At 70.6% G+C, this 56,755-nt stretch carries 55 protein-coding genes (2 of these 55 cut by a window edge); 25 read left to right on the plus strand and 30 right to left on the minus strand.

Features of this window, described 5'->3' with window-relative positions; translation table 11 throughout:
• Nucleotides 1-410: the final stretch of a ubiquinol-cytochrome c reductase iron-sulfur subunit gene (locus tag KV097_RS10060; RefSeq protein ID WP_220344340.1), read on the plus strand. Its footprint begins 667 nt before the window's first position; the window shows 410 of its 1,077 coding nt (coding positions 668-1,077); its start codon lies off the left edge, out of view; it ends in the stop codon at nt 408-410.
• A gap of 4 nt (nt 411-414) precedes the next feature.
• Entirely contained in the window at nt 415-2,127 is a 1,713-nt protein-coding gene (locus KV097_RS10065) for a cytochrome bc complex cytochrome b subunit (RefSeq protein ID WP_220347025.1), read from the plus strand.
• A gap of 276 nt (nt 2,128-2,403) precedes the next feature.
• Here the strand turns inward: KV097_RS10065 and KV097_RS10070 are convergent, their stop codons facing one another.
• The 13 genes from KV097_RS10070 to KV097_RS10130 form a co-directional block, all read right to left on the minus strand.
• Complete coding sequence (locus tag KV097_RS10070; protein ID WP_220347024.1) at nt 2,404-3,669, minus strand: Ig-like domain-containing protein; 1,266 nt, start codon at nt 3,667-3,669, stop codon at nt 2,404-2,406.
• Between the two features lie 85 nt (nt 3,670-3,754).
• Nucleotides 3,755-4,150, minus strand: coding sequence for a cytochrome c oxidase subunit 4 (locus tag KV097_RS10075; RefSeq protein ID WP_220344337.1), 396 nt, complete (start codon nt 4,148-4,150; stop codon nt 3,755-3,757).
• Complete coding sequence (gene ctaD, locus KV097_RS10080) at nt 4,147-5,829, minus strand: cytochrome c oxidase subunit I (RefSeq protein ID WP_220344731.1); 1,683 nt, start codon at nt 5,827-5,829, stop codon at nt 4,147-4,149. Before ctaD ends, KV097_RS10075 begins: the two co-directional genes overlap by 4 nt.
• 86 nt (nt 5,830-5,915) lie before the next feature.
• The gene (gene coxB / locus KV097_RS10085) at nt 5,916-6,815 is read right to left on the minus strand and encodes a cytochrome c oxidase subunit II (RefSeq protein WP_301022359.1); all 900 of its coding nucleotides are present in this window, start codon (nt 6,813-6,815) and stop codon (nt 5,916-5,918) included.
• Nucleotides 6,816-6,937: 122 nt separating this feature from the next.
• The gene (locus KV097_RS10090) at nt 6,938-7,930 is read right to left on the minus strand and encodes a carbohydrate kinase family protein (protein ID WP_220344336.1); all 993 of its coding nucleotides are present in this window, start codon (nt 7,928-7,930) and stop codon (nt 6,938-6,940) included.
• Nucleotides 7,931-8,000: 70 nt separating this feature from the next.
• Complete coding sequence (locus KV097_RS10095) at nt 8,001-9,347, minus strand: GDSL-type esterase/lipase family protein (protein ID WP_220365791.1); 1,347 nt, start codon at nt 9,345-9,347, stop codon at nt 8,001-8,003.
• A 97-nt stretch (nt 9,348-9,444) separates the two neighbouring features.
• Entirely contained in the window at nt 9,445-9,804 is a 360-nt protein-coding gene (gene erpA, locus KV097_RS10100) for an iron-sulfur cluster insertion protein ErpA (protein WP_220344334.1), read from the minus strand.
• Between the two features lie 175 nt (nt 9,805-9,979).
• Nucleotides 9,980-11,104 (minus strand): glycerate kinase, encoded by a 1,125-nt coding sequence (locus KV097_RS10105; RefSeq protein WP_220365792.1) that lies wholly within the window; start codon nt 11,102-11,104, stop codon nt 9,980-9,982.
• A gap of 3 nt (nt 11,105-11,107) precedes the next feature.
• Nucleotides 11,108-12,382 carry an aminotransferase class I/II-fold pyridoxal phosphate-dependent enzyme gene (locus KV097_RS10110; RefSeq protein WP_220365793.1) on the minus strand — a complete coding sequence of 425 codons (1,275 nt, stop codon included), beginning with the start codon at nt 12,380-12,382 and terminating at the stop codon, nt 11,108-11,110.
• Nucleotides 12,383-12,445: 63 nt separating this feature from the next.
• Nucleotides 12,446-13,030, minus strand: a complete 585-nt coding sequence (locus KV097_RS10115) for a hypothetical protein (RefSeq protein ID WP_220344331.1) — start codon at nt 13,028-13,030, stop codon at nt 12,446-12,448.
• Nucleotides 13,031-13,037: 7 nt separating this feature from the next.
• Nucleotides 13,038-13,937: a zinc metalloprotease HtpX gene (gene htpX, locus KV097_RS10120; protein ID WP_220344330.1), complete on the minus strand. Its 900-nt coding sequence runs from the start codon at nt 13,935-13,937 to the stop codon at nt 13,038-13,040.
• Between the two features lie 105 nt (nt 13,938-14,042).
• A complete protein-coding gene (locus KV097_RS10125; protein ID WP_220344329.1) occupies nt 14,043-14,321 on the minus strand; it encodes a hypothetical protein in 279 nt (92 codons plus the stop codon).
• Nucleotides 14,318-15,097, minus strand: coding sequence for a PspA/IM30 family protein (locus KV097_RS10130; RefSeq protein ID WP_220344328.1), 780 nt, complete (start codon nt 15,095-15,097; stop codon nt 14,318-14,320). Before KV097_RS10130 ends, KV097_RS10125 begins: the two co-directional genes overlap by 4 nt.
• Nucleotides 15,098-15,263: 166 nt before the next feature.
• On the opposite strand from KV097_RS10130, the gene KV097_RS10135 reads away from it, so the two are divergent.
• On the plus strand, nt 15,264-15,839 hold the full coding sequence (locus KV097_RS10135; protein ID WP_220344327.1) for a DUF3043 domain-containing protein: 576 nt from the start codon (nt 15,264-15,266) through the stop codon (nt 15,837-15,839).
• A gap of 13 nt (nt 15,840-15,852) precedes the next feature.
• Here the strand turns inward: KV097_RS10135 and KV097_RS10140 are convergent, their stop codons facing one another.
• Nucleotides 15,853-16,053 (minus strand): hypothetical protein, encoded by a 201-nt coding sequence (locus tag KV097_RS10140; protein WP_220344326.1) that lies wholly within the window; start codon nt 16,051-16,053, stop codon nt 15,853-15,855.
• A 25-nt stretch (nt 16,054-16,078) separates the two neighbouring features.
• A complete protein-coding gene (gcvT, locus tag KV097_RS10145; protein WP_220365794.1) occupies nt 16,079-17,170 on the minus strand; it encodes a glycine cleavage system aminomethyltransferase GcvT in 1,092 nt (363 codons plus the stop codon).
• Nucleotides 17,171-17,210: 40 nt separating this feature from the next.
• Between gcvT and KV097_RS10150 the strand changes: the two genes are divergently transcribed.
• Nucleotides 17,211-18,731, plus strand: coding sequence for a leucyl aminopeptidase (locus KV097_RS10150; RefSeq protein WP_220347018.1), 1,521 nt, complete (start codon nt 17,211-17,213; stop codon nt 18,729-18,731).
• Between the two features lie 19 nt (nt 18,732-18,750).
• Here KV097_RS10150 and KV097_RS10155 read toward each other — a convergent pair whose 3' ends face one another.
• Nucleotides 18,751-19,116: a hypothetical protein gene (locus tag KV097_RS10155; RefSeq protein ID WP_220344323.1), complete on the minus strand. Its 366-nt coding sequence runs from the start codon at nt 19,114-19,116 to the stop codon at nt 18,751-18,753.
• Between the two features lie 172 nt (nt 19,117-19,288).
• Here KV097_RS10155 and lpdA point away from each other — a divergent pair, with 172 nt between their 5' ends.
• From lpdA to KV097_RS10170, 3 genes are read left to right on the plus strand one after another with little or no spacing between them, the layout of a single operon-like run.
• Nucleotides 19,289-20,674 carry a dihydrolipoyl dehydrogenase gene (gene lpdA / locus KV097_RS10160; protein WP_220344322.1) on the plus strand — a complete coding sequence of 462 codons (1,386 nt, stop codon included), beginning with the start codon at nt 19,289-19,291 and terminating at the stop codon, nt 20,672-20,674.
• A gap of 21 nt (nt 20,675-20,695) precedes the next feature.
• Complete coding sequence (sucB, locus tag KV097_RS10165) at nt 20,696-22,630, plus strand: 2-oxoglutarate dehydrogenase, E2 component, dihydrolipoamide succinyltransferase (protein ID WP_220365795.1); 1,935 nt, start codon at nt 20,696-20,698, stop codon at nt 22,628-22,630.
• A 56-nt stretch (nt 22,631-22,686) separates the two neighbouring features.
• Nucleotides 22,687-23,583 carry a TIGR01777 family oxidoreductase gene (locus KV097_RS10170; protein ID WP_220344320.1) on the plus strand — a complete coding sequence of 299 codons (897 nt, stop codon included), beginning with the start codon at nt 22,687-22,689 and terminating at the stop codon, nt 23,581-23,583.
• A 38-nt stretch (nt 23,584-23,621) separates the two neighbouring features.
• On the opposite strand, the gene KV097_RS10175 is transcribed toward KV097_RS10170, so the two are convergent.
• A complete protein-coding gene (locus KV097_RS10175) occupies nt 23,622-24,062 on the minus strand; it encodes a hypothetical protein (protein ID WP_220365796.1) in 441 nt (146 codons plus the stop codon).
• Between the two features lie 100 nt (nt 24,063-24,162).
• On the opposite strand from KV097_RS10175, the gene lipB reads away from it, so the two are divergent.
• The 3 genes from lipB to KV097_RS10190 are packed head-to-tail and all read left to right on the plus strand — an operon-like array spanning nt 24,163 to nt 26,618.
• Nucleotides 24,163-24,882, plus strand: coding sequence for a lipoyl(octanoyl) transferase LipB (gene lipB, locus KV097_RS10180; RefSeq protein ID WP_220365797.1), 720 nt, complete (start codon nt 24,163-24,165; stop codon nt 24,880-24,882).
• Between the two features lie 45 nt (nt 24,883-24,927).
• Entirely contained in the window at nt 24,928-25,863 is a 936-nt protein-coding gene (gene lipA, locus KV097_RS10185) for a lipoyl synthase (protein ID WP_220365798.1), read from the plus strand.
• A 38-nt stretch (nt 25,864-25,901) separates the two neighbouring features.
• Nucleotides 25,902-26,618, plus strand: a complete 717-nt coding sequence (locus tag KV097_RS10190; RefSeq protein WP_220344316.1) for a DUF4191 domain-containing protein — start codon at nt 25,902-25,904, stop codon at nt 26,616-26,618.
• A gap of 1 nt (nt 26,619) precedes the next feature.
• On the opposite strand, the gene KV097_RS10195 is transcribed toward KV097_RS10190, so the two are convergent.
• The gene (locus tag KV097_RS10195; protein WP_220344315.1) at nt 26,620-27,033 is read right to left on the minus strand and encodes an RDD family protein; all 414 of its coding nucleotides are present in this window, start codon (nt 27,031-27,033) and stop codon (nt 26,620-26,622) included.
• A gap of 219 nt (nt 27,034-27,252) precedes the next feature.
• On the opposite strand from KV097_RS10195, the gene glnA reads away from it, so the two are divergent.
• Nucleotides 27,253-28,671 (plus strand): type I glutamate--ammonia ligase, encoded by a 1,419-nt coding sequence (gene glnA / locus KV097_RS10200; protein ID WP_220344314.1) that lies wholly within the window; start codon nt 27,253-27,255, stop codon nt 28,669-28,671.
• Nucleotides 28,672-28,825: 154 nt separating this feature from the next.
• Here the strand turns inward: glnA and KV097_RS10205 are convergent, their stop codons facing one another.
• The 3 genes from KV097_RS10205 to KV097_RS10215 form a co-directional block, all read right to left on the minus strand.
• A complete protein-coding gene (locus KV097_RS10205; protein WP_220365799.1) occupies nt 28,826-29,881 on the minus strand; it encodes a zinc-dependent alcohol dehydrogenase family protein in 1,056 nt (351 codons plus the stop codon).
• Nucleotides 29,882-30,022: 141 nt separating this feature from the next.
• The gene (locus KV097_RS10210) at nt 30,023-30,694 is read right to left on the minus strand and encodes a response regulator transcription factor (RefSeq protein WP_220365800.1); all 672 of its coding nucleotides are present in this window, start codon (nt 30,692-30,694) and stop codon (nt 30,023-30,025) included.
• Nucleotides 30,682-31,935 carry a sensor histidine kinase gene (locus KV097_RS10215; protein ID WP_220365801.1) on the minus strand — a complete coding sequence of 418 codons (1,254 nt, stop codon included), beginning with the start codon at nt 31,933-31,935 and terminating at the stop codon, nt 30,682-30,684. The genes KV097_RS10210 and KV097_RS10215 overlap by 13 nt, the downstream gene beginning before the upstream one ends.
• Before the next feature lie 110 nt (nt 31,936-32,045).
• Between KV097_RS10215 and KV097_RS10220 the strand changes: the two genes are divergently transcribed.
• On the plus strand, nt 32,046-32,774 hold the full coding sequence (locus KV097_RS10220) for an ABC transporter ATP-binding protein (RefSeq protein WP_220365802.1): 729 nt from the start codon (nt 32,046-32,048) through the stop codon (nt 32,772-32,774).
• On the plus strand, nt 32,774-35,239 hold the full coding sequence (locus tag KV097_RS10225) for an FtsX-like permease family protein (RefSeq protein WP_220365803.1): 2,466 nt from the start codon (nt 32,774-32,776) through the stop codon (nt 35,237-35,239). Before KV097_RS10220 ends, KV097_RS10225 begins: the two co-directional genes overlap by 1 nt.
• Here KV097_RS10225 and KV097_RS10230 read toward each other — a convergent pair.
• A complete protein-coding gene (locus KV097_RS10230; protein WP_301022931.1) occupies nt 35,229-35,621 on the minus strand; it encodes a rhodanese-like domain-containing protein in 393 nt (130 codons plus the stop codon). The two genes, KV097_RS10225 and KV097_RS10230, sit on opposite strands and share 11 nt — an antisense overlap.
• 75 nt (nt 35,622-35,696) lie before the next feature.
• Between KV097_RS10230 and KV097_RS10235 the strand changes: the two genes are divergently transcribed.
• The 4 genes from KV097_RS10235 to KV097_RS10250 are packed head-to-tail and all read left to right on the plus strand — an operon-like array spanning nt 35,697 to nt 39,294.
• Nucleotides 35,697-35,888 (plus strand): hypothetical protein, encoded by a 192-nt coding sequence (locus KV097_RS10235; protein ID WP_220344308.1) that lies wholly within the window; start codon nt 35,697-35,699, stop codon nt 35,886-35,888.
• Complete coding sequence (locus tag KV097_RS10240) at nt 35,885-36,226, plus strand: YciI family protein (protein WP_220344307.1); 342 nt, start codon at nt 35,885-35,887, stop codon at nt 36,224-36,226. The genes KV097_RS10235 and KV097_RS10240 overlap by 4 nt, the downstream gene beginning before the upstream one ends.
• On the plus strand, nt 36,223-37,446 hold the full coding sequence (locus KV097_RS10245) for a sigma-70 family RNA polymerase sigma factor (protein ID WP_308289397.1): 1,224 nt from the start codon (nt 36,223-36,225) through the stop codon (nt 37,444-37,446). Before KV097_RS10240 ends, KV097_RS10245 begins: the two co-directional genes overlap by 4 nt.
• Nucleotides 37,447-37,494: 48 nt before the next feature.
• Nucleotides 37,495-39,294 carry a DUF429 domain-containing protein gene (locus KV097_RS10250; protein WP_220365804.1) on the plus strand — a complete coding sequence of 600 codons (1,800 nt, stop codon included), beginning with the start codon at nt 37,495-37,497 and terminating at the stop codon, nt 39,292-39,294.
• A gap of 7 nt (nt 39,295-39,301) precedes the next feature.
• Here the strand turns inward: KV097_RS10250 and KV097_RS10255 are convergent, their stop codons facing one another.
• Entirely contained in the window at nt 39,302-39,994 is a 693-nt protein-coding gene (locus KV097_RS10255) for a response regulator transcription factor (protein ID WP_301022659.1), read from the minus strand.
• Complete coding sequence (locus KV097_RS10260) at nt 39,991-41,205, minus strand: sensor histidine kinase (RefSeq protein WP_220365805.1); 1,215 nt, start codon at nt 41,203-41,205, stop codon at nt 39,991-39,993. The genes KV097_RS10255 and KV097_RS10260 overlap by 4 nt, the downstream gene beginning before the upstream one ends.
• 194 nt (nt 41,206-41,399) lie before the next feature.
• Between KV097_RS10260 and KV097_RS10265 the strand changes: the two genes are divergently transcribed.
• From KV097_RS10265 to KV097_RS10295, 7 genes are all read left to right on the plus strand, one after another.
• The gene (locus tag KV097_RS10265; protein WP_220365806.1) at nt 41,400-43,496 is read left to right on the plus strand and encodes an MMPL family transporter; all 2,097 of its coding nucleotides are present in this window, start codon (nt 41,400-41,402) and stop codon (nt 43,494-43,496) included.
• Between the two features lie 85 nt (nt 43,497-43,581).
• Nucleotides 43,582-45,174, plus strand: coding sequence for an ABC transporter substrate-binding protein (locus KV097_RS10270; RefSeq protein WP_220365807.1), 1,593 nt, complete (start codon nt 43,582-43,584; stop codon nt 45,172-45,174).
• A gap of 35 nt (nt 45,175-45,209) precedes the next feature.
• Nucleotides 45,210-46,166 (plus strand): ABC transporter permease, encoded by a 957-nt coding sequence (locus tag KV097_RS10275; RefSeq protein WP_220365808.1) that lies wholly within the window; start codon nt 45,210-45,212, stop codon nt 46,164-46,166.
• A gap of 7 nt (nt 46,167-46,173) precedes the next feature.
• Entirely contained in the window at nt 46,174-48,105 is a 1,932-nt protein-coding gene (locus KV097_RS10280; RefSeq protein WP_220365809.1) for a dipeptide/oligopeptide/nickel ABC transporter permease/ATP-binding protein, read from the plus strand.
• A complete protein-coding gene (locus tag KV097_RS10285) occupies nt 48,102-48,908 on the plus strand; it encodes an ABC transporter ATP-binding protein (RefSeq protein WP_220344300.1) in 807 nt (268 codons plus the stop codon). Before KV097_RS10280 ends, KV097_RS10285 begins: the two co-directional genes overlap by 4 nt.
• Nucleotides 48,905-49,732: a trans-aconitate 2-methyltransferase gene (locus tag KV097_RS10290; protein WP_220365810.1), complete on the plus strand. Its 828-nt coding sequence runs from the start codon at nt 48,905-48,907 to the stop codon at nt 49,730-49,732. Before KV097_RS10285 ends, KV097_RS10290 begins: the two co-directional genes overlap by 4 nt.
• A 65-nt stretch (nt 49,733-49,797) precedes the next feature.
• Nucleotides 49,798-50,304, plus strand: a complete 507-nt coding sequence (locus tag KV097_RS10295) for a Fur family transcriptional regulator (RefSeq protein ID WP_220344298.1) — start codon at nt 49,798-49,800, stop codon at nt 50,302-50,304.
• On the opposite strand, the gene KV097_RS10300 is transcribed toward KV097_RS10295, so the two are convergent.
• The 3 genes from KV097_RS10300 to KV097_RS10310 form a co-directional block, all read right to left on the minus strand.
• The gene (locus KV097_RS10300; RefSeq protein WP_220365811.1) at nt 50,252-50,647 is read right to left on the minus strand and encodes a hypothetical protein; all 396 of its coding nucleotides are present in this window, start codon (nt 50,645-50,647) and stop codon (nt 50,252-50,254) included. The genes KV097_RS10295 and KV097_RS10300 overlap by 53 nt on opposite strands.
• A gap of 282 nt (nt 50,648-50,929) precedes the next feature.
• Nucleotides 50,930-51,769, minus strand: a complete 840-nt coding sequence (locus tag KV097_RS10305; RefSeq protein ID WP_220365812.1) for a sulfite exporter TauE/SafE family protein — start codon at nt 51,767-51,769, stop codon at nt 50,930-50,932.
• Nucleotide 51,770: 1 nt separating this feature from the next.
• Nucleotides 51,771-53,171, minus strand: coding sequence for a rhodanese-like domain-containing protein (locus KV097_RS10310; RefSeq protein ID WP_220365813.1), 1,401 nt, complete (start codon nt 53,169-53,171; stop codon nt 51,771-51,773).
• A gap of 134 nt (nt 53,172-53,305) precedes the next feature.
• On the opposite strand from KV097_RS10310, the gene KV097_RS10315 reads away from it, so the two are divergent.
• Nucleotides 53,306-53,572 carry a metal-sensitive transcriptional regulator gene (locus KV097_RS10315; protein ID WP_220344294.1) on the plus strand — a complete coding sequence of 89 codons (267 nt, stop codon included), beginning with the start codon at nt 53,306-53,308 and terminating at the stop codon, nt 53,570-53,572.
• Between the two features lie 28 nt (nt 53,573-53,600).
• Here the strand turns inward: KV097_RS10315 and KV097_RS10320 are convergent, their stop codons facing one another.
• The 3 genes in view from KV097_RS10320 to KV097_RS10330 are tightly spaced (at most 18 nt apart) and all read right to left on the minus strand, a layout consistent with a single transcriptional unit that may run on beyond the window.
• Nucleotides 53,601-54,917 (minus strand): OFA family MFS transporter, encoded by a 1,317-nt coding sequence (locus KV097_RS10320; RefSeq protein WP_220365814.1) that lies wholly within the window; start codon nt 54,915-54,917, stop codon nt 53,601-53,603.
• 18 nt (nt 54,918-54,935) lie between these two features.
• Nucleotides 54,936-56,036 (minus strand): NrfD/PsrC family molybdoenzyme membrane anchor subunit, encoded by a 1,101-nt coding sequence (nrfD, locus tag KV097_RS10325; RefSeq protein WP_220344292.1) that lies wholly within the window; start codon nt 56,034-56,036, stop codon nt 54,936-54,938.
• Nucleotides 56,033-56,755 carry the 3' portion of a 4Fe-4S dicluster domain-containing protein gene (locus tag KV097_RS10330; RefSeq protein ID WP_220344291.1) on the minus strand. It continues 237 nt past the right edge of the window, so only the last 723 of its 960 coding nucleotides appear in the window; its start codon lies beyond the right edge, outside the window; its stop codon occupies nt 56,033-56,035. The genes nrfD and KV097_RS10330 overlap by 4 nt, the downstream gene beginning before the upstream one ends.

Raw genomic sequence — 56,755 nt, forward strand, 5'->3', positions numbered from 1 at the left:
TCCTGTTCGAGACCGACAGCCACGGCCACGCGCTGTTCCACGGCACGGACCTCCTGCAGGCCAAGGCCAAGGCGTCCGTGATCGCGGTCCGGATCCGGCCCGACGACATCAAGCCGCGCAAGGGCCAGGCCAACTGGGACGTGGACGGCATCATGGTCTACTCCAAGATCTGCACGCACGTCGGCTGCCCGATCTCCCTCTGGGAGCAGCAGACCCACCACCTGCTCTGCCCGTGCCACCAGACCACCTACGACCTCGCTGACGGCGGCAAGGTCATCTTCGGCCCCGGACACCGCCCGCTCCCCCAGCTCCCGCTCGCGGTGGACCAGGACGGTTATCTGATCGCGACCAGCGACTTCCACGAGCCGGTCGGCCCGAGCTTCCCAGAGGTGGAGCAGAACCGTGACTGACACCATGAGCACTCCCACGACGCCGCTCCAGGACACCAAGTTCGGCAAGAAGTCCGCCGGACCCGTCGGGTGGCTCGACGAGCGCGTCGGCCTCGCCGGCCTCGTGCGCAAGAACATCCGCAAGGTGTTCCCGGACCACTGGTCGTTCCTGCTGGGCGAGATCGCTCTCTGGAGCTTCGTCGTCCTGCTGCTGACCGGGACGTTCCTGACCTTCTGGTTCCAGCCGAGCATGACCGAGATCGTCTACGACGGCCCGTACGAGCCGATGCGTGGCCTCGAGATGTCGCAGGCCTACGCCTCGACCCTCGACATCTCGTTCGACATCCGCGGCGGTCTGCTGGTCCGGCAGATCCACCACTGGTCTGCTGCGCTGTTCATGGCGGCGATCATCGCCCACATGCTCCGTGTGTTCTTCACCGGCGCGTACCGCAAGCCGCGTGAGCTCAACTGGATCATCGGTATCGGCCTGTTCGCGATCGGCCTGATCGAGGGCTTCGCCGGTTACTCGCTGCCGGACGACCTGCTGTCGGGCACCGGGCTGCGCTTCGTCGACGGACTGATCCGGTCGATCCCGGTCGTCGGGTCCTACCTCGAGTTCTTCGTCTTCGCCGGGGAGTTCCCGGGTGACCTGATCATCCCGCGGCTCTACATGGCGCACATCTTCTTGCTGCCGGGCCTCCTCCTCGGCCTGATCGCCGCCCACATGGTGCTTCTCGTCTACCACAAGCACACGCAGTGGCCTGGCCCCGGACGCACCGAGAAGAACGTCGTCGGGTTCCCCATGCTCCCCGTCTACGCGGCGAAGGCGGGCGGCTTCTTCTTCGTGGTCTTCGGCTTCACGACACTGATGGCGGCGGTCATCCAGATCAACCCGATCTGGGCGTACGGCCCCTACAACCCGTCCGAGGTGACCGCGGGCTCGCAGCCCGACTGGTACATGGGCTGGGTCGAGGGCGCGGTCCGCATCATGCCCAACTGGGAGTTCACCGTCGGTCCGGAGCAGTACTCGCAGACGTTCTCGCTCAACGTCTTCATCCCGGCCGTCCTCCTGATGGGCCTGCTCTTCACGGTGCTCGCGATCTGGCCGTTCTTCGAGTCGTGGGTCACCGGCGACAAGGAGGAGCACCACCTCCTCCAGCGTCCGCGCAACGCCCCGACCCGCACCGCGTTCGGCGTCGCCGGCATGACGTTCTACGGCGTCTGCTGGATCGCCGGCGGCAACGACATCATCGCGTTGAAGTTCAACCTGGACATCTTCACGATCACGTGGATCTGTCGTATCGGGGTGTTCCTCGGGCCGGTGATCGCGTTCATCATCACGCGGCGGATCTGCATCAGCCTGCAGCGCAAGGACAACGACGCTCTGCTCCACGGCTACGAGACGGGCATCATCGTCCGCTCCGCCGAGGGGTCGTACGCCGAGGCCCACGCGCCGCTGCCGCGGGACGTCGCGTACGCGCTCACCGCGCGTCCTCGGGTTCCCGAGCTCACCGCAGCGGTCGACGAGGACGGCAACGGGGTCCGCAACCCGCAGGGTCGCAAGGCAAGGCTGCGGGCGTGGGCGAAGCGGTTCTTCTTCGCGCACGACGTGGACAAGCCGACTCAGGCCGACGTCGATGCCGCGGCACACCACTTCCACGACGAGGTGTACCCGCCGCACGACCTCCCGGACGACTTCAGCGGAGTCAGCGAGACGGGCGTGCCCAAGCAGCACTGAGGTCCAGCCTCACGAGAAGGCCCCGCTCCCCCATCCGGGGGGCGGGGCCTTCTCCTTCCCCCTACCCCGGCCGGCGGGTCACTGTCTGTCGCCCGCGGGTCACTGCCTGCCGCCGACGGGTCATTCTCGGCCGCTCGCGGGTCATCCTCTGCCGCTCGCGGGTCATCCTCTGCCGCCTCGGCCCACGAACAGCGACCCGCGGGCCGAAGACAGTGACCCGCCAGTCCACGAACACTGACCCGCGAGGCGAAGACAGTGACCCGCGGGGCGGAGGGGTCAGGAGAGGGCCGAGCCCTTCGCGAACTGGGCGTACGAGACGTTCCAGTCCGTCCAGCCGTTCTGCGGCTCGAGAACCTTGCGGTCGGAGCGGATGAACTTCACCGGGTCCCCGATGTGGGAGATCCCGTAGAACCACGAGGCGTTGCTCGTGCTCAAGCCGGTGCACCCGTGGCTCACGTTCGCCGAGCCTTGTGAGCCCACCGACCACGGCGCGGCGTGGATGAACTCACCGGAGTTGGTCACTCGCATCGCATACCGGACGTTCTCGATGTTGTAGTACTCCGACGAGCCTTCGGCGATGCCCGTCGTCGCGGCGTCCATCCGCTTGACGGGATACTTCTCCATGATCACCTTGGTGCCGTTGCGGGTCTGGAAGCCGGGCTTGCCGGTGGTCGCCGGGATCACCCGCGCGACCTTGCCGTTGATCCTGACCGTCGCCTTGTGCCGCGCGACGTCCACCACCGTCGTCACCGCACGCTTGGTGACCGAGAAGCTGGTGTCGCGGTCCTCCTGGCCCCACACGCCCTTGGCCGTACGGACGCCGTTGATGCCTGCGTGGACCTTGACCGTGGTGCCTGCCGGCCAGTATCTCTTCGGACGGAAGTGGACCTCGGAGTCGCTGATCCAGCTCCAGGTGCCCTCCACCTTCGGTGTAGACGTCACTGCGAGGCGCTTCTCGACCTCGGCCCGCCGCGACACCGGGAGGTCGAATCGGACGATGATCGGCATCGCCACGCCGACGGTGGCGCCGCTCCTCGGCGAGATGGAGGCGTACGCCTGCTGGTCGAGCGTCAGAGACTGGGTCCGGAAGGTACGGGTCGTCGTGTCGACGTTGCCGTCCTCGTCACGGGTGCTGACGGCGACCGTGTAGCGCTTGCCGGGCTCGAGGAGACCCTTGGCCGTCCAGGCACTCCCGTCGGCCGTCAGATCGCCGGCAACAGAGGACTTCTTGGTCGCGCGCTTGCCGAAGTAGGCCGACACTGCCGTGATCGTGCCGTTGGTCGCTCCCACGGTGATCGCGGTGTCCACCGGGACGGCGCGGGCACCCTCCTCGACGTTCATGGTCACCTCGGTCGCCGGCGTGGGCGACGGCGACGACGAGGCGTTGGAGTCGCCAGCGTTATCGGCTTCCGCGTCTTCGGCGCCTGCCCCCTCGGAGCTGCCGCCGACGGCGCTGCACCCCGCCATGAGAGCACCCGCAACGAGGACGCCGAGCCATCGGCGTCCACCGTGCAGCGCGCGCTGACCGGTTTGTCTCTTCATGATCCCCCTACGAAACAGACATACGGCCTCTCAGGGTAGCAATCGCTACCTTGAGAGGCCGTACGAAGTCTGTCCGGCGCGTGGATCAGTGCGCGTAGAGCCCGCGGTAGTACTCGTAGATCCAGCCGACCAGGGCGATGACTCCGAACGGGAGCGCCATCACGACGAGCCACCAGCCGAAGATCAGGCCGAGGATGATGGCCAGCATCGCCAGGGCCGCCCACAGCGGCCACCAGCTCCACGGAGGGTAGAAGCCGTACTCGCCTGCGCCCTCAGCGATCTCACCGTCGTCGCGGTCCTCGAGGCGCGCCGGGATCTGCTTGGCGACCACACCCAGGAAGAAGGTGAGCAGGAGACCCAGCAGCGCGGCCATGACCAGGGCTGTCGTCCCGGTCGGGTCGCCTGAGGCGATCCAGTAGATCGGTGACACGATCACCAGGAAGACGGAGATCGATGCGATGATCCAGGCCTCGGCCTTCACCGGCTGCCACCATCCTCACGCTTGTTGTCGGCCTGTTCGCGCATCGCCTCCTCGTGCCCCGAGAGGTTCGGGGCGTCGGCGAGCGGGCTGTCGAAGTCGTTCTCGGCATGCTCGAGCATCGACAGCTCAGGGTGATGCAGGTCGAATGCAGGACTCTCCGACCGGATCCGAGGCAGCGACGTGAAGTTGTGCCGCGGCGGCGGGGAGGAGGTCGCCCACTCGAGCGAGCGGCCCCAGCCCCACGGGTCGTCGACGCCGACCTTGGGGTTGTGACGCGAGACCCACACGTTGTAGAAGAACGGCAGAGTCGAGATCGCGAGGACCGCCGCACCGATCGTGGACACCTGGTTGAGCATCGTGAAGCCGTCGGACGGCGAGTAGTCGGCGTATCGACGCGGCATGCCTTCGACACCGAGCCAGTGCTGCACCAGGAACGTCATGTGGAAGCCGATGAACAGCAACCAGAAGTGGATCTTGCCGAGTCGCTCGTTGAGCATGTGCCCGGTCCACTTCGGCCACCAGTAGTAGAACCCGGCGAACATCGCGAAGACGACGGTACCGAACACGACGTAGTGGAAGTGCGCGACGACGAAGTAGGTGTCGGACAGCTGGAAGTCCAGCGCCGGCGACGCCAGGATGATGCCGGTCAGGCCACCGAAGAGGAAGGTGGCGAGGAACCCGAGCGAGAACACCAGCGGCGTGTCGAAGCTGATGGATCCGCCCCATAGCGTGCCGATCCAGTTGAAGAACTTCACGCCTGTCGGTACGGCGATCAGGAACGTCATGAACGAGAAGAACGCGAGGTCGACCGACCCGGTCACGAACATGTGGTGGGCCCACACCGCGACCGACAGTGCCGCGATCGCCAGCGTCGCCGCGACCAGACCGATGTAGCCGAAGATCGGCTTGCGGCTGAAGACGGGGAGGATCTCACTGACGATGCCGAAGAACGGCAACGCGATGATGTAGACCTCCGGATGCCCGAAGAACCAGAACAAGTGTTGCCAGAGAACCGGCCCCCCTGTCGCGGGGTCGAACACGTGGGTGCCGAGCTGCCGGTCGGCGAAGAGCGCGAGCAGCGCGGCGGCGAGGATCGGGAACGCGATCAGAACCAGGAGGCTGGTGACCAGCACGTTCCAGGTGAAGATCGGCATCCGGAACATCGTCATGCCGGGGGCGCGCATCGTGAAGATGGTGGTGACGAAGTTGACCGCGCCGAGGATGGTGCCCAGGCCGGACATGTACAGGCCGAGGGTCCACATGTCTCCGCCGATGCCCGGTGAGTTGACCGAGTCGGACAGCGGCGTGTAGGCGAACCAGCCGAAGCTGGCCGCGCCGCCAGGCACGAAGAAGCCGCCGACCGCGACCGAGCTGCCGAACAGGAACAGCCAGAAGCTGAACATGTTGAGCCGCGGGAACGCGACGTCGGGCGAACCGATCTGGAGCGGCATGATCCAGTTGGCGAAGCCGACGAACAACGGCGTCGCGAACATGAGGAGCATGATCGTGCCGTGCATCGTGAAGAGCTGGTTGTAGGTCTCTTCGTCGACGACCTGCGTGCCGGGGACAGCAAGCTCGGCACGGATGAGCAGCGCGAGGATGCCGCCGATCAGGAAGAACGCGAACGACGCGACGAGGTACATCGTGCCGATCTGCTTGTGATCGGTGGTCGTCAGCATGGCGACGACGCGCTTGCCCAACGGCTTCGGCGGGGTGACCTCTTCAGGCGTCGCCCCAGCCTGGGGTTCTGCGACTGCAGTCACTCCTACTCTCCTGTCTCTAGGTTCTGCACCTCGGCGAGCCCGGCGATCCGGCTGGCTTCGGCACCGCCCTCGGGCTGACCGATCTGCCCGGCCGCCTGAAGCTGCTGCAGGTGGGCGTCGTACTCGTCACGCGAGACCACGTGAACCTTGAAGATCATGCGGGTGTGGTAGAGCCCGCAGAACTCGGCGCACCGACCGGTGAAGACACCCTCACGCGTCGGGGTGACGTCGAAGGAGTTCTCCTTGCCGGGGATGACGTCCATCTTGAAGTAGAACTCGGGGATCCAGAACGAGTGGATGACGTCCGGCGAGACGAGGTTGAACTGGACCGACTCGTCCACGGGCAGCCACAGCTCGGTGGGGTTGGAGGTGTCGCCGTAGTCGAAGACGTCTTGACCGGCGGTCGCCTCCTCACCGAGGTAGTTGAACGTGAACTGCCACTTGCTGCCGACGACCGTGATCGTGTGGTCCGGCTCCTCGACCCGCTCCAGCATCTTGTTCTGGGCGGTGACGGTCTCGGCGAAGAAGATCGCCACGACGATCACCGGCGCCACCGTGTAGAGGACCTCCAGCGGGAGGTGGTAGCGGAGCTGCGAGGGCACCTCGTTGCCCGGCCGGCGACGGTAGCGGACCATCACCCACAGGATCAGCCCCAGGACGAGCACCAGCACGACCGCGGAGGCGATCCAGGCGCCGACCCACAGGACGAACATGGCGTCGACACGATCACTGGCTCCGATCGGGAGCGCCAAGCGGCCCCACGCGCTCGGATCGTCTGGCGAACAGCCACTGAGCAGCACGATCGCAGCAGCGACGAAGCCGAGCCCGAGCGTCTTCGACCTGACCGGTCGACGACGTTCGCCTTGTGCCCGCTTGCCGCGCGCGAAGAGTTCCTGACCCACCAGGCGCCTTTCTGGCTCGATTCGAATCACACCGTGGTGCGCGTCCTCGTCGCCGCTGACGCAACGCCTGAGGTCCGTACCACGAACATCAGCACCCTACTCCAGAGCCGTCGGACTGACCTTCAGAGGTCCCCTCGGAACCGGGGCAGACGGTCGACTACGATGCTGGCCGCCGCGTCGCCGTACTGCGTCCGCAGACGGCCCATCAGGCTGTCGCGATCAAGGCGGTACTCCTGCGTGCCGGTGGTCTCCACGACGCTCGCGGCCAGGGCGCAACCCAGCTGCGCGCACTGCTCGTGCGGGAGGTCGACGCCGAGCCCGGCGAGGAAGCCGGCCCGGAAGGCGTCGCCGACTCCAGTGGGGTCGACGGGCGTGACCCCCGCGATGGCGGGGACGTCGATGACCGAGCCGTCGGCCTCGTAGACGCTGACCCCGTCTGCGCCGCGGGTCACCACGCGGGTCCCGACCCGCTGCTGGATCTCGCCGGCGCTCCACCCGGTCTTCTTCTCCGTGAGCGCGGCCTCGTACTCGTTGCTGAAGAGGTAGGCGGCACCGTCGATCAGCGACCGGATCAGGGCGCCGTCGGCGAAGGCGAGCTGCTGCGACGGGTCGGCGGCGAAGCGGTAGCCACGGGCACGGCTCTCCTCGGTGTGGCGGACCATGCCCTCGGGGTCGTCGGGACCGATGAGGACGATGTCCCAGCCGCCCACGCGGTCATGGATCGGCTTGAGCTCGATCTCTCTGGCCTCGCCCATCGCCCCGGCGTAGAACGTGGCGATCTGGGCCTGCGCGGCGTCGGTGGTGCAGACGAACCGTGCCGTGTGCTTGGTCTCGGACACGTGGACACCGGAGCAGTCCACACCGTGACGCTCCAGCCACGAGCGGTAGTCGTCGAAGTCCTCTCCCACGGCCCCGATCAGGACCGGCTCCTCGCCGAGCGCCGCGAGACCGAAGGCGATGTTGGCTCCGCACCCTCCCCGGCGTACGTCGAGGTCCTCGACGAGGAAGGACAGCGAGATCTTGTCGAGCTGGTCGACGACGAGCGAGTCGGAGAAGCGCCCCCTGAAGGTCATCAGGTGGTCGTTCGCGATGGAACCGGATACGGCGATCTTCAACGGAGCTCCTCGAATCGGGACGCGTGCGCGCCCACGATAGTCGCGAAGCCTCGCCCAGGGCGAGGCATGGTCACCGTGGGCGCGTGGTCCGGAGCGTCCGGACCGGCCCAGTGAGGTAGCCGTTGCGGGCGGTGATCCGGACCTGCGCCCTGATCGCACGGCGCGGGACGCCCAGCTTCGCGCGGTGGCCGGCGCGAGACGCCTTGCGCCACGTCGACCACGAGCCGGCGGCCGTGCGGGTGCGGTATGCCAGCGAGTAGGTGTCCGACACGACGGCCTCACGCCAGCGCACCCGCAGCGAAGCGCGTCGCCAGGAGACCGACGCTCCGCGGACCCTGTGCGGGACCCTCCCGGTGGCGCGCACCCGGATAGGCACCGACCACGCGCCGATCATCGCGCCGCGCCGCGGTTGCACCTGGACCTCGTAGGTCCCCCCGGCGCTCAGTGCTTTCACCGATCGAGTCTGGCCGGACGCCCACGAGGTCGTCACCCAGGCGCCGAGCCGCGGCGCGACCAGGCGGTGCCGCAGTCGGTTCGACCAACCGTCGATCGTGGTGCTGTCCCACGAGAGGTCGATCCGCCGGTTAGTCCCTCGCCCGCTCACGACGAACCTCGCCGGCCACGAGACCGCCGCATCGATCGCTGGACGCCGAGAGAGGGCGCCGATCTCGACAAGCCCGTCGGCCACGCGCTGGGCGAGCCGCGTCTGCCCCGTCGGCGTCGGGTGGATGCCGTCCCAGGTGTGTACCCGAGGGTCCCAGCCCTGCGCTGTCTGGGCGACAGTCACGCGGGAGTCCGGGGTGTTCAGCCCGGACACCAGACCGGCGACGAGCGCGTTGAACGTCTCGGTCTCTCGTACGCGGTCTCGGGCGCCGGTCGAGAGGTTCATGCCGGTCATGACCTGGCCGATCACCAGGTCCACCGCAGGGTCGACGGCACGCACCCGCTCGACGTAGGTCCGGATGTTCGCCGCGGCGGCCTCTGGCGTACGGATCCGCAGATCGTTGAAGCCGATGAGCAGGACGACGACATCAGGTCGGTGTGTCGCAACCTCCTCGGTGACCCCACCGAGGAGGGAAGCCGTCGTCGCCCCCGCCATCGCGGCGTGGTCCTGGTCGAAACCGGGCACGAGATAGCTCGTCTTGTCGTACGCCAGGGTCCGGCGTGGGCCGACGAGGTCGATCGTGGACCCGACCGACCGAAGACCGCGCCAGAGCCAGTATCGGTAGGTGTAGTCACCTGCGCGGCCCTGTGTGATGGAGTCACCGGCAACCATGACGCGCGTCGGCCCAGGAGGGCGTTCAGGGGCCTCCTGGGCCGTTCGTGCGCCGACGGCGTATGCGGGGCTGGCCGTCGCGAGCAGCACACCCAGAAGAGCCGCGACCGCTGACCGACTCAAAGCCGTACCAGTTCGCATCGAATGACCGTACACCCGCGCAGCGACGACGACGGCCGCCCGAAGAAACTCGGACGGCCGTCGTGACGTCAGCGCCCCGGAGGGCCGGCTCAGAGACTCAGTGGAACGAGTCTCCGCACGCGCAGGAGCCCGTCGCGTTGGGGTTGTCGATGGTGAAGCCCTGCTTCTCGATGGTGTCGACGAAGTCGATCGTCGCGCCGTGGAGGTAGGGGACGCTCATCCGGTCGACGACCAACGAGACACCGTCGAACTCACGGGTCTCGTCGCCGTCGAGCGTGCGCTCGTCGAAGAAGAGCTGGTAGCGCAGACCCGAGCACCCGCCCGGCTGCACCGCGATCCGGAGTGCGAGATCGTTGCGCCCCTCCTGCTCGAGGAGGCTCTTCACCTTGGCGGCGGCGCCGTCGGAAAGATTGACACCGGTCAGGGTCTCGCTGGTGTCGGTGCTCTGCACGGTCATGTGTTCTCCCGAAGTCTCTGGTGCGGGTCCGCCCGGATGGAGCGCGCTGTCCACGTCGAACGCAGGGTCCCGCCGTCTCATTCCACCGTACGTCACCTCGACACTCGGATCACGCCGCAGTGCCGCAAGGCTCGTCCTACCCTACGTCGCGGGTCCGACAGGGCCACCTGACCGTTCAGCGGTCGGACCAGGTCCGCGCCACCCGCTCGGCAAGCCGACGCAGCGACTCCGCCGGCCGGCCGAGGGAGTCGGCCTCCCCCACGACGTCGACCATCGCGTACGCCGCCTCGATCCCCATCGCGCGGCGTTCGCGCGCTCCCACCTCGACCCGGCCGGCGAGGACGACGCACGGCCGCAGCGCGCCGCCGGCGATCTCCGCGACCCCGTAGACGACCTTGCCCTCGCGCGACGTGACGTCGAAGGCGCCCTCTCCCGTCAGCACCAGGTCGCTCTCGCGCGCGCGGTCGGCGAGGCCCACCGCCTGCGCGACCATGCCGATGCCGGGCTCGACGGTGGCGCCGAGCAGCTGCAGGGCGAACCCGAGTCCGCCTGCCGCACCGGCGCCCGGCCGATCGGCCACGCGACGCTGCGCCGGGCCTGGACCGCACACCGCGACCACGAAAGCGTCGAGGATCCCGTCGACCCTGATGACGGCAGCGTCGTCGAGCCCCTTCTGCGGCCCGAACGTCCGCGCCGCGCCCAGGAGGCCCAGCAACGGGTTGCGTACGTCGGTGGCGGCGACGAGCTCCACGTCGCCGAGCCGCTCGCTCGCCGCGGTGACGTCCACCTGGCCGACCCCGGTCAGGCCACGGGGGCCAGCGTCCAGCGCGACGTCGGCCCGTGCGCCCAGGGCCGCGAGCATCCCCGCGCCGCCGTCGGTGGTCGCGCTCCCACCGAGTCCGACCACGACGCGGGCGGCCCCGGCGTCGACGGCCGCGGTGACCAGCTGGCCCACGCCGTACGTCGACGCGTCCTCGGGGCTGCGCCGGGGGTCGGCCTCGAGACCGCACGCGGTCGCCGACTCCACGTAGGCGGTCGACCGGCCGTCGAGGCCGTCCACGAGGAGCAGCGGCGCCTCCACGAGCGCCCCGAGCGGCCCGCGTACTCCGGAGACGAGGAGGCGCTCACCGCCGAGGGAGGCGTGGAGGACGTCGACGAACCCGGGGCCTCCGTCCGACATCGGCACGAGCGTCATCACGTCGTCGGGCGCGGTACGGAGCCAGCCCTCGGCGATGGCCTCCGCGGCTTCCGGTGCACGCAGCGTGCCCGCGAACGCATCGGGGGCGACCAGCACACGCACCGGTCAGGCCAGCGCCTTCTCGGCCGCCGCGAGCAGCACGCACGTCGCGAGGCCCTCCATGGCCAGGCGCAGGTCGTCGAGCGACGGGTACGTCGGCGCGATCCGGATGTTGCGGTCGCGCGGGTCGCGCCCGTACGGGAACGAGGCACCGGCCGGCGTCAGGGCGATCCCGGCGCCCTTGGCGAGCTCGACCACCCGGGCGGCGGTGCCGTCGACGACGTCGAGACTCACGAAGTAGCCGCCGCGCGGATGCGTCCAGGTGGCGACGTCGTACGGAGCGAGCCGGGACGAGAGCACCTCCTCGACGACCGCGAACTTGGGCGAGATGAGGTCGCGGTGCTGGCGCATCAGGGAGCGGACCCCGTCGGCGTCGCGGAGGAACCGCACATGGCGCAGCTGGTTGACCTTGTCGGGCCCGATCGACGCGAACTTGAGGTGGCTCTTGAACCAGGCGACGTTCTTCGGCGAGCTGCCGAAGAACGAGACTCCCGACCCGGCGAAGGTGATCTTGGAGGTGGAGGCGAAGACGAGGACCCGCTCGGGGTGTCCACCGGCAGCCGCCAGCGCGAGCGCATCGGCCGACTTCAGCTCGTCGTCGCTCAGGTGGTGCACGGCGTAGGCGTTGTCCCAGAAGATCCGGAAGTCGGGGGCCGCGGCCGGCATCGCCGTGAGGCGCGCGGCGACCTCCGGCGAGGTCACCCCACCGGTCGGGTTGGCGTAGGTCGGGACGAGCCACATGCCCTTGATGGTCGGGTCGTCGGCCACCAGCGACGCGATCGCGTCCGCATCAGGGCCGTCGTCGGTCATGTCGACCGGCACCATCTCGATCCCGAGGGACTCCAGCAGTGCGTAGTGGCGGTCGTACCCGGGCACCGGGCAAAGGAAGCGGACGGTCTCCTCGGCCCCCCACGGCCGTGGAGAGTCGGTGAATCCGTGCAGCATGGCCCAGGCGACGGTCTGGTACATCAGGGTCAGGCTCGAGCTGCCCTGCGCGAGCAGCTGCGGGACGGGGATCCCGAGGAGCTCGGCGAAGATCTCGCGAAGCTCCGGGAGGCCCTCCAGACCACCGTAGTTGCGGGTGTCGGTGCCGTCGGCGGCCCGGAAGTCGTCCTTGCCGGGCAGGTCGAGGAGCCCGTTGGAGAGGTCCAGCTGCTCGCTGGACGGTTTGCCCCGTGTCAGGTCGAGCGTGAGCCCGCGCGCACGCAGGTCCTCGTAGGCGGCGCGCTGCTCGGACAGCAGCGAGCCGAGCGCGTCACGATCCAGGGTGTCGATGCTCATGGGGATCCTCGCGAGACGGGGTTCGACGGTGCGTCGCGGCAGGCGGACGCTCCGGGGTGGAATCTATCGAGTGCCGCCGCCGAGCCCGGGAGCGCCCCAGATCGCGAGCCAGCGGCCCAGGTCCTTCTCGATCGGGAGGTCGTCGGTGACGATGCCCCGCACCTGGAGCTCGAGGGTGTTGTCACGGCGCGGCTCGGCGGCCGGGGCGAACGGGTAGAAGGTCCCGCGCTTGTAGAGGTAGACGAGCCCGAGCGCCCTGTCGTCGGCAGTGACGAAGTCGACCACCGAGCAGAGCAGCTGCGGTCCGAACCCGTTGTCGACGAGGGTGCTGTTGACGGCGTGGAGGTCGGTCACCAGCCCGCCGACGTCCTCGGGGTCGTGCTGGACGACGAGCCACGTGAAGCCGTACTGGTCCATCGTGCGCTCGACCTTCGGCCCTCCGTCGGCGTCGAGGAGCTCCTGCACGTCGGCCTGCATCGTGGTGAACGCGGCACCCTCGGTCTGCCGGTAGCACACCGACCCGATGCCGGTCGGCTTGATCGACGCGGCGGCGTCGAGCGTGATCGCTGCCGAGGGCAGCGCGAACAGAGCATCGAGGTCGGCCTGCGCCGGCTTCGATCGGCCCATCAGGGCATCCCAGAGTCCCATCGCCGGCTCAGAGGGGTCGGCCGAGATCGGCGGAGATGTGGGCGAGCTGCTCGAGGCGCTTCTCCACCGGCGGGTGGGAGCTCATCAGGCCGGCGAGCGAGTCGCGAGAGAACGCCGGGGTGGCGAAGAAGAACGCGCTCATGTTCTCGACCTGGCGAAGGTCCTTGCTGGGGATACGTCCCATGTCTCCGGTGATCTTGGTGAGTGCGGAGGCCAGGGCCGAGGGCTTGCCGGTGAGGTACGCACCCGACCGGTCGGCACTCAGCTCGCGGTAGCGCGACAGCGCCCGGGTCAGCAGGAAGCTGATGAAGTAGGCGATCAGGCTCGCGAGCCACACGACCAGGAACATCAGGGCCGCGTTGTTGTTGCGGTCGCGACCGCCACCCATGAACGGGAACCACCGGATGAGGAAGCCGGCGAGCAGGCCGAGCGACGAGGCCACCGTCATGACCGACACGTCACGGTTCGCGACGTGGGCGAGCTCGTGGCTGAGCACACCCTCCAGCTCCTCGCCATCGAGCCGACGCAGGATGCCGGTCGTGACGCAGACCGCGGAGTGGCTCGGCGAACGCCCGGTGGCGAAGGCGTTGGGGAGGTCGGTGTCGGCGACGGCGACGGCCGGCTTGGGCATGTCCGCCAGTGCGCAGAGGCGATCGATCATGCCGTGCAGCTCGGGCGCCTGCTCCGGCGTGACCACTCGGGCGCCCATCGACGCCAGCGCGAGCTTGTCGGAGAAGTACCACTGAGCCCAGGCCAGCGCGACGACCACGACCGCGGCCAGTGCCGCGTTGGGCATGACCGTGATCAGGACGGCGCCGAACGCCAGGTAGAGCACCACCAGCCCCAGGCTGACCGCGCCCATCCGGCGGGTCAGACCCGCGTCGCTGCGAAATCGGGTCTTCGACATGTTTCCTCTCTCGGCATGACTCATGCCCCCTGTCGATCTCAACGCCGACAGGGGCTCAGTCGTTCCCGCCTCGATCGGCGGGAACGACCGTCGTACGCGTGGGGGTCAGCCGGGGATGAAGCCGTCGGTGCCGAGCAGCTCCTCGACCTCGCCGAGCGAGGCGTCGGAGGGGGGCAGCACGAGGTCGGACTGGACGAGCTCCTCGGCCGGCACCTCCTTGCCGATCTCGCGGACCAGGTCGAGCAGACGGTTGAGGGCGTCGCCGAACGCTTCCTCGTCGTGGGCCGCCACCGCGCTCTCCACGACGTCGTCGAGGGAGTTGAGCTGATCGAGGGCGTCGTCGGCGACGTCGAACTGGCCCTCGGACATGATCCGGACGATCACGCCTGCCCCTCCTGCTTCTTCTCCTCGGCCCCTGCCTGCGGGGCGTCGCCGCTGCCGAGGGCCGGCTTGTCCGCCCCGGTCCCCAGCTGCCGCTTCATCGCCTCGAGCTCGGAGTCGACGCTGGAGGTCGACGCCAACGCGTCGAGCTCGCGGGTGATGTCGTCGTTGGGCCCCGCGGTGACGTCCTCGAGCGCACCCGACGCGAGGAGCTCGTCCACCGCTCCCGCACGGGCCTGCATCTGCGCGGTCTTGTCCTCGGCGCGCTGGACGGCCATGCCCACGTCGCCCATCTCCTCGGAGATGCCGGAGAAGGCCTCGTTGATCCGTGTCTGCGCCTCGGCGGCGGTGTAGGTCGCCTTGATCGTCTCCTTGCGGGTCCGGAAGGACTCGACCTTGGCCTGGAGGCGCTTCGACGCGAGCGTGAGCTTCTCCTCCTCCGCCTGGAGCGAGGCGTGCTGCGTGCCGAGGTCGGCGATCTGCTGGTCCAGGCCGGACCGGCGGGTCAGCGCCTCGCGCGCCAGGTCCTCACGGTTGGCGGCGAGCGCCTTCTTGGCCTGGTCCTGGAGCTTGGTCGACTGCTGCTGGAGCTGGTTCATCTGCAGCTCGACCCGCTTGCGGCTGGTCGCGACGTCGGCCACTCCACGACGGACCTTCTGAAGCAGCTCGAGCTGCTTCTGGTAGCTGTAGTCCAGCGTCTCGCGCGGGTCTTCTGCCCGGTCGAGCGCTGAGTTGGCCTTGCTGCGGAAGATCGTGCTCATCCGCTTCATGATGCCCATCGTGGAGTCTGTCCCCTTCACAAGTCCGCTGTTCCCCCCAACCTTACGGGCAGCGACGGCTTCGCGGGAGCGGCTCCGCGCCAGGTAGGCTCGTATCATCGCCGACGCCGCACCGGCCCCGCCGTCCAGCAGGCCCGCGGCACCGACCCCGAAGACCGAGGCACCCGTGTTCCGACGCAGCAACCAGACCGACGCTCCCGCCGAGCCGACCACCGTCGAGCCCAAGCCGTACGGCAAGGGCCGGCCGACCCCGACACGCAAGGAGGCGGAGGCGGCACGCAAGGCGGCTCTCAAGTCCCCGAGCTCGCGGCGTGACCTGGCCCGGGCCGACAAGACCCGCCGCGCGGCCGAGCGGATCAAGGTGCGCGAGGCGATGAGCAGCGGGGACGACCGCTACCTGCCCCGACGCGACAAGGGTCCGGTCCGCCGACTGGTCCGCAACGTCGTCGACTCGCGCCGCAACGTCGGCGAGTACCTGATGCCGGTGCTGGTGGTCATCCTGCTGGTGAGCCTCATCCGCGCCCCGTGGGCCGTCACGGCGATCTACGCCTTGTGGCTGGTCACGATCTTCGGCACGATCATCGACTCCTTCGTGCTGGTCCGCCGGGTCAAGCGCGAGGTGCGCGCGGCGTTCCCGGAGGCGAGCACCCGCGGTCTCACGGGCTACGCGATCCTGCGGAGCACCCAGATCCGCCGGCTGCGGCTGCCCAAGCCGCAGGTCGGGCACGGCGAGTCCTACTGAGGGGCGCGCCGCCTCAGGCGTGCAGGGACATCGGGCCGAACACCGCTCGACCGTCCTCCAGCAGCGTGACCTGGTCGACCCCCTGGTCGGCCAGGTCGCCGTAGAACTCCCCCACCCACGACTCCGCGTCTCCGCGGCTCGCGAACGTGCCGCCGTCGTCCTCGGGCGACACCGGAGTCCCGTCCTTCGTCTCGAACTGCCACGTCCACGCCATGGGCGGAAGCCTAGAGGGCCGCGGCTCAGCGCGTCGACGACGGCACGAACGGCGGCGCCGTCACGACGAACGCCTCCGTACGACCGCGGACGTCGACGGTGACCTCGTCGCCGAGTCCCACCGCGCGGTCGAGCAGCGCGAGCGCGACGCCCTTGCGCAGCGTGGGTGAGAACGTGCCGGAGGTGACCCTTCCGACCTCCGACCCGTCGGCGGCGACGGCCATGCCCGGTCGCGGGATCCCGCGACCGGAGGCGACCAGTCCTCGGAGCAGGGGGGAGTCCTTGGCGGCCTTCTGCGCCAGCAGCGCATCGCGGCCCCAGAACTCCGGCTTGTCCCACCCGACGGCCCACCCGAGGCGGGCCATGACCGGGGTGATCTCACGCGAGAGGTCCTGACCGTGGAGCGGGTAGCCCATCTCCGTCCGAAGCGTGTCGCGGGCGCCGAGACCGCAGGCCCGGATCGCGTACGGCTCGCCGGCCGCCATGATCGCGTCCCACGCGGCGACCGCGGCGGTGGCAGGGAGGACGATCTCGTACCCGCGCTCGCCGGTGTAGCCGGTCCGGCACACGGTGATCGCCTCGCTGCCGAGCTCGGCCTGCGCGTACGACATGTAGTCGTGCGCGACCGGCAGGCCCATCGCCTGGAGGGTCTCGTCGCTGCGCGGACCCTGGACCGCGAGCACGGCCAGGTCGTGGTGGCGGTCGGTGATCGTCACGCCGTCGGGAGCGCGTTCGACGAGCCGGCGGACCACCTCGGCGGTGTTGGCCGCGTTGGGGACGAGAAGGACGTCGTCGTCGGCGCGGAGATAGGCGATGAGGTCATCGATGACGCCTCCGTCGTCGTCGCAGCACAGCGTGTACTGCGCCTGACCGGGACCGATCCGGTCGAACGCGTTGGTGAGGCAGCGGTCCAGGTACGCCGCCGCCCCCGGGCCCTCGACCGTCGCCTTGCCGAGGTGGCTGACGTCGAAGACCCCCACCGCCTCGCGGACCGCCTTGTGCTCGGCGAGCACGCCGCCCCCGGCGTACTCCAACGGCATCTCCCATCCTCCGAACTCGGCCATCTTGGCGCCGAGCTGCAGGTGGCGGTCGTGCAACGGGGAGTGCGCAAGCGTCATGCATCAGAACCTATCCCCACCCGTCGGTAGGCTGGCCGCCATGGCCCCGAAGAACCCAGAGCCCACCCTGTCCCTCAGCTCCGCCGCCCCGACGACCACGCGAGCAGACGTCGTCGTCGTCGGTGTCGGGCCTGATCTCAAGCCGGCGGCTCCCGCCGACGAGGTCGGCAAGGCCTTCGGCAGGTCGTTCGGACCGACCCTGACTGCGCTCGGATTCAAGGGCAAGAAGGGCGACGTCGCCGTTGTCCCGACCTCCGGCGCGATCAAGGCCGGCATCGTCATCGCCGTCGGTCTCGGCGAGGAGCCGACCAGCTCCGACCTGCGCAAGGCTGCCGCCCGCGCGATCAAGGCCGTCCACAACGCCTCCACCGTCGCCGTGGCGCTCCCGACGGCCGACCCGGACGCGGTTCGCGCGGTCGCCGAGGGCGTCCTGCTGGGCGGCTACCGCTTCGACCGCTACCGCACCGGGAGCGACGCGAAGGATGCCGCCGCCGACCGGCCCAGCGCTGTCCTGGTCCTGACGCGACTGTCCCGCGACGCTGAGGCGCTCGCGTCCCTCGAGGCGGCGAAGGCGGTCGCCACCGCCGTCAACCGGACGCGCGACTGGGTCAACACGGGCCCGGGCGACCTGACCCCGGCGGCGTTCGCCGACGCGGTCACCGAAGCTGCCAAGGCCGACGGCACGGCTGGAGTGAAGGTCGCCGTGTGGGACGAGGTCCGCCTCGCCAAGGAGAGCTGCGGCGGCATCCTCGGCGTCGGTCAGGGCTCGAGCAACCCCCCGCGGCTGGTGCAGGTCACCTACAGGCCCAAGAAGCCGGTCGCGCACCTGGCGCTGGTCGGCAAGGGGATCACGTTCGACTCCGGAGGCCTCAGCCTCAAGCCGGGCGCCAGCATGATGACGATGAAGTGCGACATGGCCGGCGCCGCGTCGGTGCTGGCGGCGACGTTCGCGATCGCCTCCCTGGGTCTGCCGGTCCAGGTCACCTGCATCGCCTCCATGGCCGAGAACATGCCGAGCGGTACGGCGATGCGTCCCGGAGACGTGATCGCGATCCGTGGCGGCACCACCGTCGAGGTGCTCAACACCGACGCCGAAGGCAGGCTCGTGCTCGCCGACGGACTGGTCGTTGCGACGGAGGCCAAGCCGGACGTGCTCGTCGACGTGGCGACTCTCACCGGTGCCGCCATGGTCGCGCTCGGGCAGCAGACCGCCGCGGTGATGAGCAACGACGACGCGTTGCGCGACCAGGTCCTCGACGTCGCCGACTCCGTGGGCGAGGCCTTCTGGGCGCTGCCGATCACCGATGAGGTCACCACGCGGGTCACGAGCTCCGACGTGGCAGACCTGCGCCAGCACAACCCGAAGCCAGCGGGCGGCGCCCTCTTCGCCGCGGCGTTCCTCCAGGAGTTCGTCGGCGAGACGAGGTGGGCGCACCTGGACATCGCCGGCCCGGCCTACAACGACGGCGGCGCGTACGACGAGGTGCCCAAGGGCGGCACCGGGATGAGCGTGCGGACGCTCGTCGGGCTCGCGGAGCGCCTGGCCCGCAGCGTCGACTGACGGCGGGTGACCGGGAGGGTCAGTCCCCCGCCGACTCCTCCCGGTCGCGGCGCTTGCGCTCGGCCGCAACGCGCCGGTTGTATTCACGCATGCGCTGCGGGTAGCCGACCACCGCGGCGTCGTACGTCGGCACGCGATGCTTGTTGCCGAAGTCGTGGGCCCACGACGCCGAGGGAACCCGCCGACGCGTCCACTCGCCGTCCTTGGCGACCAGCAGCAGGGTGACCTGCGAGACCGCGGTCGGTGGCTCGACGAAACCCTCGACACCCGCCCGTGACTCGATGAACTTCTCCAGGTGGGCCCGGTCGGCGGTGTCCGAGGCGCGGTCGGAGACCACGGCGCCACCACCGGTGCGGTTGCGCTTCTTGCGTCGGAAGAGCCCCATCGGGTGTGCTCCTGAGGGTCGTGAGCGGGGCGGTCCCTGCTGCTGTCTGGGTCCAGTCTGCCGTACTCACGGGTAGCGCCCCCACGTGTGCACCGTGGTGCCCGCAGTGACAGGATGAGGGGCGGCAGCAGGCGGCGAAGATCTCGTCGCCCACACCGTCTGGAGGCAATTCGTGACCCGTTCCGCCCCCCCTGACCACGATGTCGTGGTGCTCGGCGGCGGAAGCGGCGGGTACGCCACCGCACTCCGGGCCCGGCAGCTCGGCCTGAGCGTCGCCCTCGTCGAGGAGGCCAAGCTCGGCGGTACCTGCCTCCACCTGGGGTGCATCCCGACCAAGGCGATGCTGCACGCGGCCGAGGTCGCCGACGCCGCCAGGGACGCCTCCGCGTTCGGCGTCCGCGCGACCTACGACGGGGTGGACCTCGCCGCGGTCGGCGCCTACCGGGCCGGTGTCGTCGAGCGCCTCTACCGAGGTCTCCAAGGGCTCGTCCGCGGCGCCGGCATCGACGTCGTCGAAGGCACGGGACGCCTGGTCGGACCGCGGTCGGTCGCCGTCGGCGACACCGTGGTCACCGGACGCACCCTGGTCCTCGCCACCGGGTCGTACGCTCGGACGCTGCCGGGGGTCGAGATCACCGGCCGCGTCGTGACCTCCGACGGCGCGCTCGCCCTCGAGGAGCTCCCGCGTCGCGTCGTCGTCGTGGGAGGGAGCGTGATCGGCGTCGAGCTGGCATCGGTCTGGCGCTCGTTCGGTTCCGAGGTCACCGTCGTCGAGGCGCTGCCGCACCTCGTGCCGCTGGAGGACGAGACCCTCTCGGTCCACCTCGAGCGCGCGTTCCGCAAGCGAGGGATCGCGTTCCGGACCGGGACGCCGATCACCGGCGTCAAGCAGGACGACACCACCGCGTACGTGACGCTCGACGGCGGGGAGACCCTCGAGGCCGACCTCGTCCTCGTGGCCGTCGGGCGCGGCCCTCGTACGGACGGGCTCGGCCTCGCCGAGCACGGGATCACCGTCGACCGCGGCTTCGTGGTCACCGACGAGCGGCTCCGGACGTCGGTCGACGGGGTCTATGCCGTCGGTGACGTCGTCCGAGGGCTGCAGCTCGCCCACCGCGGGTTCGCCCACGGGATCTTCGTCGCCGAAGACGTCGCGGGTCGCGGACCCCGGCCGGTCGTCGACAGCGGGATCCCCCGAGTGACCTACTGCGACCCCGAGATCGCCTCGGTCGGTCTGACCGAGGCGCAGGCCCGTGCCGCCCACGGAGACGACCGGGTCACGACGTACGAGTACAACCTCGCCGGCAACGGCAAGACCCAGATCCTCCGCTCGTCCGGCCTCGTCAAGGTCGTCCGCGAGGTGGACGGCCCGGTCCTCGGCGTCCACATGATCGGCGCTCGGATGGGCGAGCAGGTCGGCGAGGCATCCTTGTGGGTGAACTGGGACGCATTTCCCGAGGACGTCGCCGCTTTCGTCCACGCCCACCCCACCCAGAACGAAGCTCTCGGCGAGGCCGCGCTGGCTCTCGCCGGATCACCACTCCACGCACACGCCTGAGATCAGACAGGGGTTCTACCCATGGCAACGCCCGTCACGCTTCCAGAGCTCGGAGAGAGCGTCACCGAAGGCACCGTCACCCGGTGGCTGAAGCAGGTCGGCGACGAGGTCGCCGTCGACGAGCCGCTCCTCGAGGTCTCCACCGACAAGGTCGACACCGAGATCCCCTCCCCCGTCGCCGGGACGCTCCTGGAGATCTCCGCCGGCGAGGACGAGACCGTCGAGGTCGGCGCCGTCCTCGCGACCATCGGTGAGAACGGCGAGTCCACCGGCGACGCCGCTCCGGCCGCCGAGGAGTCGCAGGCAGACGAGCAGCAGCCTGCCCAGACCCAGTCCGCCGAGGACGAGGCTCCCGAGGAGGATCCGGGCGAGGCGAGTGCCCCACCGGCCGACGACACCACACCCGCCGCGGCCGCCGAGGAGGGTGACGACTCGGCTCCGGCGCAGGCCGAGCCCGCTGCCTCGTCCGGTGACTCCGGCGGCTCGGGTGACTCGGGCGGCTCGGGCGACGCGACGCCGGTGACCCTGCCGGAGCTCGGAGAGAGCGTCACCGAAGGCACCGTCACCCGGTGGCTGAAGCAGGTCGGCGACGAGGTCGCCGTCGACGAGCCGCTCCTCGAGGTCTCCACCGACAAGGTCGACACCGAGATCCCCTCCCCCGTCGCCGGGACGCTCCTGGAGATCTCCGCCAGCGAGGACGAGACCGTCGAGGTCGGCGGTCAGCTCGCCCTCATCGGGTCCGGTGACGCCGGTGGATCGTCAGCGCCCGCCGAGGCGCCGGCCGCACCCGCGGAGCCGCAGCAGGAGGAGCCTGCGCAGCAGGAGCAGCCTGCCGAGGAGCCGCAGCAGAAGACCGAGCAGCCGGCGACGGAGCAGACGCCTCAGGAGGAGCCGACCGAGGCTCCGAAGGCGCAGACCGAGTCGGACCAGCCCTCCGAGCCGTCCTCGGCACGGAGCCAGGAGCCCTCTGCCGAGACGCAGACGCCCGAGACGCAGACGGCCGGGACGGCACCGAGCGCGGTCAAGCCGGACGGGCGCCAGTACGTGACGCCGATCGTCCGCAAGCTGGCCGAGCGCGAGGGCGTCTCTCTCGACGACGTGTCCGGCACCGGCGTCGGCGGCCGTATCCGCAAGCAGGACGTCCTCGACGCCGCCGAGAAGGCACGTCAGGCCGCGGCCGCCGCCGCGACGCCTGCCGCACCCGCCGCGGGCTCGACCGGACCCGACACGTCGGGCTTGGCCGGCACGGTCAAGAAGGCCAACCGGATCCGTCAGCTGACCGCCATCAAGACCAAGGAGTCGCTCCAGGTCGCGGCCCAGCTGACCCAGGTCCACGAGGTCGACCTCACTCGCATCGCCGCCCTGCGCGCGAAGCACAAGGCGGCCTTCCTCGACCGCGAGGGCGTCAAGCTGACCTACCTGCCGTTCATCGCCAAGGCGACGGTCGAGGCCCTGAAGGCCCACCCGAACGTCAACGCGTCGTACGACGAGGAGTCGAAGGAGATCACCTACCACGCGTCGATCAACCTCGGCATCGCCGTCGACACCGAGCGTGGCCTGCTCTCGATCGTCGTCCACGACGCCGGCGACCTGAGCCTCGCCGGCCTCGCCCAGCGGATCAACGACCTCGCCACCCGCGCTCGCAGCGGTGACATCAAGCCGAACGAGCTCTCCGGCGGGACGTTCACGATCACCAACATCGGCAGCTTCGGCGGACTGTTCGACACGCCGATCCTGGTTCAGCCTCAGGCGGCGATGCTGGCGACCGGCGCCGTGGTGAAGCGCCCCGTCGTGGTCGCCGACGCCGACGGCAACGACACGATCGCGATCCGGTCGATGGCCTACCTGCCGATGACGTACGACCACCGTCTCGTCGACGGTGCCGACGCCGGACGCTTCCTGACCACGGTCAAGAAGCGCCTGGAGGAGGGCGCCTTCGAGGCCGAGCTCGGCTGACCCTCGGCGCGACGACACAGCAGGACAGAAGCGCGTGCCCCGGACAGGATGGGGGCATGCGCTTCTGTCTTGCCGGCGCGTCCGGCTTCCTCGGTACGGCGCTCGGCGCGCACCTGCGCGAAGAGGGGCACGAGGTGGTACGGCTGGTGCGGAGACCGGCACGCGGTCCGTTCGAGGCCAGCTGGGACCCCGACTCCGGTGATCTCGACCAGTCTGTGATCGATGGCGCCGACGTGGTCGTCAGCCTCTCCGGCGCTCCCATCGCGCACTGGCCGTGGACCTCCTCGTACCGGCGTGAGCTGGTCGACTCGCGAGTGAGCACGACGACCACGATCGCCACGGCGGTCGCTCGAGCGCCTCGCCCTCCCGTCCTGCTCTCCGGCAGCGGCATCAACGCGTACGGGGAGGACCGTGCTGACACGCTCCTCGTCGAGGGCACGCCGCGAGGACCGGGCTTCCTCGCCGACGTGGTCGAGGCGTGGGAGGCCGCAGCGGCTCCGGCGGTCGACGCCGGCGCACGGGTGTGCTTCCTTCGTACGGCGCCCGTCCTCGACGGGTCCGGCGGGTTGCTCAAGGTCATCTCGCTGCCGTTCCGCCTCGGCGTGGGCGGCCGACTGGGGTCGGGCGAGCAGTACTTTCCGGTGATCAGCCTGCGCGACTGGGTGGGCGCGGTGTCATTCCTCGCCGAGGACGAGGACGCCTCCGGGCCCTACAACCTCGTCGCCCCCGAGCCGTCGACCAACGCGGAGTTCACGAAGGCACTCGCCGGTGCGCTCCACCGGCCGTCGTTGCTGCCCGTGCCGTCACCGGCGATGCGTATCGCGCTCGGCGGACTGTCGGCGCTCGCTCTCGGCTCGCTGCGCGCGGCCCCGCGCCGACTCGAGGAGGACGGCTACGCCTTCGCCGACCACGACATCGGTGAGGTCGTCGCGACGGCGCTCGGCTCGACGTAGGGCTAGCGCCGGGCTCCGCGACACGGACGACACCGACGTCAGCCGGCCAGCCGGTGGACCGTCGCGATGCGCCAGCCCACCGACGTCCGTACGAGCACGATGCGGCGATCGGTCGCGCCGTCCCTCGGCAAGAGACGCCAGGAGCCGCCCGGGCGACGCACTCGGACCGGCTCGAGCCGGTCCACCACCCGGAGCACGGCTCGCGTCCCGGTCGCGCTCTCCACCCCGAAGCCCAGCACCTCGAACCGGACGTCGTCGATCTCGAGCCCTCGCGCGGCGTAGTCCCGTACGAGACGCTCGTCGTCGGCCCGCTGCGCGCTGCCGGGCGCGTACACGTCGTCGAGCAGGCTCGGGTCAGCGCGAACGAACGCGGCCGACCGGCCGTCGTCGAGCACCGCCAGGCGATCCATCCACGTGACACTCTGCGCGACGGGCCCCGCGATCGCCATCGCCGCGCACATCATGCTGACCGGATCCATCGCGCCAGCATTCCGCACTCGGCCCCGTCCCCGCGGCGGTCGTCCACAGGGCGTGCGGTGACCGCTCGAAGCAGTGCACGACCCGCGTTAGGGTGAGGTCGTGAGCGCGCTGGAGGTCCGCAGGATCGGGCTCGGGTCCGACGAGACCGACTACGAGGAGATGTGGGCGCTGCAGCGTGAGCTGCACGCAGCGCGCGTCGCCGACCGGCGCAGTGACGTCGTCCTGTTCCTTGAGCACTCCCCCGTCTTCACCGCCGGCAAGCGCACCGAGGGCTGGGAGCGGCCTCGCGACGGCAGCAAGGTCGTCGACATCGACCGTGGCGGCAACATCACCTTCCACGGCCCCGGGCAGCTGGTCGGATACCCGATCGTCAAGCTCCCCCCGCACGTCCTCGTCGTCGACTACGTCCGGCGGGTCGAGGAGGCGATGATCCGGACCGTCGCCGATCTGGGTGTGACCTGCGGACGGGTCGAGGGGCGCTCCGGCGTCTGGGTCGCGGCCGACGACCGCGGCCCCGAGCGCAAGCTCGGCCAGATCGGCATCCGCGTCGCGGGTGGCGTCACGATGCACGGTCTCGCTCTCAACGCGTGCGTCGATATGGACTGGTTCGCCAAGATCGTCCCGTGCGGCATCGCCGACGCGGGCGTCACCTCGCTCAGCCTCGAGCTCGACCGTACGGTCAGCACCACCGATGTCGCGGACGCCCTCGAGCCCCACCTGCGTGATCTGCTCGCCTGGGAGCCGTACGCGGCCAGCCCTGATCTCGCGCACGCGGCTCCGGCTGCCACCGTCTCGTACGGCCTCTCTCCGCACCTCTGACGGCCCTCCCCGTGTGATCACCCGCAGGCACGTAGGGTGAAGGACGTGACGATCGCACCCGAAGGACGCAAGCTGCTCCGTCTCGAGGCCCGCAACGCCGAGACACCGATCGAGAAGAAGCCCGAGTGGATCAAGACCCGGGCCAAGACCGGTCCGGAATACACCGAGCTCAAAAAGCTCGTGAAGTCCGAAGGCCTTCACACCGTCTGCCAGGAGGCGGGCTGCCCCAACATCTACGAGTGCTGGGAAGACCGCGAGGCCACCTTCCTCATCGGGGGTGAGCAGTGCACCCGGCGCTGCGACTTCTGCCAGATCGACACCGGCAAGCCCGAGGCTCTCGACCGTGACGAGCCCCGCCGGGTCGCCGAGAGCGTCCGGACGATGGGCCTCCGTTACGCCACGATCACAGGGGTCGCCCGCGACGACCTGCCCGACGGCGGCGCCTGGCTGTACGCCGAGACCGTCCGCAAGATCCACGAGCTCAACCCGGACACCGGCGTCGAGAACCTGATCCCGGACTTCAACGGCAAGCCGGAGCTGCTCGAGGAGGTCTTCTCTTCGCGTCCGGAGGTGCTCGCCCACAACGTGGAGACGGTGCCGCGGATCTTCAAGCGCATCCGGCCGGCGTTCCGCTACGAGCGGTCGCTGGACGTGATCACGCAGGCCCGCGCGTACGGGCTGGTCACGAAGTCCAACCTGATCCTCGGGATGGGCGAGACCCGCGAGGAGATCTCGCAGGCGATGCACGACCTGCACGACGCAGGCTGCGAGCTGCTCACCATCACGCAGTACCTCCGTCCTTCGGTCCGCCACCACCCGGTGGAGCGGTGGGTCAAGCCGGAGGAGTTCGTGGAGCTCGGCTCCGAGGCCGAGGAGATCGGTTTCGCGGGCGTCCTGTCCGGTCCCCTGGTCCGCTCCTCGTACCGCGCCGGACGGCTCTACAAGCAGGCGATCGAGGCGCGCACGACCGCGACGGCCTGAGGCCCCAGGGCGGTCGGCGACCGCGTACCCTGGGAGGCATGTCCACACCTGACTCGCCGCCGCAGGGTCGCCTCGCGCAGATCCGGTCCGCCTACACGATCACCAAGCGCTCCGACAAGACGATCGGTCTCAGGCTCCTCGCCTGGTTCCTGGTCGTCGGTGGTGCCGTGTTCGCGCTCGGTTGGTTCCTCGGTGGCAAGGGCAGCCTCCTCGGCATCATCCTGGTCTCTCTGCTCTCGGTGCTGACCGGTGTGCTCGCCGCGCTCATCGTCTTCGGGCGTCGCGCTGAGAAGGCGGCGTACGCGCAGGTGGAGGGCCAGGTCGGCGCCGCCGCCGGTGCGCTCGGGATGCTCAAGCGCGGCTGGAAGGTCGACCAGGCCGTGGCCTTCACCAAGAGCCAGGACGTCGTCCACCGCGTCGTCGGTCCGCCGGGGATCGTGCTCGTCGGCGAGGGCAACCCCAACCGCGTCCGCAACCTGCTTGCCGTCGAGCGCAAGAAGACGGTCCGCATCGTCGGTGAGGAGGTCCCGGTGACGACCGTCGTCGTCGGCCGCGACACCGACAAGGGCGAGGTTCCGCTCCCCAAGCTGGTCACCTCGATCCGCAAGTCCAAGCGCGCCCTGAAGCCGGCCCAGATCACCCCGGTGCTCAACAAGCTCAAGGCGCTCGACGCGATGCGGCCGCAGGCGCCCCTTCCCCGCGGCCCGATCCCGACCAGCGGCAAGGGCGCCCGTCGGATGATGCAGGGCCGCTGACCTAGCCGGCAGGCGGCGTGCTCCGCGGCCGGATGTAGGTGATCACGGAGCGGGCGACCACGTCGTGGAGGCCGCGGCCCTCCTTGTTCTGGAGCAGCGGCGGCACCAGCAGGCAGATCATGCCGGTACGGACGAATGCCCGCAGACCGATCGGACGTCCGTCCGGCCCGACGACGCAGATGCCGACGATCCGCTTGCCGATCGAGAAGCCGAGCGTCGCATCGAGCAGCGAGACCTGCAGCCAGAACGCCAGCAGCGTCCACCAGCCGCTCAGGGAGCCGGCGCCGAACGCGGGTGAGTTGGTCACCAGCGCCGCCGTGAACAGCGCGACGAACCAGTCGATCAGCAGGGCGACGACGCGGCGGCCGAACCCGGCGACCTCCGGCATCGACATGGTGGGGATGCTCGTGGACACGTCGACAACCCTACGTGGAGGTCCCGAGCGACCTGGTCGTCGCGTCGTACGTCTGGGGGCGCGTTCGCGGCCGTGATCCGCACTTCGTAACATGGCGGAAACATTCGGGTCATGGATGGGTAACTGGCTCTGCTTACGTTCGTGGAACACAGCGACGTGCCCCAGTTCGCCCCCCGCACACGACGGCCGGCCTGATCGTGCCCCGGCCGAGGAGGCTTCATGTTCTCAAACCGCGACGAGCTCTTGGCCTACATCAGGGACGAGGGCGTCAAGTTCGTCGATGTCCGTTTCACCGACCTTCCCGGCATCCAGCAGCACTTCACGGTGCCCGTGTCGTCGTTCGACGAGTCGGTGTTCGAGGACGGGCTGATGTTCGACGGCTCCTCGGTGCGCGGCTTCCAGGCGATCCACGAGTCCGACATGGCGCTCTTCCCGGACCCGGCGACCGCCTACATCGACCCGTTCCGCCCCGAGAAGACCCTCGCGCTCGAGTTCTTCGTCCACGACCCGCTGACCGGCGAGGCGTACTCGCGCGACCCGCGCAACATCGCCCGCAAGGCTGAGGCCTACCTCGCGAGCACCGGCATCGGCGACACGGCGTTCTTCGCCCCCGAGGCCGAGTTCTACGTCTTCGACAAGGCGCGCTTCGAGACGTCGGCCAACCGCGGCTTCTACGAGATCGACTCCATCGCCGGCGCCTGGAACACCGGCGCCGAGGAGGAGGCTCGCGGCTACAAGGTGCGCTACAAGGGCGGCTACTTCCCCGTCTCCCCCACCGACCACTTCGCAGACCTGCGCAACGACATGGTCCTCCACCTCGAGGACGCCGGCCTGCAGGTCGAGCGCGCGCACCACGAGGTCGGCACGGCCGGTCAGGCGGAGATCAACTACCGCTTCGACACGCTGCTCAAGGCGGCCGACGATGTCATGAAGTTCAAGTACATCATCCGCAACACCGCCTGGGCCGCCGGCAAGACGGCGACCTTCATGCCGAAGCCCATCTTCGGCGACAACGGCTCGGGCATGCACTGCCACCAGTCGATCTGGAAGGACGGCGAGCCGCTCTTCTACGACGAGGCGGGCTACGGCGGCCTCTCGGAGATGGCGCGCTACTACATCGGCGGCATCCTGAAGCACGCGCCGTCGCTGCTTGCGTTCACCAACCCGACGGTGAACTCGTACCACCGTCTGGTGCCGGGCTTCGAGGCGCCGATCGCCCTCGTCTACAGCTCGCGCAACCGCTCGGCGTGCGTGCGCATCCCGATCACGGGCTCGAACCCGAAGGCCAAGCGCATCGAGTTCCGCTGCCCCGACCCGTCGGCGAACCCGTACCTCGCGTTCTCCGCCCTGCTGCTCGCCGGCATCGACGGCATCAAGAACAAGATCGAGCCGCCGGAGCCGATCGACAAGAACATCTACGAGCTGCCGCCGGACGAGTACAACCAGATCGAGTCGGTGCCGACCTCGCTCGACGCCGTGCTCGACTCGCTCGAGGCCGACCACGAGTTCCTCACCCAGGGCGACGTCTTCACGCCGGACCTGATCGAGACGTGGATCGAGTACAAGCGCGAGAACGAGATCCTGCCGATCCAGCAGCGTCCGCACCCGCACGAGTTCGAGCTCTACTACGACATCTGATCCGCGTGGCCTGACGGCCGCCTGACAGGTGCCTGAAACGGCCCCTGACCTGTGAAGACGCCCTCCCACGTCTTCCAGCGTCAGGGGCCGTTCTTCGTGGATCTGCTGCCCTGCCGTGAGCCCCGGACGCCGGGGCCTGCAGCTCCCGCGTGACTCAGCGGGAGATCACGACCTTCAGCGCCTTGGTCTCCGCGGCGCGGCCGAAGGTGTCGTAGGCGTCCATCATCTCGTCGAGCTTGAAGTGATGGGTCGCGAACTTCTCGGCCGCCAGCTTGTGCTGGGCGACCAGCTTCAGCAGCATCGGCGTGGTCGAGGTGCTGACCAGGCCCATCGTGATCGCGATGTCCATGATCCACAGGTCCTGCAGCTGCAGCTCCACCGGCGCTCCGTGCACGCCCACGTTGGCGATGGTTCCACCGGGCCGGATGATCGTGGTGCAGGCGTCGAACGTCGCCGGGATGCCCACGGCCTCGATCGCCACGTCCACGCCAAGCCCGTCCGTCATCGCGAGCACCTGCTCTCGCCAGTCGGGGTCGCCGCTGTTGACGACGTCGGTCGCCCCGAAGCTCAGCGCCTGCTGCAGCCGGTTGGCGTCGAGATCCAGCGCGATGATCCGGGCCGCGCCGTACAGGGTGGCGGTCATCATCGCGGCCAGGCCGATCGGCCCGGAGCCGACCACGGCGACCACGTCGCCAGGCTTCACCTTGCCGTACCTGACGCCGATCTCGAACGAGGTCGGGAGGATGTCGGACAACATGACTGCGGCCTCGTCGCTGACGCCCTCGGGCAGCTTGTAGACGGAGTTGTCCGCGAACGGCACACGGACCAGCTCCGCCTGGGTGCCGTCGATGAGGTGACCGAAGATCCAGCCGATGCCGCTGGCGCCCTCGTCGGCCAGACAGTGCGCGTAGAGGCCCTGGTGACAGTACGAGCAGGCGCCGCAGGCGCTGATGCACGAGAGCAGCACCCGGTCGCCGACGGCCACCGTGGAGACCGCGGAGCCCACCTCGGTGACGGTTCCGACCCCCTCGTGACCGAGGATCCGACCATCCGTCACCGCCGGCACATCGCCCTTGAGAATGTGCAGGTCCGTGCCGCAGATCGTGGTCGTATCGATCCGCACGATGACGTCGGTCGGATGCTGAATCCGCGGATCGGGAACGTCCTCCCAAGCCTTGCTGCCGGGGCCGTGGTAGACCAGTGCCTTCATTTCTCCCCCTGAGATGTGTCGGTCGCCTGGTGCGGCCGCGAGTTCCGGGTCCACTGGTGCCGTCACCAGCGTCACAACAAACCTCGGTCTCTAGCCCACTATCTCCCCGGAAGCGGATACCTGCTTCGCGGCGATGCCTGTCTAGGTGGACGCGCTCGGTGACCCGGGGGAACCGTCGAGGTAGCGCAGGACGGCCGCCACCCGCCGGTCGGTGTGGTCGTCCGGAGCCAGGTCCAGCTTCATGAAGATGTTGCGGATGTGCTTGTGCACCGCGTTGTCGGTGATGTGCAGGCGCTCGCTGATGGCCGCGTTGCCCAGTCCCTCGGCCATCACCGAGAGCACCTCACGCTCACGCGCTGTCAGCCGCTCGAGCGGGTCGCCGGAACGCTTCTGGGCGAACAGCTGGGCGACCACCTCAGGGTCGATCGCCGTACCGCCGTCGGCCACCCGCTGCAGGGCCTCGACGAACGCCTCCACCCGACCCACCCGCTCCTTGAGCAGGTAGCCCACCCGCTCCGCGCCGTCGGCCAGGAGGTCGGTGGCAAAGCTCTGCTCGACGTACGCCGAGAGGACCAGGACCGCCAGCTCGGGATGGGCACGCCGAGCCGCGACGGCGGCCTTGATCCCTTCGTCGGTGTGGGTCGGCGGCATCCGCACGTCGACGACCGCGAGGTCGGGCCGATGGTCGGCGACCGCTGCCAGGAAGGAGTCCGGGTCACCGGTGGCGGCGACGACGTCGAAACCCTCCCCGCGCAGCACCAGACTCAGCCCTTCCCGCAGCAGGGTGTCGTCCTCGGCGATCACGATCCGCACGGCAGCTCCACCCCTACCTCCGTCGGTCCTCCACGAGGACTGGTCACCCAGGCTCGGCCGTCGAGCGCCTCGACCCGGCGGATGATGCCGGCCAGCCCTGTACCGTCGGCAGGGTCCGCGCCCCCGCGTCCGTCGTCGCCGACCCGCACGTGCAGCCGGCCGGCGTCGAGGCGCACCTCGACCTCGGCCCGATCTGCCCGGCTGTGCTTGGACACGTTGGTCAACGCCTCGGCGATCACGAAGTAGGCGGTCGCCTCGACACTGGCCGGGCAGCGCACCGGGACGTCGATGGTCACCGTGCAGGGCACCGCACAGTCGGCGGCAAGCGCGTTGACGGCTCCCGCGAGGCCGCGGTTCTCCAGCACCGGCGGCAGGATCGAGCGGACGACGGCTCGCAGCTCGGCGAGTGCGTCCTCCGTGGTGTCCTGAGCACGCGCGAGGATCTCCTCGGCCCGGACGGGATCGCGCGGCACCTCGCGGCGCGCGGCGCCGATCAGCACGGCCACTCCGACCACGCGGTTCTGCGCCCCGTCGTGCAGAGCGCGCTCGATGCGGCGCAGCTCAACCGTGTGAGCGTCGAGGGCCGCGGCCCGCGTCGCGGTCAGCTGGGCCACCCGCGCCGAGAGATCGGTGCCCGGCGGCGGACCGAGCAGGCGCAGGCCGGGCTCCGCCTGCCACCGGAGCAGACGAGGCGCGCCGAGGAACCAGAGCGCGAAGGCGATCACCGCGATCACGGGCCCGAGGAGCGCGCGGCTGTCGCTGCTCGCCGGCAGCAGCCCGTTCAGCAGCTCCTGCTCCCCCACGCCCACGTACTGCCACCACAGCGGGTACGCGAGGTCGTGCACGGTGATCAGCAAGAGCTGCACGACCACCGCGCCAAGGAAGACCCCGAACGTCCCGTGGATCACCAGCCAGCCGAGCTCCCGTCTCGTGGCCGGGTCAGCGGCCTGCTCCTCGGGGGACCCGCTCGGGCTGAGCGGCTCGGCGACGACGTAGCCCAGCCGTCGCAGACGCTCACGTTCGAGATCGCTCAACCAGCGCAGCCACGCGAGGGAGGGCAGGACCAGGCGCCGACCCACGCGCAGGAACCACAGGACGGCGACCACGATCCCGAACGGCAGGCTGGCCGCAGCGAGGAGCCCGATGCCCGCGCCGTAGGCGGTATAGCCGGTGCTGTGCACCGCATCGCGCAGTCGGCCGCGGAGGCTCCGCCCGGGGCCCGTCGCCTGTTCGCTGTCCATCGGCCGTCACGCTACCCTCCGGCGCACCAGAGGTCGGTACAGCGGGCTGTACCGTCGGTTGACCAGGTGGCTGGATGGGCCTGGCGGCCCGCCGTTCCTACCGTCGAGACATGAGCTTTCACACTCCCTCGATCCACGCGCTGGAGCTGCGCGACGTCACCAAGACGTACGGCCCCGTGCACGCCCTCGACCGGGTCAGCCTGCAGGTCCCGCGAGGCAGCTTCTTCGCCGTGATGGGCCCGTCCGGCTCCGGCAAGTCGACGTTGCTGCAGTGCGCAGCCGGTCTGGACACGCCGACCTCGGGCCAGGTCGTCATCGGCGGTCGCGAGATCTCCGGGCTGAACGAGACCGAGCGCACGCTCCTCCGCCGCGGGGCGGTCGGGTTCGTCTTCCAGTCGTACAACCTGCTGCCCTCCTTGAGCGTGGAGGAGAACATCCGCCTCCCGCTGCGAGTCGCCGGAACCGACGGCGACGACGCATGGCTGGCCGAGGTGATCGATCGCATCGGCCTGCGACCGTTCCTGCGACGCCGTCCCGCCGAGCTGTCGGGTGGGCAGCAGCAGCGCGTCGCGATCGCGCGCTCCTTGGCGGCTCGCCCCGAGGTGGTCTTCGCCGACGAGCCGACCGGCGCCCTGGACGCTCGTACGGCGAGCGAGGTGCTCGGCCTGCTGCGTGACCTCGTCGACGACGTCGGTCAGACGGTGGTGATGGTGACCCACGATCCCCTTGCCGCGCACCGCGCCCACGCCACGGTGGTGATGGACGAGGGTCGCATCCAGGACTACCTGGTGGACCCCACGCCGGAGATGCTCGCCGGAACCCTGGTCGGAGCCCGATGATGCCCGCCTCCACCCGACTCCCGGCCCGCGCGCTCGCACGGGGGCACCTCGGCGCCCTGCTCGCCGTCGCGTTCGCCATCTTCGGCGGAACCGCGCTCATCTCGGCCGGCGCCGTGCTCACCGAGACGAGCCTCAGTGCGCAGGCACCGCCTGAGCGCCTCGCCGGCGCCGCGGTGCTGGTCTCGGCCCCCCAGCAGGTCGAGGTCGTCGAGGACTTCGACGTACGGCTGACCGAACGCGCCCCCGTTCCCACCGCCCTCGCCGGCCGGATCGCCGACGTCCCGGGGGTAGCAGCCGCGGCCGCCGACGTGACGTTCCCGGTCTCGCTCACCGCTCCCGGCAGCAACCGCACCGTGACCGACGACGCCCACAGCTGGGCGGTTGCCGCCCTGGGCGATCCGGCACTCCGTGGGACCGCTCCGCGCACGACCGGCGACGTCGTGGTCAACGAAGAGGCCGCCGAGTCGGCCGGGCTCGCCGTCGGTGACCGTCTCGACCTGACCGTCGGCGACGCGCACCGGAGCGTACGAATCACCGGCATCGTCGACTCCCCCGGAGCCGTCCACCTGGCGCCGGTGGACGCGGCGGCGTTGGCTCCTCTGCCCGACGGTGTCAGCGACCTCATCGCGGTCGGGTTGAGCGAGGACGCGGACACCGCCGAGGTCACCGCCGACATCGAGGACGCCGTCGGCGGTGACTACACCGTGACGACAGGCGACGCCCGAGGCGCGGTGGAGTCGCTCGCGATCGGCAACGCCCGGGGCGAGCTGCTGGAGCTGGCCGCCTCGCTGGCCGGGATCCTTCTGCTGCTGGTCGGCTTCATCACCGCGGGCGCCCTGGCGATCTCGGTGGCCAACCAACGCCGCGAGCTCGCGTTGCTGCGTGCGGTGGGAGCGACCCCGCGCCAGATCAGGAGTCTGGTCGCCAGGCAGGCGAGCCTGGCAGCGCTGGTCGGGCTGGCGCCCGGTGTGGCACTCGGCTACGTCCTCGCCGGGTGGTTCTGCGACGAGCTGGCCCGGGCCGGCGTCGTCTCCACGGCGCTGCCGGTCGCGTACACGCCGATCGCCGGCCTCACCGTGGCCGCGCTGACCCTGCTGGTCGTCCAGTGCGCCGCCCGCCTCGCTGTCTGGCGGGCGTCGCGACGCCCGGCCACGGAGGCGATGGGAGACGCCCAGGTCGAGCCTCGCCGCCCGTCGCGGATCCGGACCGCGACCGGACTGACGCTCATCGCCGCGTCCCTTGCCCCGGCGTTCCTCGCCCTGGTGATACCCGGGGAGGAGGCCTTCTTGTCCGCGGTCAGCGGGACCCTGCTCGGCATCGTGGGGCTCGCCGTCGCCGGGCCGGCACTCGCGCGCACGATCACCGGCCGGCTGGCGCGGCGCAGCGACGGCCGAACCAGCGCCACCGGCTGGCTGGCGCTCAACAACACCCACGCCTACGCACTGCGGACCGCCGGGTCGGTGAGCGTGCTGGCCCTCGCGATCGGCCTCACGCTCACGCAGGTGTACGCCCAGTCGACCCTGGAGGACGTGACCCGCGCCGAGCAGTCGGCGGGCATGATCGCCGATATGCGGATCAGCGGTCCGCTCACGGCGGGCGACGTCACCACTCTCGCCGCGACCCCCGGGGTCGACGCCGCGGTGCCTCTCGTCTCGACCACCGTGCTGCGTACGAGCAGGACGCTCGGTGATGCGACGGCAGAGCGATACCCCGCGCTGGGCGTCGGACCCGAGGCACCACACGTGCTGGACCTCGACGTCGCTGCCGGTGACCTGGCTGATCTGCGCGGCGACAGCATCGCCCTGGACGTCAACGCCGCACGACGATGGGGCGTCGGTGTGGGCGACCGGACAGAGCTGCGCCTCGGCAACGGCGTGGCCGTGAATCCCCTCGTCGTGGCCACGTATCGCCGAGGCTTCGGGTTCGGCGGCGTGATCGCCTCGACCGACCTGCTGACGTCCCACGGCCTGGCACGGTCGCTCGACACCGTGCTCGTCGACGGCGACAGCGCTGCCGTCACCGCGTGGGCCGAGGACCACCCCGCCCACGCGGTGGCCTCCGGGTCGTCCCTGAACGGGGTGTCGGACGTGGACCGCTGGATCAGCCTGATCGTCCTGGTGCCGATGCTCGGCTACGTGCTGGTCGCGGTCGGCAACAGCCTGCGCACCGCCACGGGACGACGACGTGAGGAGCTCGCCCTGCTCCGGATGGTCGGCGCCACACCACGGCAGATCAGGGCGATGGTGACCCGCGAGGCAGCGCTGATCTCGGCGTTGGCGATCACCGCGGGCCTGATCTTGTCGGTGCTCCCGATGTCCGTGCTCGCCCTGGGAGTGGTGGGCCGACCCTGGCCGCAGGGCCCACTGTGGCTGATCCCGGCGGTCAGCATCGTCGTGGCGCTCATCGCGACGGGCTCGATGCGTGCCGCCACGCGACGGATCCTGCAGCGACCGGTCATGGGGTGACGATGTCGCGAGACTCCGACCAGGCCTCGAAGCCACCGACGAGGTCGGCGACGTCGCGGAGCCCGAGCCGGGTGAGCGTGTACGCCGCCAGGCTCGACCCATACCCCTCGTTGCACACCAGCACGATGCGACGACCCGGATCGTCGTGGCCGACCAGCCGGTGCGGACTGGTCGGGTCGAGCCGCCACTCGAGGACGTTGCGGTCGATCACCACAGCGCCCGGCAGCGGGCCGTCGGTGCTTCGCTGCTCGCTCGGCCGGATGTCGACGACGAGTGCGCCAGCGGCCGCCTCTCGCTCGAGATCCGCGGGCTGCACCCGGTCGATGTGTCGGCGGCAGTCTGTCAGCAGCCGATCGACGGCAGAAACCTGAAGGTCGCTCACCAGACCATTCTCACCGCGGTGTCCATGGCGGCACCTCCTGTTCGTCAAGAGGCAAAGACGAGCAAGGAGACCACCATGTACATCTACATCCCGACGACGCCGGAGACCTACCCGGAGATGGTTCTCGACGAGGCACACCGCCGTGTCGCCCGCCTCGAGCGTGAGCGGGCGCGGCGTGCCGAGCGGCGCGCCCGCCGCCGGCGCCGACTCAAGTCGTTGCGGAGCTGGCGGCGCGCGGACTACGCTCCGCCGCAGGAGGACCGATGAAGTACCTCATGTTCATCTGTGGTGACGAGAACCTCGACCTCTCGCCGGAGGAGACCGCAGCGATCAACACCGCGACCGAAGCCTGGGTCCGAGAAGCGACCGAGCGCGGCGTACGCCTCGAGGGCAACCGTCTGGCCCGTACGGAGACGGCCACCAGCGTCCGTTCCCGTGACGGTGAGCTGCTCGTGACGGACGGACCCTTCGCCGAGACGAGGGAGCAGGTCGGCGGGTACGACGTGCTGGAGTGCGCCGATCTCGACGAGGCGCTCGAGGTCGCCGCCTCGCACCCGGTCGCGACGATCGGCACGATCGAGCTTCGGCCGTTCTGGGGCCCGTGACCGTCGACGCAGCCCTCACGCAGGCGTTCCGCTCGGGGTGGGCGCGGATCGTCGCGACGCTCATCCGGACCACCGGCGACTGGGACCTGGCCGAGGAGTGCACGCAGGACGCGTTCGCGCGGGCGACGGAGGTGTGGCCACGCGACGGGGTCCCCGACGCGCCCGTCGCCTGGCTCACCACGGTCGCCCGGAACCGCGCGTTCGACCGCCTGCGCCGGGCGACGACCGAGGCGTCGAAGCTGAAGGAGGTCGCGGCCGCGCCGGCAGTGGAGGAGGTCGCCGTCGACGACGACCTGCCGGACGACCGGTTGCGGCTGATGTTCACCTGCTGCCATCCGGCGCTGCCGCTGGAGGGCCGCGTCGCACTCACCCTGCGCACCGTCGCCGGCCTCACCACGGCCGAGATCGCGCGGATGTTCCTCGTCCCGGAGCCGACGATGGCCAAGCGGCTCGTCCGCGCCAAGCACAAGATCCGCGCGGCCGGCATCCCCTTCCGGGTCCCACCCCCTCACCTCCGGGCCGAACGACTCAGCGGTGTTCTCGCCGTGGTCTACCTCCTCTTCACCGAGGGCTACGCCGCGACTCGGGGTGACGACCTCCTACGGCGAGGTCTGTGCGAGGAGGCGATCCGGCTCAGCCGAGTGCTCGCCACCCTCATGCCGGACGAGTCGGAGGTGCTCGGACTGGCGGCGCTCCTCCTGCTCCAGGACTCCCGTCGCGACGCGCGGGTCGACGCCGACGGGCGGATCGTCACCCTCGAGGAGCAGGACCGGTCCCGGTGGGACGCCCGAGCGATCGGGGAAGGCCGTGCTCTCCTGGCGCGCACGCGCGCCGCTGGCCCGTACGTCCTCCAGGCCCGCATCGCGACGTGCCACGCTGCCGCGCCGACAGCCGCGAGCACCGACTGGAGACGGATCGCCGGCCTCTACGGGCAGCTTGCCGAGCTCGCGCGGTCGCCCGTCGTCGCGCTCAACCGCGCCGTCGCGGTCGGCATGGCCGAGGGGCCGGAGGCCGGACTGACGCTGGTCGCTGAGCTGGAGGGGAGCGGCGCGCTGCAGGGCAACCACCTCCTGCCGGCCGTCAAGGCCGACCTGCTGCGCCGGCTCGGACACGCCGACGAGGCTCGCACGTCGTACGAGGAGGCACACGCGCTCGCCCGCAACCAGCCCGAACGCGACCACCTCGCCCGAAGGACCGCGGAGCTCGGCACACCGACGTGAGAGCGACCGGCCGAGGCACGACGCGCTCGATGGGGCAGGCTGTGCCTCATGTACTTCGTCGGAGTCGACCTCGCGTGGGGTGAGCGCAAGCCGACGGGCCTCGCGGTCATCGACGCGACGGGGCACCTGGTGCACGTGTCCGCGGCACGGACGGACGATGAGATCACCGAGGCGTTGGAGCCGTACACCGCGGGTGACTGCCTCGTGGCGATCGACGCACCTCTCATCGTCACCAACGCCTCCGGCAACCGGCCCGCCGAGGCCGCGCTCAACCGGGACTTCGCGCGCTTCGACGCCGGCGCTCACCCGTCCAACACCGCCAAGCCCGAGTTCTCCGAGAAGCCCCGCGGTGCACGACTCGCGGCGCGACTCGGGGTGGACATGAACCCGCGCTCGGGGCGTGCTCGCCGGGCCATCGAGGTCTATCCGCACCCGGCGACGGTCGCCCTCTTCCGACTGGGTCGGACGCTGAAGTACAAGAACAAGCCCGGCCGCGACCTCGAGCAGCTCCGTACCGAGCTGATCGTGCTGCTCGGCCTCATCGAAGGGCTCAGCGCCGCCGAACCGCGTCTGGTCGTGGACACGGCCGAGGCCGGGGACACGTGGCGCGCCCTGCGCGAGGCCGCCGAGGCAGCCGAGCGCAAGAGCACGCTCCGCGTGGTGGAGGACCAGGTCGACGCGGTGCTGTGCGCGTACGTCGGTCTCTTCGCGACCCGGCGCCCGGACGAGACCACCACGTACGGGGACTTCGAGACGGGCTACATCGTCACCCCGAGCCTCCCCGAGGGGTTGAGCCCCGCGCCACGGGCGAAGCGGATCGTCGCGCCCACCACCCGCGATCCCCGGTCAGCCGTGCGCGAGTACGCCGAGCGGCAACCGCGGCTGCGGGCATCCGCTGCCGAGTTCGTGCGGCTGGTGACCTCGATCCTCGACGACGCCGGCATCAACTACCTGACGGTGACCGGGCGTGCGAAGTCAGTCGCGTCCTTCGCCGACAAGGCGACGCGTACGGCCGACGGGGAGCCCGTCTTCACCGACCCGCTCCGCGAGATCACCGACCAGATCGGGATCCGGGTCATCACCTACGTGCAGAGCGACGTCCAGGCCGTCGTCGACCTGTTGGACGACCAGGTCGTCGTCCACGACGACCGCGACATGGGGCGGGAGACGGCGAGCGAGGGCCGGTTCGGGTACGCGAGCCGACACCTGCTGATCAGCCTCGGGGCGGACGGTGACGCCCAGCACCCGGACCTCGCCGGGCTCCGTGCCCAGGTGCAGGTCAGGACGGTGCTGCAGCACGCGTGGGCGGAGTTCGAGCACGACATCCGCTACAAGGGCACCGTCCCCGACGAGCACGTCCCCGACCTCGACCGCCGATTCACCCTGGCGGCCGGGCTGCTGGAGCTGGCCGACCGCGAGTTCTCCACGATCCGGGAGCGCCTCCGCGGCTCGCTGACCGATCCCGGGCTCGACGAGGGCGGGGAGGACCCCCGCATCACGCCTCGCGACCTCGCCGCGTTCCTGGCCGACCGCTATCCCGACGCGGGCTGGTCACGGCCCGACCACTACGACTGGATCGCCGGGCTGGTGCTGGAGCTGGGGATCACCTCGCTCACCGAGCTGGGCGAGATCCTGCGCTCGGTCGACGTCGCCGCCGTCACCGAGCGGATGGCCTACCGCTACCCACCGGGCGCCGTGCGCAGGCTCGACGACGCCCTCCTGCAGGAGTACGGCGAGCAGTACATCGCGCTGCACGGGAACGCGCACCGCGTGCCGCTCCTGCGCGCGCGGCTCGCCAAGATGTCCGACGGCCCGTCCTCGGCGGGTGACTCCGACGGCGAGGGGTGACTCCCGGTCAGTCGGTGCCGACGAGCCCTGTCTGGTAGGCGACGACGACCAGCTGCGCGCGGTCCCGCGCTCCGAGCTTGGTCATCGCACGGCTGACGTGGGTGCGAGCGGTGGCAGGGCTGAGGAAGAGCTCGCCACCGATCTCGCCGTTGCTCATCCCCTTGCCGACCAGCGCGAGGACCTCGCGCTCACGGTCGGTGAGGACGGCGAGCCGCTCGTCGGAGGCCTGGGCGGCCTGGCGGCGTACGGCGAGCTCGGCGATGAGCCGTCGCGTGATCCGCGGGGCGAGCAGCGCCTCACCGGCGGCGACGACGCGGATGCCGTGCAGCAGCTCGGCCGGACCGGCGTCCTTGAGAAGGAACCCGCTGGCACCGGCCTGCAGGCCCTCGAAGACGTATGCGTCGGTGTCGTAGGTGGTGAGGATGAGCACGCGGACGTCGCGGAGACCCTCGATCGCGGCGATCCCCCGCGTGGCCTCGATCCCGTCGACCCGGGGCATCCGGATGTCCATGAGGACGACGTCCGGGCGGTGGGCGAGCGCGAGGCGTACGGCCTCGGCTCCGTCGCTCGCCTCACCGACCACCGCGATATCGTCCTCGACCTCCAAAAGCAGCCGAAGCCCAGAGCGGACGAGGCCCTCGTCGTCGACCAGGAGCACACGGATCGGTCGACCGTCGGTCGCGCCGTCACCGCCGCTCACGGGACGACCGTCCCGGGCGTCAGCGGCAGCCTCGCGACCACCTGGAAGCCGCCGGCGGGCGTCGGGCGAGCGTCGAGGTCACCGCCGAGGAGCTGACACCTCTCGCGCATCCCGCGGAGGCCCCTCCCCGGCTCTCCCGGCGACGCCCCGGGCCTGATGCCGCCATTCCGGCCGTCGTCGGCGACCCGGAGCTCGACCGTGCGGTGGTCGCAGCTCAGCGCGACGGTGACCTTCGTGGGCCCCGCGTGCCGGATCACGTTCGTGACCGACTCCTGCAAGATCCGGTAGACCGCCCCTCCGACCGCGCTCGACACGGGTACGTCGGCGCCGGTGCGCTCGAACGTCAGGTCGAGGCCGGCTTCGCGCGCGGTGTGGGTGAGCTCGTCGAGATCGGCCATGCCCGGCTGTGGCGCGCGGTCGTCCCGGTCGTCGCGCAGGACCCCGAGGATCGCGCGCATCTCGTCGAGAGCCCGCGAGCTGGTGCGCTCGATGGCCTCGAGGGTCGCCCGCGCCTCATCGGGTCGCCGATCGAGCACGTGCGCGGTGACGCCCGCCTGGACGTTGATCACGGCGATGGCATGGGCCACGGTGTCGTGGACCTCCCGGGCGATCCGCAGCCGCTCCTCGTCGACCCTCCTGCGTGCCTCCTCCTCACGCGTCCGCTCGGCCAGCTCGGCCCGCTCGAGGGCCTCGGCCGCGATCACCCGCCGCGACCGGACGCTCTCGCCGAGCGCCGCGCTCATCACCATCGCGCCGATCCGGAAGAAGATCCAGCCGACCGCGGCCCTCGGCTCGACGTCGGCACCCGCCACCAGCCACACGACGCTCATCACGATGATCGCGGACGCCGCCAGAGCGAGGGACCGGTGGCCGTCCCCGAGCGCGGTGAGCGTGTAGGTCGCCACGAAGAGCGCGATCCACCCCGGACCGTCGGGGTAGTCGAGGGAGTAGTACGTGACGCTGGCGAGCGCGGTCGCGAGGAACACCGCCACCGGCCACCGGCGGCGTACGACCAGGGCGGCCGCGCTCGCCGCGAGCAGCACGAGGCCGAGCCCTCCGAAGTCCGCGAGCGGGCGGATGACCGTCGCCGGCTCGGCCTCGACCTTGCTCACCGTGCCCTGGACCTGGAGGACCACCACCACGAGCGCGAGCACCGCGTCCTGCGCCCGTGCGGGCAGGCGGTAGCGGTCGAGACGCTCGATCGTGAGCATGAACCGATCCTACGGTCCGGCGACCGGGTCGCGGCTCCGTCGAGAAGCGCGACCACGTACGTCGACGGGCGTACGTGCGAGCCCGGAGCGCACGTCCCACGCACGAGGGAGAGACGTCCGACGGAGGACGCGGGACCGCGTGGATGCTCGCGACCATCGGTGTCATGACGCCACCTCCGACTCACACCGAGCCCATGACCGAGGCTGTGCCAGACCGCCGTACCCGCATGGAACGGTTGGCCGGCTTCGCCGGCCGCCACCGCTGGACCGCTCTCGCCTGCTGGCTGGTCCTGCTCGTCGCAGCGACGTTCGCCGGCCAGGCGGTCGGCGATGCGTACGACGACGACTTCTCCCTCCCCGACACGCAGTCGCAAGAGGTCGCCGACCTGCTCGAGACGCATGCCCCGACCCGCTCGGGCGACACCGTCGTCGTCGTACTGCACGACGACGACGGCTGGGCCAGCGACGTCGACCTCGATGCCCTGACCCGTGACCTCGCCGCCGTGGACCAGGTCGAGTCCGTCACGCCGCCGGACGCGCAGCGAGGCACCGTCTCGAGCGACGGGACGGTGGGTCTTGTCGAGGTCACGCTCGAGGGCAGGACGGGCGACGCGCCGTCCGCGACCTACGAGGAGCTCATCGAGGTCGCCGGGTCGTACGACTCGGGCCCGCTGCAGGTCGAGCTCTCCGGTGCCGGCGTACGGCAGGTCGAGGGCGGTGGGGGGTCGACCGCCGAGGCGGTCGGGCTGCTCGCGGCGGTGGTGATCCTGGTGCTGATGTTCGGGTCGTTCCTGGCGGCGAGTCTGCCGCTCATCACCGCCGTGCTCGCGGTGGGGTCCACCTTCGGGTTGACGGTCCTGCTGTCGCACGTGCTCACCATCCCCAGCTACACCCCCGCCATGCTGGCGCTGGTCGGTCTGGGCGTGGGCATCGACTACTCCCTGCTGATCTTCAGCCGGTACCGCAGCGAGCTGCTCGCCGGGGCCGGCAGGGACCGGGCAAGCCGCGTCGCGCTCGACACGGCCGGACGATCGGTGCTGTTCGCCGGCGCCAGCGTGATCCTCGCCCTTGGGGGCCTGTTCACCCTCGGCGTCGACGCGTACGAAGGTGCCGTCACGGCGGTCGCCCTCACCGTCCTCGTGACGATGCTCGCCTCCGTCACCCTCCTCCCCGCGCTGCTGAGCCTCTTCGGCAGACGGATCGAGAAGCGGGTCCACCGGCATGCCGCGAAGCGGGGCCGCGGCACCGGTCAGGTCTGGCGCCGCTGGGCATGGTGGGTGCAACGCGCGCCCTGGCCGGCCCTGGTCGTCTCGGTCGTCGCACTCGGAGCGCTCGCGATCCCCGCGGGGAGCATGAACCTCGGCTTCAGCGACGCCGGCACCGACGACGAGAACACGACCGCGCGGGCGGCGTACGACCTGGTCAGCGAGAAGTTCGGGCCTGGCGCCAACGGTCCGCTGGTCGTCGTCACCGAGGGCACGGAGGACCAGGCGCGGTCGGCGTACGCCGAGCTGGCTTCGCACCCCGGCATCGTCGGAGACCGGGTGTCACCGCCGGTCGCCGTCGCCGACGGTCTGTTCCTCATCCGGGCCGAGCCGACGACCGGCCCGCAGGACGAGGCGACCGCAGACCTGGTGACCGCCCTCCGAGACGATCTCGGCGAACCGCATCTCGTGGGTGGCGCCACCGCGGCGTACGTCGACTTCTCCGACACGATGGCCGACCGGTTCCCTGTGTTCGTCCTCTGCGTCGTGGGGCTGTCCAGCCTCCTCCTGATGTGGGTCTTCCGATCGGTCGCCGTCGCCGTCAAGGCGGCGCTGCTCAACGTCCTCTCCATCGGCGCGGCGCTCGGCGCGATGACGCTCGTCTTCCAGGAGGGATACCTCGGAGCGCAGGCCGGTCCGATCGAGGCGTTCCTGCCCGTCTTCGTCTTCGCGATCTTGTTCGGGCTCTCCATGGACTACGAGGTCTTCCTGCTCTCCCGGATGCGGGAGGAATGGCTGCGGACCGGGGACGCGAGCCTGGCGGTTCGCGAAGGGCTGGCCCACACCGGCGGCGTCATCACGGCGGCGGCCGCGATCATGGTCGTCGTGTTCGGGTCGTTCGTCCTGTCACCCGACCGGATGCTGCAGCAGATGGGCTTCGCCATGGCGGTCGCCGTGCTCTTGGACGCCCTGGTGATCAGGTGCCTCGCCGTCCCTGCGGTGATGCGTCTCCTGGGTACCCGTGCGTGGTGGATGCCGAGGAGAAGCTCTCCTTCCCGAAACCGCGGGCAGGAGGCACCGGCGTGACCTAGGGTTGCTGCAAGTCATTCGCAACAACGTCGGCCTCGCAACTGTGCGATCCGTGGCGGCCTGAAAGGGCGGTGGCAACGCGATGCGCGGAGCGCTCCAGAGCGACCGACGACTCCGTCGGGGAGGGGTCCGCGGCCTCGTCGCGATCGTGGCCGCGGCCCTCGCGCTGGCCGGGTGCGGAGTCGGAGGTGGATCCTCCGAGCCGGGCGCGAGGACGACGATCCGGGTGGCGACCATGGAGCCGGTGGGGATCCTGGACCCGTGGGACTTCGTGGGCCAGTTCCATGCGATGGACCTGGTGTACGAGCCGCTGATCGCCTACGGCGAGGGTGGTGCGCTGGAGCCGGCGCTGGCGGAGTCCTGGGACGTGTCCGGCGACGGGTTGACGGTCACCTTCGCGCTCCGTGAGGGCGTGCGGTTCCACGACGGCACCGACTTCGACGCCGCGGCGGCGAAGTTCAACCTCGAGCAGTGGGTCGGCAAGGAGAAGTTCGCCTTCCTCGGCGGCTCCCGGGCGATCTCCTCGATCGAGACACCGGCCTCCCACACGCTGGTCCTTCGGCTGTCGGCGCCGTACCCCCCGTTGCTCCAGGAGCTGACGATCGTCCGCCCGGTGCGGTTCCTGAGTCCGGCCGCGGCTCCCGGCGGCTCGTACCGCGAGCCGGTCGGGACAGGTCCGTGGAAGGTCGTCTCCTCGACCGACACCTCGGGCTCGTTCGTGCGCAACGACGACTACTGGGGACCCGAGCCGGAGATCGAGCGGGTCGAGATGAGGGTCATCCCGGACTCGCAGACCCGGCTCTCGGCGCTGCGTGCGGGCGAGGTCGACCTCATCGGCGGCGGCTACCTGTCCCCGATCAACGCCGTGGAGGCCGCCAGCATCGCCGACGACCCGTCGCTCGATCTGGTGACCGGCGACCCGGACACGACGATGTCGCTCACCTTCAACCGTCGCGGCCCGCTCGGCGAGCGAGCGGTCCGTGAGGCGGTGTCCCTCGCCACCGACGTGGAGGCGATCAACGACGTGCTCTACGGAGGGAAGGAGTACGTCGCTCGCAGCTACTTCCCGCCCTCCGTGCCCCACAGTGGCACCCCGACGACGCGACGGTACGACCCCCACGAGGCGGAGCGGGTGCTCGACAGGGCGGGATGGACGATGAAGGGCTCGACCAGGGCCAAGGACGGCCGACCGCTCCGGCTCGAGCTGCTGCTGGTGTCCGACCCCGTCCACGGGATGACCGACTCGCGGACGACCGGGCAGGCCCTTCAGGATGCACTGTCCACGATCGGCATCGAGGTCGAGCTGACCGTGGTCGACGGCGCCACGTACTTCGACCAGCAGGCTGCGGGTCGGTTCGACCTGGTCTTCTCCACCACCTACGGCGCGCCGTACGACCCGGCGAACAGCGCGCTGTCGTTCCTGTCCAGCACGGCCGACACCCCTACCTGGAGCTCCCCCGCGCTCGACGCCCTGGTCGACCGGTCGGTCTCGGCGGGTGACCCGGCCACGCGCGACTCCTCCTACCAGGCCGTCTACGACCTCCTGGAGCGGGACGTGGCGTTCGTCCCGATCACCCATCCCCCTCGCTACTACGCCGTGCGTTCGGAGGTCGACGGGTTCCGCGTCCCGCCGCACGAGTACCGCCTCGACCTCACCCACGTGACCCTCGGCTGACCGGCAGCCGACGGACGGGTTGGGAGGGGACCGAGGTGGTGGACGGACGACGCCAGCGGGCACTGACGGGTCACGTGCTCTCGGCTGTCGTCGTACTGCTGGTGCTCACGTTCGGGACGTTCTCGCTGATCCGGGTGACGCCGGGCAGCACGGCCGCGTCGATCGCCGTCCGGCAGGCGGGGCCCGGAGCGAGCCAAGAGCAGATCGAGCGGATCCGTCACGAGCTCAAGCTGGACGAGTCGGTGGTCACGCAGTACGGCGTCTGGCTCACCCGTGCCCTGCGCGGCGACCTCGGCCGCTCCGAGCGGTCGGGGCGTCCGATCGCTGCCGAGATCGGCGAGAAGCTGCCCCGTACGGTGTTCCTCGGCCTTGGCAGTGCCCTCCTCGCCCTGGTCATGGGCTTCGGCGCCGGCATCGTCGCTGCGGTCGTCCGACGCGGGCCGCTGCCGGGTGTCCTGCGCGCGGTGGCACTCGTGGGGGTGTCGGTGCCGACGTTCTGGATGAGCTTCGTGGTCATCGCGGTCTTCTCCGAGCGCCTCAGCCTGCTGCCCACCTCGGGCCAGTCTGGTCCGGTGTCCTGGATCATGCCGTGGCTGGTGCTCGCGATCCCCGCTGCCGGGACGATCAGCCGGGTGGTCGCGGTCTCGCTGAGCGAGGCGCTCCGACAGCAGTACGTCACAGCCGCCCGCGCCCGCGGCGTCGCCGCCTGGTCGCCCACCGTGCGGGACGCCCTGCCGAACGCGGTGGGCGCGACGCTCAACGTCACCGCCCTCCAGCTGGGGACGCTGCTCACCGGGAGCGTGGTCGTCGAGACGGTGTTCGGGTGGCCCGGGGTCGGCGCCTGGTTCGTGGACTCCGTGACGTTCCGCGACAGCGGCGCCATCCTCGCCGGGGTCCTGGTGTTCGCGGTCGCCTTCATCCTCCTCACCCGCACCATCGACGTGGTCCAGACCGCCGCCGATCCGCGGCTGCGCCGCACGGAAGTCCGGTGACCCGGAGATGAGAGGCAACGTACGGCTCGTGGTCCTGGCCCTCCCCCTGGTCACCATCTCGCTGGCGGGGCTGCTCGCTCCCTGGGTCGCCCCGCAGTCACCGACCAGCACCGACCTCTCGGCGAGCCTGCTGCCACCGAGCGGCGGCCACTGGCTGGGCACCGACCAGCTGGGACGCGACCAGCTCAGCCGCATCATCTGGGCAGCGCGCACCTCCATGACCGTGACCGCTGCGGTGATGGTCGTCTCGTTCGTCGTGGGGGTGACCGTCGGCGCCCTCGGCGCCTACCTGGGTGGCGTCGTGGACCGCGTCGTGACGTGGGTGGTCGAGCTGGCCCTGAGCGTTCCCTCGATGCTGCTCGCCCTGGCAGTCCTGGGGATCCGTGGCAACAGCGCCCCGAACCTGATCCTGGCGCTCTCGGTGGTCGGGTGGGCCGCCTACGCCCGCATCGCCCGCGGAGCCGTGCTCGGCTACCGCGGCTCCCCGGCCGCCGACGCCCTCGTCGGTCTGGGCGCCCACCCGATCCGCATCGTCGCCGTCCACGTCGTGCCGACCGCAGCCCGCCCCGCGGCCGTGTTCGCCAGCACCGACGTCGGCGTCGTCGTGCTGACCGTCGCGGGACTGAGCTTCCTCGGACTCGGCATCTCTCCACCCACGCCCGAGTGGGGGCAGATGCTGGTCGAGTCGCGGCCGTACCTCGACTCCGCCTGGTGGCTCTGGCTCCCTCCCGGACTCGCCGTCACCGCCGTCGCCCTGTCCAGCAACCTGATCGGCGAGCACCTCGGTATCGCCCCGGAGCTTCGCCGCTGGCGGCTTCGCCGGATGCCGGACGCGTCCCGCCGTACCGTCGCCCGCGGCGTGGGTCGGGACGCCGAGCAGCCGGGGCCCTCCGCCGGCCCCGAGCCCTTGCTGCGGGTGAGCGGGTTGCGGGTCGACCTCGACACCCCTGCCGGTCGGGTCACCGCGCTTCACGGGGTGGACTACGCCGTACGGCCTGGTGAGGTGCTCGCCCTGGTCGGAGAGAGCGGCTCAGGCAAGACCGTCTCGGTCATGGGTCCGCTCGGACTGCTGGACGCGAGCGCCCGCGTCACCGGTCGCGCGAGCTACCAGGGGACGGAGCTGATCGGCGCCCCCGAGGAGACGTTGCGCCAGGTACGGGGAGCGGGCGTGGCCGTCGTCTTCCAGGATCCGTACGCCGCCCTCAACCCGCTCCGTACGGTCGGCTCGGTCGTCGCCGAGGCGCTCCGACCGCCCGCTCGGGGTGACGCGGCGCGCGAACGCGTGAAGGAGCTCCTCGAGGCAGTGGGCCTGCCGCGCCCGGACGTGACGATCGACCAGTACCCGCACGAGCTCTCAGGGGGGATGCGGCAGCGGGTTCTGATCGCTGCGGCGCTGGCCGGTGAGCCGACGGTGCTGATCGCCGACGAACCCACGTCCTCCCTCGACGTCACCGTGCAGTCCGAGATCCTCGACCTCCTGCGCGACCTCGGCCGACGGCGGGACATGGCCGTGGTCCTCATCAGCCACGACCTCGCGGTCGTCGCCGACGTCGCCGACCGCGTCCTCGTGATGTACGCCGGCCGGGCGGTGGAGGAGGCGCCGACCGGCGCGCTGATCTCCTCCCCGCTGCACCCCTACACCCGCGCCCTGATCGATGCCGTCCCCGTCGTCGGCCGTCCCACCGGGACGCGCTTCGCCACGCTGCCCGAGTCCGACCATGTCTCCGCCGGTCGAGAGCCGGTCGACGGGGGGTGTTCGTTCGCAGGGCGCTGCGTCCTCCGCGAGGAGACCTGCCTCACCGGGGCGATCCCCCTGTCCCCTGCCGCCGCCGCACACCCGGACGGGGTCGGGGGCCTCACTGGCGCGCACCAGGTGGCCTGCCCGCCCGCACTCGTCCGTGCGCACCATCGGCAGCACGAGCCCGAGGCAGCGCGGTGAGCACGCCGATGCTGGAGGTCACGGGCCTCACCGTCAGCCATGCCGACCGCGACCGCCCCGGTGGCCGGCTCGTCGCGGTCGACGACGTGAGCCTGAGCGTGGGGGCCGGGGAGATCCTCGGACTGGTCGGTGAGTCGGGGTGCGGCAAGTCGACGCTCGCCCGCGCGGTCGTCGGTCTCCAGCCGGTCGACCGCGGATCGGTCCTGCTCGACGGCGTCGACGCGCGCGCGCTGAGCCGGTGTCGTCGGCGCTCGCACCGTCGTCGGGCGCAGATGGTGTTCCAGAACCCGTTCACCTCGCTCGACCCCCATCGGACGATCGGGGCAGCGATCACCGAGGCCCTCGCCGTCGGCGGCACCGTTCCGAGAGCGGCCCGTCGAGCGCGCGTCGCCGACCTGCTCGACCTGGTCGGCCTCGACCCCGCTCTCACGACCCGTCGGCCGCGGGAGCTCAGCGGCGGCCAGTGCCAGCGCGTCGCCATCGCCCGCGCGCTGGCGGTCGAGCCCCGGCTCCTGGTCTGCGACGAGCCGGTCACCGCCCTCGACGTGTCGGTCCAGGCCCGCATCCTCAACCTGTTCATGCACCTTCGCGACACGCTCGGCACGGCATGCCTGTTCATCACCCACGACCTGTCGGTGCTGGCACAGCTCGCCGACCGCATCGCCGTCATGCACGAGGGACGGATCGTCGAGGACGGACCGACGCACGAGGTGCTCACCCGTCCCCGTGACCCGCAGACCCGGCGCCTCCTGGACGCCGTACCGACATTCGCCCGAGAAAGCGCCATGAGAGGACAGCGATGAGGACACAGACGAGTGCCGAGACCGCAGCGGACCAGGGTCGGCGAGCGGTGGCCCGGAGCCTGGTGGCGTCGTGGGAACGCCAGCAGGAGGCCTACATCGCCCATCGGGAGACCCGCTTCGACCTGATGCTGGACCTCGTCGAGCGGCTGTCGCCGTCCGGTCCGGACCGACCCCGGATCCTCGACCTCGCCTGTGGGCCGGGGTCCCTGTCGGCGCGCGTCCTCGACCGGTTTCCTCACGCCGACGTGGTGGCTGTCGACCTCGACCCCCTCCTGCTGACCCTGGGACGGTTGGACCACGCCGACCGCGAGCGGCAGCCGACGTGGGTCCGCGCCGACCTGCGCGACCCCGGGTGGACCGGTCTGCTGCCCGTCGCGCCGTACGACGCGATCGTCTCCACCACCGCACTGCACTGGCTCACCGACGAGCAGCTGGCCACCCTCTACCGGCAGCTGTACGCGCTGCTCGTCCCTGACGGCCTGTTCCTCAACGGCGACTACCTGCCCGCCAGTCGACCGTGGGGCGCCATCGCGACCGTCGTGCGGGAGATCGGCGAGTCGCGCAAGGACGCGGCGATCAGCGCCGGCGCCGACGACTGGGAGACCTGGTGGTCGGCCGTGCGCGCCACGCCTGAGCTCGCCGAGGAGGTGGCCGACCACGACGCGACGTTCGAGGGCACGACGCGCGGGGACGCGCCCAGCCTCGAGCTCCACGTCCGAGCGCTGCGCGACGGCGGCTTCGCCGAGGTCGAGCTGGTCTGGCACGACCTGACCGAAGGCCTGCTCTGTGCGCTGAAGACCGGCTCGTCGAGTCCGGCGCAATGAGTCCTGCTCAAGGCAGTCTGGGCGGACTACTGGCTAGGGAATACTGACCCGCGGGAGGTGGGCTCATGGCGGACACGTCGGGACCGGGCACCGGATGGCAGGCCGTGCTGCGGGCAGAGGGCTACCGGCTGACCCCTCAGCGCGAGCTCGTCCTCCGCGCCGTCGAGCGCCTGGGGCACGCGACCGTGGAGGAGGTCCATCAGGACGTCGTGCGCCAGCACGCGTCGGTGAACATCTCGACGGTCTACCGGACGCTCGCCCTGCTGGACGAGTTCGGTCTGATCCGCCAGGTCTACCTGACCGACCGCACACCGGTGTACCACTCCACATCGGTCCCGTCGCACGTGCACCTGTCCTGCACCGGTTGCGGTCAGGTCATCGACGCAGACCCCGACGACTTCACGCCGCTGGCCGCCACCCTCGTCCGCAAGCACGGGTTCGCCCCGCACGTGGACCGGCTGGTGCTCTCCGGGCTCTGCGCCGACTGCCGCCGCCGTGAGTCCGACGCCGACCCCGGACCTACAGGTGGTCAGGAACGGTCAGCGCGTCCGGGTCCGACCGTGGAGGGATGAAGGAGAGCGCCGTCTGGACGAGTGCGGCGCGGGCCTTCAGGAGGGCCTTCCGACGGATGCCGCGCACGTCACCGAGTCTCTCCTCGACCGCAGCCGCGATCTGCTCCTCGGTGAACGAGGGCCGTGTGCCGACCTCGACCTCGACGTCGGGCAGGCTCACGAGGACCGGCAGGAGCTGGTCACCGATCCCGCTCATCAGCTGATAGCGCTCGTAGCGAGAAAGACCCTCCCACGCCTCGTCGACGTCGCGCCGGCCCTTGCGCACGTCCTTGTCCTGCGACGCCATCACGGCCTTCGCGACGCCCGTGACCGCTGCCGACAGCTCGTGCTCGGTGAACCTCATGCTCCGATCATGCCGGGCGTCGACCGACGCCCGGCGACCGCTCCCCTCAGCGACGACGGAGACGGCTGAGCCAGCCGCCTGAGCGGTCCTCGGCGGGATGACCCGAGCACCACTGGGCTGCAGGGACGCCTGCCTTCACCTGGGCGACGTGCTGACCACAGCCCGCCCACGTCGTCTTTCCGCAGGTGCGGCAGGTGGTGCTTCGACACATGGTGGTTCTCCTTTGTTCGGTTCAACGTCGGGGCACAGGGGGTGGAACGGGATGAGGGTTGGCGTGCCGGCTCACACCAGCGCGGGGAGTGCTCGAGCGGCGGTGTAGGCCGCAACGGCGAGCACAAGCACGGTGAAGGCTCCTTGCAACCGCGCAGTGCCGGCCCCCGCGGCCAGTCGGACGCCGAGCACGGCGGCGATCACGGAGACCGCCGTCAGCAGGAGCACCGGCCCCCAGTCGGGTGCGCTGCCGCTGCCGGTGCGGACCATGAGCGCCGCGACGCTGGTGACGGTGATCGCGACCAGCGAGGTGCCGGCAGCGAGGTCGATGGGCAGGCCCAGGGCCAGCACCAGGGCGGGCACGACGAGGAACCCGCCGCCGACGCCCAGGAGCCCGGTCACGAACCCGACGAGCGTGGCGGTGGTCAGCACCATGAGCGCCTGCGGACACCGGCAGACGAACGTGGGGCTGATGCTGATGATCGGGTCGTCGATACCCAGGCCGGAACGATGCCGGGGTGAGGTCGTACGGCCGCGCCACGAGCGCACCAGGCGCCACGCCATGAGGCCGCCGACCAGGAGCAGAAGCGCCGCGAACGCGGCCAGCAGCACGTCCTGCGACACGGACGACGACAGCGTCGCCCCGGCCGCGGCGCCTCCCGTGCCGACCGCTCCGAAGACGATGCCGCGGCCGAGGAGCACGTTGCCTGCTCGGTGAGCGGCGACCGCCGCGATCAGCGACGTGACAGTCACGACGACGAGCGCTCCGGTCATGGCCTGCGTCGTGGACTGGTCGAGCAGGTAGACGAGGACCGGGACGGCGAGGATCGACCCACCGCCACCGAGCGCTCCGAGCGACAGGCCGATCACCGTGCCGGCACAGACCGCGACGGCGACGAGGGCGAGCGACATCTCAGGCCGGGGTGCTGACGGTCTCGTCCGCCGTGCGGACCAGCGGCAGACCTGCCTGCTCGGCGTGGTCGAACGCGTCGTCGATCGCGACCAGGTCTCTCCCGGCCGCGGCGAGGAACGAGGCGGCGACGGACGCCCGGTAGCCGCCGGCGCAGTGCACCCACACCTCGCCCGCCGGGACCTCCTGGACTCGGCGTGGCAGCTCGTGGATCGCGAGGTTCACGGAGCCCTGGATCGCGGACTCGGCATGCTCCTCGGCGCGACGGACGTCAAGGACGACGACCTCGCGGTGGTGGCGCACCTGTGCCAGGTCGGCGAACGTCGCGACGGGGAAGCGGCCCAGCTCGCCGGTCGTCCAGTCCCGAGGTCCGCCGGTCGCCTGCGCGGCAGGGCGGTCGATGCCGATGCGGACGAGGTCGCGTTGCGCCTCCGCGACGTCGTCGGCGGTCTCCCCGAGCAAGGTCACCGGTGTCCCCCACTCGATCAGCCAGCCGACGTAGGTGGCGAAGGCGCCGTCCAGGCCGATGTTGAGGGTGCCGGGGGCGTGCCCCGCCGCGAAGGCCTTGCGGTTGCGCAGGTCGATCACCCACTCGCCGGCCTCGATGCGTCGCCGCAGCTCGGTGGCATCGGCCTCCTGCACCGGAGAGAGGTCGGGCGCGGAAGGCCCCGCGGCGTTGGCCGGGCCCATGTGGACGTAGTACGCGGGCCAGTCCCCGAGACCGTCCAGGAGCTCGCGGACGTACGTCTCCTCGTCCTGGGTGAGCACCGGGTTGGACCGGCGCTCCTGCCCGATCGTCGAGGTGGTCGCGTCGGACTGGGTCGCCGCGCAGAACGACCCGAACCCGTGGGTGGGAAAGACCTCGGCGTCGTCGGGGAGCTCGGTGGCCAGCTTGCGGGCCGACGCGTGCTGGTGGCGCACCAGGGTGTCGGTGTGCGCCTCACCCAGCAGGTCGGGGCGGCCGGTGGCGCCGTACAGCAGGGAGCCTCCGGTGAACACGCCGTAGGGCTGCTCACCGTGGTCGCCGACGGACGAGAGGGCGTACGAGAGGTGCGTGAAGGTGTGGCCGGGGGTAGCGATGGCGCGCACCGTCATCCGAGAGCCGATGGACACCGTCTCCCCCGCCGCGACCGGGGTGCGCTCGAAGGAGACGTCGTCCTCGCGGTTGACGAGGTACGCCGCGCCGGTCGCCTGGGCCAAGTCCAGTCCACCGGTGACGTAGTCGTTGTGGAGGTGCGTCTCGAAGACGTGGGTGAGCCGGACTCCGTCGGCCTCGAGCACGTCGAGCACCCGGTCGATGTCTCGCTGGGGGTCGACCACGAAGGCGACCTCGCCGTCGTGCACGACATAGGTGCGGTCACCCAGCGACGGCGTCTCCAGGGTGCGAACCGTCAGATCGGTCATCGGCGGCGTTCTCCTCTCGCGGACCGGCGCCCGCTCAGCATCCCCCCGGGGGGTTATGATGAGGACGGTAACACATCCCCCCAGGGGGTTGTAGGATTGAGGAGACCGCGTCCCCGAGCCACGGGAGAACCACCATGGATCTCGACCCCACCGACATCAAGGCGGTCATCACGCGCATGAAGCGCGCCAACGGTCACCTGGCAAGCGTCATCCGGATGATGGAGGAGGGCTCGGACTGCGAGTCGGTCCTCACCCAGCTCGCGGCTGTCAACAAGGCGCTCTCGCGTGCCGGCTACGCCATCGTCGCGACCGGACTCCAGCAGTGCCTCACCGAAGGCGGTGACGGCCTCGCCGACGACGAGGTCAAGAAGATGGAGAAGCTCTTCCTCGCCCTGGCGTGAGCGCGGACGGCCTCGGCGTCGGTCCGGGTCATCGCTCCGACGCGACGGCCGTCTTCCGGTCACCCGGCACGCGGGTGATGAGGGTGAGCGCCACGGCGACCAGCGCGATGATGCCGATCGTCGTGTAGCCGAGCGTGTAGTCGGGCTCGCCGGTGTCACCGAGCAGGGCGGAGATGACGATCGGACCGATCACGCCGCCCAGGCTCCAGCCGATGAGCATGAGGCCGTAGATCGCCCCCGCGTACCTCACCCCGAAGTAGTCACCGGCCGTGGCCGGCATGGTGCCGAACCCGCCGCCGTAGCAGAGGTAGACGACCGCGGCGAGGGCGAACCACAGGGCTGCGTTGCTCGCGTGCGGCAGGACGATGAGGCACACGCCCTGGAGCGCGAGCATGGCGGCGAACGCCGGCATCCGTCCGACGTAGTCGGAGGCGGCTGCCCAGACGATGCGACCACCTCCGTTGAAGATCGCCAGCACACCGACGACTGTCGCCGCACCCGCCGAGCTGTAGCCGGCGATCCCCTCGGCGCTGCCCGCGGCCTGCGAGATCAGTGCGATGCCCGCCGTGACGTTGAGGGTCAGGATGGCGGTGAGCAGATACCACTGCGGCGTCCGCAGCGCCTCCTTCTCGGTGTACTCCTTGGCCGTCGGACCGGCCGCTCCTGCGGTCGCCGTCTCGTACCCGGGGACCGAGTAGCCCTGCGGCGGGTTGCGGAACAACGACGCGCCCGCGAGCGACATCACCAGGTAGGCCAGACCGAGCCAGAGGAACGCCTTGGACGGCTGGCTCTCGTCCTGGCCGATGAGCCACCGGGCGACGGGGGACGTCAGGACGGCCCCGAAGCCGAAGCCCCCGACCGCCAGACCGGTGATGAGGCCCTTCTTGTCGGGGAACCACTTCTGAAGCATGGCGATCGGGACGATGTAGGCGACGCCGAGCCCGAAACCGCTGATGACGCCGTAACCGAGAATCAGCAGCCACAGGTCCTCGGACCCCCGGGTGAACGACGCGATCACGATGCCGACCGCGTAGATGACGCCGCCCGCCAGGGCGACGACGCGCGGGCCGCGCTTGTCCTGCACCCGACCACCCGTATAGCTGCCGATGAAGATCATCGCGATCGTCACCGTGAACGGCAGCGATGCCTCGACCTTCGTCAGCTGCCACGGCTCGGCGTCCTGGTAGGCCTTCGCGAACACCGACCAGGCATAGACGGCGCCGATGGAGAACTGGAGCAGAAGGCCACCGCCGACCAGCACCCACCGGTTCACCGAGCCACTGTCACGACGTCCCGGCGAAGCGGTGTCGTGGCGGCCGGTCGAGTCGCTCACGGAGTCGGTCATCTGGGCCTCCTGGCTCGTTTACTGGTGGTAGCGCACGGGGCCCTGTCGCTCGAGGCGCTCGCGCTGGGGGACGACGGTGTACTTCGGGTCTCTCGCGGACTGCTGCCCTGCCTCGAACACCCCGAACCGGGTGCAGGCCGACCCCAGCATCAGCGCCGCTCCCGATGCCGCCGCGACGGCACGGCTGCGACCGGCCAGCAGCGTCCCGGCAGCACCAACCGCCGTCAGCGCCTTCGCCATCCGCATCAGGCGTCCTGCCTTGCCGTGGTGCAGAGGCTCCGCGGTCACACCCATCGACTTCTCCATCCGCTGCTCCATCCCCAGCTCGAGCAGCGCGCCGGCAGCGGCCATCCGCCGGACCGGACCGGTCTCGTGGGTCGGAGCGGCGATCATCCCCAGCCCGGCCGCCGCAGCGCTGGCGGAACCGACGAAGACGAACGGGAGCTCCTTGTAGGCGCCGTGCCAGGACGGTGTCGCCGTGTCGGAGAGCAGGACCGCGGTGTACGCGGCGACCGGCGGCGCAAAGAGTGCCGCCATGAGTCCCGCGGGCCGGCCGAGCGCGGACGCCAGCGGGAGCGGCCCCGCGCTGCGGTAGCGGCCCGGCAGCAGACTGACGACCTCCGCGCCCGCGGCAGCGCCGGCGAAGGGCCCGTACATCGACAGGATCCAGGTGCCGACCGACATCGGCGAGGTCAGCTTGGCGGTCCGGAGCATGTTCGCGAACCGTGAGGGCGTGCCGAGGTCGTGCACGAGCGCGGCCATCGAGAAGCCGAGCGCCCCGACCGCGGCCAGCCGGCCCGTACGCCGCAGCGCCGGCCTGCCGGTCAGGTCGGCGCCCGCGGCGATCAAGGAGGAGCCGGCGGCGAGGCCGCCGGCGAAGAGGTACGCCGGGATGTCGGCCTCCCACGGCGACGGCTTGACGATCGGCCGACCGTAGTAGGAGGTGAAGTCGGCCTCGGGCACCATGCTCTGCTCAGCACCCTTGCGGCGACGGCCCTTCTTGCGGCGTCCGCCCGCCGATCCGACGACCGCGTCCGTCTCGGCGGCGACGCCCACCATGCCGTCGCGCGTGACCGCGTACTCCGGGGTGTCGCCTGTCCTCGTCTGCTCCTGGCTCATCGCCGCCTCCCCAGGAACGACACCGCGGCGCCCGCGAGCATCACGGCTGCCGCCGCCGAGGCCCGCCGGAACATGTGCGGCAGGTCGCGGGTCGTCACCACCGGGTCCGGTGGGAAGCCGTAGACCTCGGGCTCGTCGAGCAGGAGGAAGAAGGCACCCGCGCCACCGACTCCGTCGTCGGGGTCGTTGCCGTACAGACGCGCGTCCATGACGCCCGCGTCGTTCAGCTGGGCGACCCGGGTGTTCGCGCGCTCGCGCAGCTCCTCCACGTCGCCGAACTGGATGGACTGCGTCGGACACGCCTGGGCGCACGCCGGTGTCTGGCCGGCCTCGAGCCGGTCGTAGCAGAGCGTGCACTTCTGCGCGATGCCCACGTTCTTGGCCCCGTCGGGGCCCTTCCGGCGCTCGATGACGCCGTACGGGCAGGCGGGGACGCAGTAGCCGCACCCGTTGCAGATGTCGTCCTGCACCACCACCGTGCCGAACTCGGAGCGGAAGAGCGACCCCGTCGGACACACGTCCAGGCAGGCGGCGTGCGTGCAGTGCTTGCACACGTCCGACGACATCAGCCAGCGGAAGTCGGGCTTCTCGGCGCCGTCCGGCGGCTGTTCCTCGGGCGGGCTCGACGGCGCCATCACCGGCATGCCGAGGTCGACCGACTGACGGAGCCCGCTCTCCTGGTCACCGAGCCGTTTGGGCTGCTCGATGAACGCGACGTG

This window comes from Mumia sp. zg.B17, from assembly GCF_019550915.1.
In the GTDB taxonomy this organism is placed as follows: Bacteria; Actinomycetota; Actinomycetes; order Propionibacteriales; family Nocardioidaceae; genus Mumia.

Coding starts and splice junctions, on each gene's coding strand:
- KV097_RS10250 (WP_220365804.1), top strand. CDS start 37,495: ATGTACTTCGTCGGAGTCGACCTCGCGTGGGGTGAGCGCAAGCCGACG.
- KV097_RS10235 (WP_220344308.1), top strand. CDS start 35,697: ATGTACATCTACATCCCGACGACGCCGGAGACCTACCCGGAGATGGTT.
- KV097_RS10295 (WP_220344298.1), top strand. CDS start 49,798: ATGGCGGACACGTCGGGACCGGGCACCGGATGGCAGGCCGTGCTGCGG.
- KV097_RS10155 (WP_220344323.1), bottom strand. CDS start 19,116: ATGGGGCTCTTCCGACGCAAGAAGCGCAACCGCACCGGTGGTGGCGCC.
- KV097_RS10140 (WP_220344326.1), bottom strand. CDS start 16,053: ATGGCGTGGACGTGGCAGTTCGAGACGAAGGACGGGACTCCGGTGTCG.
- KV097_RS10070 (WP_220347024.1), bottom strand. CDS start 3,669: ATGAAGAGACAAACCGGTCAGCGCGCGCTGCACGGTGGACGCCGATGG.
- gcvT (WP_220365794.1), bottom strand. CDS start 17,170: ATGACGCTTGCGCACTCCCCGTTGCACGACCGCCACCTGCAGCTCGGC.
- erpA (WP_220344334.1), bottom strand. CDS start 9,804: ATGACCGTGCAGAGCACCGACACCAGCGAGACCCTGACCGGTGTCAAT.
- KV097_RS10130 (WP_220344328.1), bottom strand. CDS start 15,097: ATGGGCATCATGAAGCGGATGAGCACGATCTTCCGCAGCAAGGCCAAC.
- KV097_RS10305 (WP_220365812.1), bottom strand. CDS start 51,769: ATGTCGCTCGCCCTCGTCGCCGTCGCGGTCTGTGCCGGCACGGTGATC.
- nrfD (WP_220344292.1), bottom strand. CDS start 56,036: ATGAGCCAGGAGCAGACGAGGACAGGCGACACCCCGGAGTACGCGGTC.
- KV097_RS10110 (WP_220365793.1), bottom strand. CDS start 12,382: ATGAGCATCGACACCCTGGATCGTGACGCGCTCGGCTCGCTGCTGTCC.
- KV097_RS10240 (WP_220344307.1), top strand. CDS start 35,885: ATGAAGTACCTCATGTTCATCTGTGGTGACGAGAACCTCGACCTCTCG.
- KV097_RS10320 (WP_220365814.1), bottom strand. CDS start 54,917: ATGACCGACTCCGTGAGCGACTCGACCGGCCGCCACGACACCGCTTCG.
- htpX (WP_220344330.1), bottom strand. CDS start 13,937: ATGTCGAAGACCCGATTTCGCAGCGACGCGGGTCTGACCCGCCGGATG.
- KV097_RS10225 (WP_220365803.1), top strand. CDS start 32,774: ATGCCCGCCTCCACCCGACTCCCGGCCCGCGCGCTCGCACGGGGGCAC.
- sucB (WP_220365795.1), top strand. CDS start 20,696: ATGGCAACGCCCGTCACGCTTCCAGAGCTCGGAGAGAGCGTCACCGAA.
- KV097_RS10170 (WP_220344320.1), top strand. CDS start 22,687: ATGCGCTTCTGTCTTGCCGGCGCGTCCGGCTTCCTCGGTACGGCGCTC.
- KV097_RS10280 (WP_220365809.1), top strand. CDS start 46,174: ATGAGAGGCAACGTACGGCTCGTGGTCCTGGCCCTCCCCCTGGTCACC.
- KV097_RS10065 (WP_220347025.1), top strand. CDS start 415: ATGAGCACTCCCACGACGCCGCTCCAGGACACCAAGTTCGGCAAGAAG.
- KV097_RS10310 (WP_220365813.1), bottom strand. CDS start 53,171: ATGACCGATCTGACGGTTCGCACCCTGGAGACGCCGTCGCTGGGTGAC.
- KV097_RS10265 (WP_220365806.1), top strand. CDS start 41,400: ATGACCGAGGCTGTGCCAGACCGCCGTACCCGCATGGAACGGTTGGCC.
- KV097_RS10300 (WP_220365811.1), bottom strand. CDS start 50,647: ATGAGGTTCACCGAGCACGAGCTGTCGGCAGCGGTCACGGGCGTCGCG.
- KV097_RS10215 (WP_220365801.1), bottom strand. CDS start 31,935: ATGGACAGCGAACAGGCGACGGGCCCCGGGCGGAGCCTCCGCGGCCGA.
- KV097_RS10270 (WP_220365807.1), top strand. CDS start 43,582: ATGCGCGGAGCGCTCCAGAGCGACCGACGACTCCGTCGGGGAGGGGTC.
- KV097_RS10190 (WP_220344316.1), top strand. CDS start 25,902: ATGTCCACACCTGACTCGCCGCCGCAGGGTCGCCTCGCGCAGATCCGG.
- KV097_RS10290 (WP_220365810.1), top strand. CDS start 48,905: ATGAGGACACAGACGAGTGCCGAGACCGCAGCGGACCAGGGTCGGCGA.
- KV097_RS10095 (WP_220365791.1), bottom strand. CDS start 9,347: ATGCGAACTGGTACGGCTTTGAGTCGGTCAGCGGTCGCGGCTCTTCTG.
- KV097_RS10260 (WP_220365805.1), bottom strand. CDS start 41,205: ATGCTCACGATCGAGCGTCTCGACCGCTACCGCCTGCCCGCACGGGCG.
- KV097_RS10175 (WP_220365796.1), bottom strand. CDS start 24,062: ATGGATCCGGTCAGCATGATGTGCGCGGCGATGGCGATCGCGGGGCCC.
- glnA (WP_220344314.1), top strand. CDS start 27,253: ATGTTCTCAAACCGCGACGAGCTCTTGGCCTACATCAGGGACGAGGGC.
- KV097_RS10150 (WP_220347018.1), top strand. CDS start 17,211: ATGGCCCCGAAGAACCCAGAGCCCACCCTGTCCCTCAGCTCCGCCGCC.
- KV097_RS10220 (WP_220365802.1), top strand. CDS start 32,046: ATGAGCTTTCACACTCCCTCGATCCACGCGCTGGAGCTGCGCGACGTC.
- KV097_RS10315 (WP_220344294.1), top strand. CDS start 53,306: ATGGATCTCGACCCCACCGACATCAAGGCGGTCATCACGCGCATGAAG.
- ctaD (WP_220344731.1), bottom strand. CDS start 5,829: ATGCTGACGACCACCGATCACAAGCAGATCGGCACGATGTACCTCGTC.
- KV097_RS10205 (WP_220365799.1), bottom strand. CDS start 29,881: ATGAAGGCACTGGTCTACCACGGCCCCGGCAGCAAGGCTTGGGAGGAC.
- KV097_RS10115 (WP_220344331.1), bottom strand. CDS start 13,030: ATGGGACTCTGGGATGCCCTGATGGGCCGATCGAAGCCGGCGCAGGCC.